Genomic DNA, 57,671 nt, shown 5'->3' with positions numbered 1-57,671 from the left:
CGCCCTCGGCCACCTCGACGGCGGACAGGTGCATGAACACAGAGACGAGCCCGTGGCCATGATCGAGGAAGACGGTGCCGCCCTCATAATAGAGGTCCGGATCGGCCAGGATCACCACGCCCGGCGCCGGCGCCGTGACGTCGGTGCCGACCGGTGTGGCCATGTCATAGCCGCGATGCACCGAGACGCTCTCGCAGGGCTCGCCCGTGACCTTGGAGACGCCGACATATTTGCGGGTCGGCCCGAAGGGCGAGGAGGTCGGCGCATCGGCGGGCTTCACAAAGCCCTCCAGCGCGCCGGGGCCGGGATGGAAGGTGGCGAACGCGTCCTGCTTCTTCACCCAGCTGCGGCCCGCATGGGCCTTCTGCTCGGGCGAGCGGGCATCCACCTTGTCACAGTCAAAGCCGGAGATTTCGCGGTAATCATCCTGCCGCGGCGCGATCTGGAGGTCGCCGTAGGCGCCGCGCTCATGCGACCAGCCGATGACCGACGGCGCGGTGGTGGACAGGCCGAACTGGGCCGTGCCGGTCTCGCCGACGGTCAGCCCCGTGCCCGCCACGGTGAAGCGGCTGCCCGGCTCGGCGCGGCAGATCACCAGGCCGCCCTGGACCAGCACGCCGCCACAGTCCGGCGCCAGCGCATCCGCCCCCGGCGCGGCGGGGGTGCCGGGGATGTCAGCGTCCGGCGCCACGGCGTCGGCGGGCGCAGCGTCTTGCATCTGTGTGGCCACGGGTGCGGCTTCGGGGGCGGTGTCAGGCGCGGGCGTCCCGGCCGGGGCTTCGGCGGCGGCGCAGGCCACCAGAAGGGCCGACAGGCCCGTCAGCACGGCGCGGCGCATCAGTCGCGGGCCTTGACCATGCGCTGGCTGGCCGCATCGGCATCCCAATAGGCTTCCTGCAGGTCCACGCTCCAATAGCGCAGCGCCTGCAGCGGGATCTTCCGGCCGGTCACGGCGCAGGTGACATAGTCACCGGGCTGGATGACATCGACATCGGCATCAAGATAGCGAAGGCGGGCTTCGCCGGCGGGGCGGCTGGATCGGTCAAGCATGGAGGGACAATGCCTGAAACCACGTCAAAAGAAAAGGTGCAACGGGCAGGAAGTTTCCGCTTTGTTCCGTGGAACAAATATGGTACATCCGAGTCAGCAACGGCAAACGGGGGCCTTGCCAAATGCGGCCCCATGGTAGACCTAAGGAGACGACTCATGGCCAAAGCGGCGCTTCAACTCGTGGACAAGGATTCAGGCGTGGACAAGCAGAAGGCTCTCGAAACAGCGCTCGGCAATATTGAACGGTCCTTCGGCAAGGGCTCGGTCATGCGGCTGGGTGACAAGAAGGTGATGGATGTCGAGGCGGTTTCCACCGGATCGCTCGGCCTCGACATCGCGCTCGGCATTGGCGGCCTGCCCAAGGGCCGCATCATCGAGATCTACGGCCCGGAAAGCTCGGGCAAGACGACCCTGTCCCTGCATTGTGTGGCCGAGGCCCAGAAGAATGGCGGCGTCTGTGCCTTCATCGATGCCGAACATGCGCTCGATCCGGTCTATGCCGGCAAGCTGGGCGTGGATCTGGACGATCTTCTCGTCTCCCAGCCGGACACGGGGGAGCAGGCGCTCGAGATTGCCGACACGCTGGTGCGCTCCGGCGCGGTCGATCTTCTGGTCATCGACTCCGTGGCCGCGCTGACCCCGCGGGCGGAGCTTGAAGGCGAGATGGGCGATTCCCTGCCGGGCTTGCAGGCCCGCCTGATGAGCCAGGCCCTGCGCAAGCTGACCGGCTCGATCTCCAAATCCAAATGCATGGTGATCTTCATCAACCAGATCCGGATGAAGATCGGCGTCATGTTCGGCAGCCCGGAAACCACGACCGGCGGCAATGCGCTGAAATTCTACTCCTCCGTCCGTCTCGACATCCGCCGCATCGGCGCGATCAAGGATCGGGACGAGGTGATCGGCAACCAGACCCGCGTGAAAGTGGTCAAGAACAAGGTCGCGCCGCCCTTCCGCCAGGTCGAATTCGACATTCTCTATGGCGAAGGCATTTCCAAGACCGGCGAACTGATCGATCTCGGCGTGAAGGCCGAAGTGATCGAGAAGTCCGGCTCCTGGTATTCCTACAAGGGCGAACGCATGGGCCAGGGCCGCGAAAAGACGCGGAATTTCCTGAAGGAAAACCCGGCCATTGCCGATGAGGTCGAAGACGCGATCCGGCGCAATGCCGGCCTGCTGGCGGATGAATTGCTCAATGCCGGCATGGAATCCGAGCAGGATGACGATCTGCCGGACGCCGCCGAAGGCTGATCCGGCCCGGCCCGCGCCCCCTAGCGGCAGGCCCTGACACCCTGATCCCTGTCGAGGGAACTGTCCCTTTGTGGCGCACCCCGCTTGGCGCGCCGCGAAGGGACCTTTATATCGCCGGTGTAATGTTTGTGCCGTCTGACTCGGCCCAACCCTGATCGCAAGGACACAGTATTGCCCATGACCGGCGTAAACGAGATTCGCGAGACCTTTCTCTCCTTCTTCGAAAAGCGGGGGCATCTGCGTCAGGCCTCGGCGCCCCTGGTGCCGCAGAATGATCCGACCCTGCTCTTCGTGAATGCCGGCATGGTGCCGTTCAAGAACATCTTCACCGGCGCCGAAACCCCGCCCGGCCCGCGTGCCACGACCTCGCAGAAATGCGTCCGCGCCGGCGGCAAGCACAATGACCTCGACAATGTCGGCTATACGGCCCGCCATCACACTTTCTTCGAAATGCTGGGGAATTTCTCCTTCGGCGACTATTTCAAGGAAGACGCCATCGCCTTCGGCTGGGAGCTGTGCACGAAGGAATTCGCGCTCGACCCGAAGAAGCTGCTCGTCACCGTCTATGCCGAGGATGACGAGGCTGCGGACATCTGGAAGAAAGTGGCCGGATTTGACGACAGCCGGATCATCCGGATCGGCACGTCTGACAATTTCTGGTCCATGGGCGACACTGGCCCGTGCGGCCCGTGCTCGGAAATTTTCTATGACCATGGTGAAGGCGTGCCCGGCGGCCCGCCCGGCAGCCCGGACGAGGATGGTGACCGGTTCATCGAGATCTGGAACCTGGTCTTCATGCAGTTCGACCAGCAGGCCGACGGTACCCGCAAGAACCTGCCCAAGCCCTCGATCGACACCGGCATGGGGCTGGAGCGCATCTCCGCCGTCCTGCAGGGCGTGCACAACAATTACGACATCGACCTGTTCAAGGCGCTGATCGCCGCAGAGGAAGACATCTACGGCGCGAAGGCGGCCGGCGACAAGCTCGCCTCCTTCCGCGTCATTGCAGACCATTTGCGCACCTCGGCCTTCCTGATTGCCGATGGCGTACTGCCGTCCAATGAAGGCCGGGGCTATGTCCTGCGCCGCATCATGCGCCGTGCCATGCGGCATGGTCATTTGCTGGGTGCGCGCGAGCCGCTGATGTACAGACTGGCCCCCGCCCTGATCTCCGAAATGGGCAAGGCCTATCCGGAACTCGGCCGGGCCAGGGCGGCCATCGAATCCGCGCTCGAGCAGGAAGAGGCCCGGTTCCAGCGCACGCTCGGCAACGGCCTGTCGCTGCTGGACAAGGAAACCGCCGACATGAAGCCCGGTGACGCCCTGCCAGGCGCCGTCGCCTTCAAGCTGTCGGACACATATGGATTCCCGCTCGACCTGACGCAGGACATTCTGCGCGGCCGCGAGATGAGCGTCGATGTCGACGGCTTCGAGGCCGCGCTCGAACAACAGCGCCAGGACAGCCGCGCAGCCGGCTTCTCGTCCGGCGATCAGGCGACAGAGGAAATCTGGTTCCGCGTGCGCGACGAGGCCGGTGCCACGAAGTTCACCGGCTATGACGGCACCGAAGGCAAGGGCCGGCTCGTCGCCATTGCGTCCGGCGGGGCGCTCACCGACACGCTTTCGCCCGGCGCGGCCGAACTGGTCTTTGACACGACGCCCTTCTATGCCGAATCCGGCGGACAGGCGGGTGATCATGGCGAGATCGTCTTCGAAGACGGCGCGCGCTTCATCGTGCGCGACGTGCAGAAACGCGCCGGCGACCTGCATGTGCATGTCGGCGAACTCGTCTCCGGCGAAATCCGCCTCGGGGATTCTGCGGACCAGCATGTGGATGCCGGCCGGCGCCGGGCCATCATGGCCAACCATTCCGCCACGCACATCATGCATGCGGCGCTGCGCAAGGTGCTGGGCGACCATGTCACGCAGAAGGGCTCCCTCGTGGAGGCCGACCGGTTCCGTTTCGACTTTTCGCACAATGGTCCCATGAGCCAGGCGGAGATCGAGGCCGTTGAGGACGAGGTCAACGCCCAGATCCGCGCCAATATGCCGACGGGCATCCAGGTCACGTCGCCGGACAAGGCCATCGAGGCCGGGGCGCTTGCCCTGTTTGGCGAGAAGTATGGTGATGAAGTCCGTGTGCTGTCGATGGGCACCGGCGATGGCCGGCGTTATTCGGTGGAGCTGTGCGGCGGCACACATGTCGAGCGGGCCGGGGATATCGGCGTCTTTGTCATCACGTCGGAAAGCGGCGTGTCGGCCGGGGTGCGCCGTGTCGAAGCGGCCACGGGCGCCGAGGCACTGGCCTATCTGAAAGGGCGGGCGCAGATCGCCGCGGACCTTGCGGACAGTCTGAAAGTTCCGCTCAAGGATGTTCCGCGCCGGGTTGCCGCGCTGGGCGAAGAGCGCAAGGCGCTGGAGAAGGAACTGGCCGAAGCCAAGCGCAAGCTGGCCATGGGCGGCGGCGGCGCAGCGGCGTCCGGGCCGGAAGAAATCAATGGTGTCAAGCTGATGGCGCGTGTTGCGGAAGGCGTGGGCGGCAAGGAACTGCGCACGCTGGTGGACGAAGCCAAGGCCCAGATCGGCTCCGGCATCGTGGCCTTTGTCGGCGTGGCCGACGGCAAGGCCGGCGTCGCCGTCGGCGTTACCAAGGACCTGACCGGCACCTATTCGGCCGTGGACCTCGTCAAGGCCGCCAGCGAGGCGCTGGGCGGCAAGGGCGGCGGCGGGCGGCCCGACATGGCGCAGGCTGGTGGCCCCGACGCCGACAAGGCCGAGGACGCGCTGGAGGCGGTTCGCGCGGCCATCGCCGGCTGATCCTCCGGCAGCCCGTAATTGACTTGCGCTGCGGGGCCTCTATGTAGGGGCCCCGTGGTGATTTGGTCGGTCGGCTTGCAGCCACGTTAAACAACTTGCTAAAAGGCTGCGCGGAAGTTCCGAACACCCTCACGGCAAGAGTCCGGCTGACCAGACCTGGTAGCGGAGTATTGCCTATGCCCATTCGAATTCCTGACGGATTGCCCGCGCGCGAAACCCTCGTGCGCGAAGGCGTGCAGGTGCTCGACGAGTCCATCGCGACGCGCCAGGACATCCGCCCGATGCAGATCGCCCTCCTGAACCTGATGCCCAACAAGATCGAGACCGAGGCCCAGATCGCCCGGCTGGTCGGCGCGACTCCGCTCCAGGTGGAGCTGACCCTGGTCCGCATCGGCAGCCATGTTGCCCGCAACACGCCGGAAGACCATCTGATCTCCTTCTATCACACCTGGGATGAGGTGAAGGATCGCAAGTTCGACGGGTTCATCATTACCGGCGCCCCGATCGAGACGCTGCCATTCGAGGACGTCACTTATTGGCCGGAACTGCAGGCCATCCTCGACTGGACCGAGACCCATGTCCATTCCAGCTTCTTCATCTGCTGGGGGGCCATGGCCGCCGTGCAGCATTTCCATGGCGTGCCAAAGCACACGCTGGCCAACAAGGCGTTCGGCGTCTATCGCCACCATAACCGCAAACCGGAATCGCCCTACCTGACCGGCTTCTCGGACGATTTCTCGATCTCCGTCTCGCGCTGGACAGAAGTGCGCCGGGACGACGTTCCCTCCGCCAGCGGGCTCGACATCCTGATGGAGAGCGACGAGACCGGCCTGTGCCTGTTGCATGAGGCGCGCGGCAACCGCCTCTACATCTTCAATCACATCGAATACGATTCCACCTCACTGGCGGAAGAATACCGGCGTGATGTTGCCGCAGGAAAGCCGATTGCCGTGCCGGCGAACTATTTCCCCGGCGATGATCCGGCCCAAACACCGAAGAATCGCTGGCGGTCGCATGCCTTCCTCCTGTTCGGAAACTGGATCAACCAGATGTACCAGACCACGCCCTACAATCTGGAGGATATCGGCACAGAACGGGCCGGCGACAGCAAGGTGCGTCAAGGCGCGTAGCGGGTTGCGAGACTGACGGATTGACCTCGGTTTCGATGAGATCATTTCCTTGCCATTCTTGATCCGCCGGATCAAAAATTCCGGCTGAACCGGACTGCAAGGAAATGGTCGGAGTGAGAGGATTCGAACCTCCGGCCCCTGCCTCCCGAAGACAGTGCTCTACCAGGCTGAGCTACACTCCGCGCCGAAGAACGGGGTGTTTACGCCTGCGGGCAGAATTTGCAAGGGGGCAATCTGAACTTCGTGCCGTTATGCTGCAACTGGCAGCAGCGGCTCGTCCGCGCCGGGCGCCCATTGCGGGTATTTGGCCATGATGCCCGTAAACAGCGCCGACTGCTTGTGCCCGTCCAGCCAAGTTTGCAGGGCGGGCAGGTCCTGCGCAAGGAACCAGTCCAGATCGGTGTGGGCAAACTGTCGGACGAACGGAAAGATCGCGATGTCGGCCAGGCTGCGCGTGCTGCGCACAAGCTGGCCGCCCTGTGCCCGGATCCGGTCGTCCAGATCGGCCAGGATGGCCCGGCCTTCAGCGCGTGCTGCGCCCGGCACCAGAGCCTCGTCGGGATGTCGGTCGGGATATTTGTATCGGTCCAGTGCGCGTTTGAATGGCCCGTCATTGCGCGCGATCAGGGCGTCGGTCGTGCCTGCGTCCGCAGACAGCCAGCCCTCCGGGTCCGCCTGGGCCAGCGCCCAGCGCATCACGTCCAGGCTTTCATCCACAACATCTCCATTCCCCGCCACGAGGACCGGCACAGTGCCTTTCGGGCTGGCCGCCAGCATGGCCTCCGGCTTGTCGCGCAACACGACTTCCCGCACCCGCACAGGCACGCCGGCGGACGACAGGGCCATCCGCGCGCGCATGGCATAGGGACAGCGGCGGAATGTATAGAGTGTGTGCGTGGCGGCGCTCACGCGTCTTCGCTCCGGCGGGCCTCCGGGCCCATATGCGCTTCACCGCGCTGACGGGCGAGGTCGATCTGTTTCTGCCGTTCAGCGAACCGGGCGCGCTGGGCATCGCTCATCTCGTCGATACAGTGCGGACAGGAAACGCCGGGCACATAGCTCGTGTCCGTCTTGTCGGCCTCGGTGATCGGGCGTTTGCAGGCATGGCACATGTCATATTCGCCCGGCGACAAATCGTGTTTGACGGAGACGCGTTCATCGAACACGAAACATTCACCGCGCCATTTGCTGTCGGTTTCCGGAACGGTTTCCAGGTATTTCAGGATGCCGCCCTTCAGATGATAGACATCCTCGATGCCTTCGGCCTTCACGAAACTGGTGGCCTTCTCGCATCGGATACCGCCGGTGCAGAACATGGCAACCTTCGGCGTGCGGCCTTCCGCGTCCAGCCGCTCACGAAAGGCGCGGAACCAGTCCGGGAACTCGCGGAATGTCCGGGTCTCGGGGTCAATCGCTCCTTCGAATGTACCGATCGCGTATTCATAATCGTTGCGGGTGTCGATCAGCACAGTGTCCGGATCGCTGATCAGGGCATTCCAGTCTGTCGGCTCCACATAAGTGCCCACCAGCGCGTTCGGGTCCGTGCCCGGCACGCCCATGGTGACGATTTCTTTCTTCAACCGCACTTTCAGACGCAGGAAGGGCATCTCGCCGGCTTCGGAGAATTTCGCTTCCAGATCAGCCGCGCCCGGCAGCGCGCGCAGCGCTGCAAGTGCCGTCGCGATGCCGTTTGGCGTGCCGGCAATCGTGCCGTTCACGCCTTCGGCGGCCAGCAGGACCGTGCCTTTCACGCCAGCGCCACACAGGGTCTGCGCGAGATCGGCCCTGCGGGCCTCGAAATCCGGAAACGCAAAGAATTTGTAGAAGGCAGCAATCTGATAGGTCATGCCGGGCCTTATGCCAGAAGGACGGACCGATTTGAATATTGACCGCGCAGGCCGGGATCAGGCCGGTTCGGACAGGATGCGCGGCAGCTTGAAGGTGACGGTCTCGCGGGCGGTTTCAATCCGCTCCACAGAGACGTCAAAGCGCTCGCCACAGGCGGCGATCACGCCCTGCACCAGGTCTTCGGGTGCGCTCGCACCAGCGGTCAGGCCCAGCGTCTTCACCTTGTCGAACCAGGCCCAGTCGATGTGGTCGGCGCTGGCCACCAGTTCCGCGCGGGCGGCGCCGGCGCGTTTGGCCACTTCGACCAGCCGCACGGAATTGGAACTGGTCGTCGCCCCGATGACCAGGACCAGATCCGTCCCGGGGGCCAGCGTCTTCACCGCTTCCTGACGGTTCGTGGTGGCGTAGCAGATGTCTTCCTTGTGCGGGCTCGATATGCCCGGGAAGCGGGCCTGAAGGGCTGTGACGATGTCCGCCGTGTCATCCACTGACAGCGTGGTCTGGGTGACAAAGGCCACATTGTCAGGATCCTTCGGTTCGAAGCCGGCCACATCTTCCACGGTCTCGATCAGGGTGATCGTGTCGCCGGGCAACTGGCCCATTGTGCCGATCACTTCCGGGTGTCCGGCATGACCGATCAGCACGATCTCGCGTCCGTCGCGATGATGGCGCTCGGCTTCGACATGCACCTTGGAGACCAGCGGGCAGGTGGCATCGACAAAGATCATGTTGCGGCGCTGGGCTTCGGCAGGCACGGATTTCGGCACGCCATGGGCCGAGAAGATGACCGGCCGGTCGTCCGGGCATTCATTCAGCTCCTCGACAAACACGGCGCCCATCTGTTCCAGACGGCTGACCACATGCGCGTTGTGAACGATTTCATGGCGGACATAGACGGGCGCGCCCCATTTGCCGAGGGCTTCCTCGACGATCTGGATCGCCCGGTCCACACCGGCGCAGAAGCCGCGCGGCGCGGCCAGGCGGATGGTAAGAGGCTGCCTGTCGTTCATTTCATCCTATCTCCTGCCTGCGGGCGTTGCGCCGAGACGCTTGCGCCTTTAACACATCTGCAGCAACAGATGGACAGGCCTTTGCATCAGGCCAAGAAGGACACGCCGACGCATGATCAGATATGCCCCACTTTTCGCCGCGGTCATTCTCTCTGGCTGTGGTGGCGGCAAGCTCGCAGACAGCTTCGACACGCGCCAGAACGCCGGGCCATGCCCGCCTGTCGGGGCCCTGTATGATTCCTCGCGCTATGTCGACCTCGATGGCGGTGGCGAATTGTACACGAATATCGAATTCACCGGCGAAGTCATCGATGTCCGCCTGTTCTGCCGCTATGTCGGCGATGACCCGCTTGAGGCCGAAGTCGAGATCGATTTCGCCTTCGGCAAGGGCCCGGCGGCGCAGTCCGATTCGCACACCTATCCGTACTACATCGCGGTGACGCGCCGCAGCGGCCGTGTGCTGGCGAAGGAATACTTCAACGTTCAGGCCGATTTCGCCGGGCGCCCGCTGGCAGGCAAGACCGAAGTGATCGAAACCATCGTCATCCCGCGTGTCGACGAATCGATCTCGGGCACCAATTTCGAAGTCATTGTCGGATTTGACCTGACCGATGAGCAGCTGGAATTCAATCGCGCGGGCAAGCGTTTCCGCATGGATGCCGGGCAGTAGGATTATGGCCAGTCTGATCAATGATCTGTCGGTGGCCGCCAGCGCCGCCTTCGAGGCTATGGGGCTCGACGCCAAATGGGGCGCCGTGCGCCGGTCCGACAAACCGGAATTCGCTGATTTCCAGTGCAATGGCGCAATGGGCGCGGCCAAGTCTGCCGGCAAGAATCCGCGCGAGATCGCAGGCGAGATCGCCAGCGCGCTGAAGGACCACCCCATGGTCCTGTCGGCGGAAGTGGCGGGGCCGGGCTTCATCAATATCCGCGTCTCGGACGAGGCCATGTCTGCCCGCGCCGAATTCATCCGCACCGACGACATGGCGGGCGCAGAGCCTGCGCCGGACCCGAAAGTCACGGTGATCGATTTTGGCGGCCCGAATGTCGCCAAGCCCATGCATGTCGGCCACCTCCGTTCGGCCGTCATCGGCGACACGCTGGTGCGTCTCCTGCGCTTTCTGGGCGACAAGGTGACGGGCGATACGCATCTCGGGGATTGGGGCCTTCAGATGGGCCACCTCGTGACCGAACTGTATGACGAGCAGCCGGACCTGATCTATTTCGATGAAGCGTTCGAGGGCCCGTACCCGAAAGAGCCGCCGGTCACGATTGACGATCTCGCACGTCTCTATCCCGCCGCCAGCGCCAAGGCGAAGGCGGATGCCGCCCGTAATGAACGCAGCCAGAACGCGGTTGCCGAATTGCAGGCCGGCCGTCCGGGGTATCGCGCCTTGCTGCGCCATTTCATCGACGTGTCTGTCGCTGCGCTGAAAGTCGATTATGAATTCCTGAATGTGCATTTCGACCTCTGGAAAGGCGAAAGCGACGTCGATCACCTGATCCCGGGCCTGGTCGAGAAGTTCAAGGCGGCTGGACTGTCCGAGGAAGATGATGGCGCCGTCATCGTCCGGATCGAGCGTGACAGCGACAAGAAGGACATGCCGCCAATCATGCTGGTCAACAGCCGGGGCGGCACCGGCTACCACACGACCGACCTCGCCACGATCGAGGACCGGATGGAGCATATGGACCCGGTTCCGGAGCTGATGCTCTATGTCGTGGACCAGCGTCAGGCGCTGCATTTCGAACAGGTCTTCCGCGCCGCCGAAATGCTGGGCCTGATCGATGAAGGCCATCTGGAACATATCGGCTTTGGCACGGTGAACGGGCCGGACGGCAAGCCCTTCAAGACCCGCGAGGGCGGGGTCCTGCGCCTGGCAGACCTGAATGCGATGGCCCTGGCGGAAGCGCAGAAGAAAATCGCTGAAGCCGGGAAACTGCCGGAAGACATGCCGGAAGACGAGCGCCACGATGTCGCCGCCGCGGTCGCGCTGGCGGCCCTGCGCTTCTCGGACCTGCACAATACGCGCACCAGCAATTATGTCTTCGATCTTGACCGTTTCACCAGTTTTGAAGGCAAGACCGGGCCATACCTGCTCTATGCGGCCGTGCGGATCAAATCGGTCCTGCGCAAGGCCGAAGAAGCCGGGTTCAAGCCGGGTGAGATCCGTGTTGGCCATGATGCCGAACGCGCGCTCGTGCTGCAGCTCGATGCCTTCGCCGCCACCCTGCTGCAGGCGCGCGAGAAACGCATGCCGCATATCCTGTGCGAGCATGTCTACAATCTCGCCCAGGGCTTCAGCGCCTTCTATGCAGCGCTGCCGATCGCGTCGGAAGAGGATGCGGGTCTGCGCGCCAGCCGCCTCGCCCTGTCGGCGGCCGTGCTGAAACAGCTGGAAACAGGCCTCGACCTGCTCGGCATCCGCGTGCCGGAGCGCATGTAGCCAGGTATTGCCTCAGGCACCTGCCTCGCTGATCCTCCTGCCGGAGACAGTCAGTAGAGGAGTTTCGAAATGGCCAAGACCGTGCCTGCGCCCGTGGACACCCCCGCCGAGACCGCACCGCAATGGGAATTTGCCTCCCAGTGGACCAAGGCCTGGAAGGTGATCAAATGGTCCGGCGCGGCCCTGCTGACGCTCGCCTTCCTGACCGTGATCGGTCAGGGATTCCTGTTCTACCGGATGTTCGACGATGTCCATCCACTGCTCGGCTACAGCTTTGTCCTCCTGCTGGCCGGCCTGCTGCTCCTTCTGGTCGGACGCCCGCTGGTCTCCTTTCTGTCCATGCCGGTCGCCGCCAGGCCGCCTCACACGCCCTTCGACATCGAGAATCCGGACATCTCGCTACTGTCGCAACGTCTCAGATATGATCTGAAATATCTCGCCATGCTGAAGCGCAATCCGCTGCTGGCCGAGGACGTGGCGGCCATGGATGACGGCCTCGCCGCCGGACGGGCCCTGCTGGCACGGTTCGCCATCGCCGGGACGGACTCCGCGGCGCAGGTCGCCGCAGGTCTCGAAACTTTCCAGAAGGATCACATTGAGCCGCACCTGAAGACGCTGGATGCGAAGGTCGACAAGCTGATCCATGCCGAAGCGGTTGGCGTGGGCGTCGCGACGGCCTTCTCCATGAATGGCACGGTCGACGCCTTTGTGGTGCTGTGGCGCAATGCCAATCTCATTGCCCGCATCTCGCAGATCTATTTCGGACGGCCGCATCTGGGCGGCACGCTGCTGATCCTGCGCGATGTGGCTGCGATCGTGGTCGTCAGCCGCGCCATGGAGGACGTGACCGACATGACCGGGGATGTGATCGGCGGGCTGCTCGGCCGGATGGGCGGGCTGATCGCCGGGCCGGTCATGGATGGCGCGGTCAATGCCATGCTGACCCTGAAGATGGGCTATCTGGCCAAACGCCGTTGCCGGGCCTTCGAAGGCTGGTCCGCGCGTCAGGCCCGCTCGATCTCGGCCGAAGCGCTCGAGCGTGTGAAAAAGGAATCCGGCTCGGTCGCGACGGACCTGCTCAAACGCTGCGGCGGGCTTACCTCGCGGGCGGCCTGGGCAGCAGAGCAGACCATGTCGGGCTCGCGCAATGCCTGGTCGATGGTGCAGGGCTGGTTCGGGCGCAAGCCGTCAGAGGCCTGAACCGGGGCAGGCTGCCCAAATCCCCGGCAGCCCGCTCAATCGGGCAGGGACACGCTGACTCTCCGCTTGCTGGCCACCAGAATCCGCGCTAGTTCGACTCTCACAGACACCCTCCTCCCGGGAGAGAGCGGGCCGCCAGTCCCGCCGCCGAAGGCGCAACCGCCCCGGAAACGCTCAGGCAAAAGGACCGGGGGAGAGACAACACGCTGGAAAGAGGCGGGCCCAAGGGTGCCGTCTCGCCGAAGGAGCAAGCCCGGCATCCGGGCGGAATCTCTCAGGCGCCCAGGACAGCGGGGGCGACGATGCGCAGCTTCAGGCTGCCCCGTCTCCTCATGAAAGGGCGTCATGGCTGATACGACGACAGAAACCCTGAAGCGCACGCCGCTCCATGCCCTGCATGAAGAGCTGGGCGCGAAACTCGTGCCGTTCGCCGGCTATGAAATGCCGGTCCAGTATCCCATGGGGGTGAAGGACGAACACCTCTGGACCCGGTCCGGGGCCGGCCTGTTCGACGTGTCCCATATGGGGCCGTGCTTCCTGTCCCTGGCTGACGGAATTGGCGGCGGCGATGCGGCGAACGCGGAAATCGCGGCGCTGATCGAAACACTCGTACCATCCGACATCGCGGGCTTGAAGGAAGGCCAGGCTCGCCTGACCGTGCTGCTGAATGAAGAGGGCGGCATTCTGGATGATCTCATCATCACCCGCCCCATCGGGGAAGCGGCGCAGGGCTCGCTCTACATCGTCGTCAATGGTGCGGTGAAGGAGCAGGACTGGGCCCTCTTTGAGCGGAGTTTCGAAGGCAAGGCCGTGCTCACGCGCGCCGATGATCGCATCCTGTTTGCCCTGCAGGGGCCGAAAGCAGCCGATGTGATGCAGGAATTCTTCCCTGGCTGCGAAGAACTCACATTCATGCGCCACATGCCGTTCGAGCTGAACGGGTCCCGCTGTATCGTGTCGCGCTGCGGCTATACGGGCGAGGACGGGTTCGAAGTCCTGGTCTCGCCGGAGGCCGGGCTGCCCCTGATCCGGGAAATGCTGTCCGACGACCGCGTCAAGCCGATTGGCCTCGGTGCGCGCGACTCGCTGCGCCTCGAAGCGGGGCTTTGCCTGTACGGGCATGACATGGACGCGACCCGCGACCCGGTTGAGGCTGATCTTGCCTGGGTGATCCAGAAAAAGCGGCGGGAACGTGCAGACTTTCCGGGGGCGGAGCGTATCCTGAAGGCGCTGGCCGATGGCCCGGCCGAAAAGCGGGTGGGTATCCGGCCTCTGGAGCGCGCCCCCGCGCGCGAAGGCACGGTGATCGAAATGGGCGGCGAGGCGGTCGGCGTGGTCACATCCGGCGGTTTCGGACCCAGCGTCGATGCGCCGGTGGCCATGGGCTATGTCCGTGCGGATCTGGCCACACCCGGCACAAAGATCGACCTGATGGTCCGGGGCAAGGCGCGCGCGGCGGAAGTCTGCGCGCTGCCCTTTGTACAACCGAATTACAAACGCTGAGAGGGAAATGGGCGATGACGACTTACTATACCGAAGATCATGAATGGATCACCGTCGAAGGCGACACGGCGACGGTCTGGATCACGAAATACGCCGCCGACCAGTTGGGCGACGTGGTCTTTGTCGAAGTGCCGGAAGCCGGCGCCAGCTTCGCCAAGGGGGACGACATGGCGGTCGTCGAGAGCGTCAAGGCGGCTTCGGACGTCTATGCGCCGGTGGCGGGCGAAGTGACGGAAGGCAATGGCGCGCTCGCCGACGCCCCGGAAACCGTCAATGAAGATCCCGAGGGCAAGGGCTGGTTCTGCAAGATGAAGCTGTCCGATGCCGCCGAGCTCGGCGCACTGATGGATGCAGATGCCTACAAGGCCTATTGCGACGGCCTGTAAGGGCCAGACTGAGACTCTGACGGAGTAGCTAGTATGAGATATCTCCCCCTGACCCCGGAAGACCGCGCGGCCATGTTGTCGACCATCGGCGCCGCATCGGTCGATGAGTTCTTCACGGACGTTCCGGAATCCGCCCGGCTGAGCGGAACGATTACCGGCCTGCCGGACCATCAGGGGGAACTCGCCGTTGAGCGTCACATGACGAAACTCGCTGCGAAGAACCGCTCGGCATCGTCCGGACCGTTCTTTGTCGGCGCAGGCGCCTACAAGCACCATGTCCCCGCGACGGTCGACATGGTGATCCAGCGCTCTGAATTCCTGACAACCTACACGCCCTACCAGCCGGAAATTGCACAGGGCACGCTGCAGACCCTGTTCGAATTCCAGACCCAGGTCGCCGCGATGACCGCAATGGATGTGGCGAACGCCTCCATGTATGATGGCTCGACGGCCTGCGCCGAGGCGGCCATCATGGCGACCCGTGTGACGCGCCGGAAAAAGGTGATCCTGTCAGGTGGTCTGCACCCGCACTATGCCACCGCTACCAAAATGGTGTGCGAGGCACAGGGGTTTGAAGTCGTCCAGCTGCCAGTGGCCGTGGATGAGGAAAACGCATTGGCCGACGCGGTCGACGACCAGACGGCTTGCGTGATCGGCCAGAGCCCGAACATTTTCGGAACCGTGACTGACCTCTCGAAATCCGCAGAGGCAGCCCATGAAAAAGGCGCTCTGCTTGTGTCGGTCTTCACCGAAGCTGTTTCGCTGGGCCTCGTCACGCCGCCCGGAGAGATGGGGGCGGACATCGCCGTGGGCGAGGGCCAATCCATCGGCAACGGCCTCAATTTCGGCGGGCCCTATGTCGGCCTGTTTGCCTGTACGCAAAAACTGGTGCGGCAGATGCCGGGGCGCCTGTGCGGTGAGACTGTGGACGCGAATGGGGATCGCGGGTTCGTGCTGACTCTGTCGACGCGGGAACAGCATATCCGCCGTGACAAGGCGACTTCCAATATCTGCACCAATTCCGGCCTGTGCGCGCTGGCCTTCACGGCGCATATGACACTGCTGGGCGGCAAGGGGCTAGAGCAACTGGCCCTGTTGAACCATGAGGCCGCCTGCGATCTCGCAGACGCGCTGGAGGCTGTGCCGGGCGTTGAGATCCTGACGCCGCGTTTCTTCAACGAGTTTGCTTTCCGCACCCCGATGGATGCCGAAGCCGTTCTGGCCATGCTGGATGAAGCCGGCGTGGTCGGCGGCGTCCGCGCCAGCCGCCTCTTCCCCGATGGGCATATGGGTGACGTGATTATTTGCGCCGCCACCGAATGCACGACACCGGAAGACATTGCCGCCTACGCCGCCGCCCTGAAGGAGATCATCTGATGACCATGAATACACAAGGCCGCCCGACATCTCCCGTATCATCTGCCAGCCAGTCCGTGGACACTGTGTCCGGATCGAAAGGCCTGTTGCAGGCTGAGGGCCTGATCTTCGAGATCGGCACGGAAGACACGACCGGTGTTGACCTGCCGAAGCCGAAGAACCGCACCGGCCGTCTTGGCGGCGTCGCACGCAAGCAGGCAACCGGCCTGCCGGGTCTGTCGGAGCCGCAGACGGTGCGCCACTATATGCGCCTCAGCCAGAAGAACTATGCCATCGATCTCGGCCTGTTCCCGCTGGGCAGTTGCACGATGAAACACAATCCGCGCCTCAATGAAAAACTGGCGCGCCTGCCGGGCTTTGCGGACATCCATCCGCTGCAGCCGCAGGCGACCGTGCAGGGGGCATTGGAACTGATTGACGAACTGGCCACCTGGCTGAAGACGCTGACCGGCATGCCGGCCGTCGCGATGAGCCCCAAGGCCGGGGCACATGGTGAATTCTGCGGCATGATGGCGATCCGCCAAGCGCTGGTCGCGCGTGGCGAGGCCGAGACCCGCAAGCGCGTCCTGGTGCCGGCCTCCGCCCACGGAACGAATCCGGCGACAGCGGTTCAGTGCGGCTTCATCGTGGACGAGATCAAGGCCAATGCCCGCGGCCGGGTGGATATGGAGTCGCTGAAGGCGAAACTCGAAAAGTCTGACGACATTGCCGGCATCATGCTGACCAATCCCAATACATGCGGCCTGTTCGAATCCGACATCAAGGAGATCGCCGACCTGATCCACGCGGCGGGCGGATACTTCTATTGCGATGGCGCAAACTTCAATGCGATTGTCGGACGGGTCCGTCCCGGCGATCTCGGCGTCGACGCGATGCACATCAATCTGCACAAGACCTTCTCCACCCCGCATGGCGGTGGCGGGCCCGGCTCAGGCCCGACCGTCCTGTCCGATGCGCTGGCGCCCTACGCGCCCGTGCCGTTCGTCGTGAAGGACGAGGATGGCAATTTCCGTCTGATTGAGGATGTCGAGGGGGAAGCCAGCGAGAGCTTCGGCCGGATGGTGGCCTTTCACGGCCAGATGGGCATGTTCGTCCGGGCGCTGACCTATATGCTCAGCCACGGCGCGGACGGCCTGAAACAGGCGTCTGAGGATGCGGTCCTCAACGCGAACTATATTCAGGCCCGCCTCAAATCCGTAATGACCCCGGCCTTTGAGGGCTATTGCATGCATGAGGCATTGTTCTCTGATGCCTTCACGGCGGACGGGATCGAGACCATCGACATTGCGAAATCGCTGATCGATGAAGGCTATCATCCGATGACGATGTACTTCCCGCTCGTGGTGCACGGGGCGATGCTGATCGAGCCGACCGAGTCGGAATCGAAGGCGGAACTCGACCGGTTCTGTGATTCGCTAGAGTCGATTGCCCGCCGCGCCGCGCAGGGCGACGAGACGCTGAAAGGCGCGCCATATCTCGCGCCGGAAGAGGAAGCCCCGGGCCTTCGCAAAGCCGATGATCATCGGGCGTTCGATGAAGCGATACGTCATCGCGGCCACGATCAGGCAGATCGTCAGCGAGACAAGGTGCAGCAGGATGTTGTCGATCAGACCGGGATGACCGGCCTGGAACACCGGGGCCAGGACCGGCACCTTGCCGAGTTCGCCAAAGGTCAGCCGGACGGGGGCCAGGATGATCGGGTGGCAGAGATAGAGCGAGAAGGACCAGTCGCCGACCCGGGCCAGACCTGAATGGATGCGCGAGAAGCCGGGGGCCATCGCCTGAATGCGGGCGGGATGGGTCTGTCCGCCGAGCCAGCCGGCCCAGAACACAGCCCCCATGGCCAGGGTGCCGACAATGGCAGACATCAGCGTGGCCGCAACACGCGCATTCCACGACGCGGTGTCGAGCTGGTTGTAGCCGAGGCTGACCAGTCCCGCGACAAGGGCGCCCATGCCGGCCGGGATCAGCCAGGCCTGACGGCGGGACAATTCCAGCGTGGCGAAGCCATAGACGAGCAGCGTGCAGGGCAGGCCGAACCAGAAGACCCGTCCCCACATCATCAGATTAGCGTCATCAATGCCCTGCAGGCCCAGCGATGCCATCAGCCACATGACGGCGGCAATCGTCATCAGGCCGCTGCGCCACCGGATGCCGGACGTGACCAGCAGGCCGACCACCGCGCCCATGATGAATTCCATGGTCATGGGATAGAAGGCCAGCGATCGGAGGTCCGCCCCGAAGGGTTCTGTGAAGCCCAGCAGGGTGCCGCCGGCAATTGCGCCGCCCCAGGCCAGCAGGACCCAGGGCCAGATGCGGCGCGGCAACAGCAGGATGAAAGTGAAGACGAGATAGAAGTAGACCTCGTGCACCAGGGTCCAGCCCACGCCCAGAACGGGATGGGCATTCTGCGGCACGAGGAAGAAGGATTTCACCAGGAACGGCACAGTTTCCTGGCCCTGGCTGACCCGCTGCCATCCGGGGCTGGAACCAAGATCATTGTAGATGAAGAACATGCCCGTCATGATCGCCGCGAATATCCACCAGAGCGGATAGATCCGGGTGACGCGGGCGAAGAGGAAATCAAGGCTCGACCGGAGCCCGGCCTTCATGCCGTCGGTCACATAGACCATGATGAAGCCGGAAATGACAAAGAACAGGTCCACACCGGCATAGCCATTGGTGACGAAGCCGTTCAGCAGCGGCAATTCCTGCAGCCCGTTCTTGCCGATGGCCAGCACTTCCATGGCGCGGATATGGTAGACGACGACCAGCAATGCCGCGATGCCGCGCAGGATCTGGATGGACTGAAGTTTCATGCCGTCCTCTAGACAAGTTGCCGTCCATGACAGCAAGGAAATGCCGCTTGTAGCAATCGGGTAACGCAGTGGACAGACTTTGACCACAACCTGATGATAGGTCTGGCGTCTCAATTTTCCTGCACCATATTCCCAGCGATGGCCGACGACGAGAACATATCCGATCTGGAACAGCCGCAGGCGGCGGTGAAACCGGCTGGCACGCTGCGACACGGCGTGAACACCGCATTTCGGCAGATTCTCGCCCTGACGGGACTGATCATGATCGCGGTGGCCATACCGATCGCATTCCTCACGCCCATCATTCCGGTCGGCCTGCCGATCGCCATCGTCGGCGTCGTGCTGCTCGGCCGCAATGCGGTCTGGGGCCGCCGCTGGATGGAAAGCGTGCTTGACCGTCACCCCCGGGTCGAACGGTTCGCGCCCAACTGGCTGATGAGACTGGTGTTCGGACGCGACAAGAAATACCCGGCCATGCGCGATGGATGAAACGGGATTGCCTGAAACGCGCTGAAACCTGCTGAAACTGTCCATGTGTCGCGGGAACAGGGCTTGAAGCGCACGGAATTGTCCGCACTATGCCCGTAATCAAATCAGACACGGGGCTGACAACCAATGCGGACATTCTACGGGCTGGCAACCGCCTGCGCGGCGGCGCTACTACTTTCGGCATGTGGCAGCGGCAAGGAGACGGGTGACACCGACGAAAAGGCGGCGGCCTTCGACCGCAATCCCTATCCTTCCACCTATACGCCCTATCCAAACGAGCCGGTCCTGATCGCAGGCGCCAACATTCTGGATGGCGAAGGCAATCTGATCGAGAGCGGAGACATCCTGGTCGAGGATGGCCTGATCACTGCCATCGGCACGGATCTGGAGGCGCCTGAAGGTGTTGAAATCATTGATGCTTCAGGCCGTTGGGTAACGCCCGGCATCATCGACAATCACAGTCATCTGGGGGTCTATCCTTCGCCGGGCGTGAGCGCTCATGGAGACGGCAACGAAATCTCGGCGCCGGTGACGGCAGAAGTCTGGTCGGAACACGGCGTCTGGCCGCAGGATCCGGGGTTCACCCGCGCGCTTGCTGGCGGCATCACCTCATTGCAGGTGCTTCCGGGCAGCGCCAACCTGTTCGGCGGCCGCGGCGTGATCCTGAAGAATGTGCCGAGCCGCACGGTTCAGGGCATGAAGTTCCCGGATGCCCCCTACACCCTGAAAATGGCCTGCGGCGAAAACCCGAAACGCGTCTACGGCTATGGTGGAGGGCGTTTCCCGGGCGGTGCCCCATACTCGCGCATGGGCAATGTCGCCGGATATCGGCAGGCCTGGATCAAGGCGGCCGAGTACAAGCGCAAATGGGAAAAGTATGACTCCCAAGGCGGCGAGCCCCCGGCGCGCGACCTTGAACTCGACACGCTGGCAGGTGTGCTCAGTGGCGACATTCTCGTTCACATGCACTGTTATCGTGCGGACGAAATGGCCCAGATCATGGATATGTCGAAGGAGTTCGGCTACAAGGTCACGGCCTTCCACCATGCTGTCGAGAGCTACAAGATTGCCGACAAGCTGGCCGATTATGGCGCCTGTTCGTCCATGTGGGCGGATTGGTGGGGCTTCAAGATGGAAGCCTATGACGGGGTGCGTGAAAACATCCCGATGGTTCACAATGCCGGGGCATGCGCAATCGTGCATTCCGACAGCGATGTCGGCATTCAGCGCCTGAACCAGGAGGCCGCGAAAGCCTGGTCGGACGGACGGAAAGCCGGCATCGACATTCCAAAGGAAACGGTCTGGACCTGGCTGTCCCTCAACCCTGCAAAATCTCTCGGAATCGATGACCGGACCGGCAGCCTGAAACCCGGCAAGATGGCCGACATCGTGATCTGGTCCGGCGATCCGTTCAGCGTCTACACCAAGGCCGATCAGGTCTTCATTGATGGCGCTTTGATGTTTGACCGCGACCATCCGGAAACAAATCCCGTAATGGACTTCGAAATCGGCCAGCCTGGCGAAGGAGATCGCAAATGATCCGCTCACTCATTTCAAGCGTGGCCGCCATCAGTCTGGCCACGGCGCCGGCCATTGCCGAAACGTTCGTGGTGCGCGGCGAGACCGTCTGGACCGGCACGGCGCAGGGCACTATCGAGAACGGTGTGATCGTGATCGAGGATGACCGCATCGTATCCGTGGGCGGTGCCAGCCTCGAAGTTCCGGATGATGCGACCGAGATTTCTGCGCCCTGGGTCACCCCCGGCCTCATCGCCGCGTTCTCACGGACCGGACTTGTCGAAGTCGGCGCTGAGGATTCCACCAATGACACGATGGCCGCCACATCCCCGTTCTCGGCTGCGTTAAACGCGGCTGACGGGTTCAATCCGGACGCCACGGCCATTGATATCACGCGGATCGAAGGGTTCACGCGCCTTGTCGTGGCCCCCAACACGGGCAGTTCCCTGTTTGCAGGCCAGGGCTTCATTGCGGACGCCAGTGGCGATCTGGACTCCGAAGTTTCCGAACGCGCATTTGCCTTCATCAAGCTGGGTGAGGCCGGGGCGGGGCTGGCCGGTGGGTCCCGCCAGTCGGCGATGACCGTACTGCGCGCCGCGCTGGACGATGCGAGAGGCTTTCCAGCCCGATACCTGGCCCACAATGAAGGGGCCGTTCTGAGCCGTGTCGATGCGCAGTCCTTTGCACCGGCCGCCCGTGGCCAGCAATTGCTGGTCATTCAGGCCAGCCGGGCCAGTGACCTGAATGCAATCATGGATCTTTCGGAAGAAGATCCGTCCCTGAAGATCGTCATTGTGGGAGCGGATGAAGCCTGGCGCGTGGCGCCCCGTCTTGCCGAGTTGCAGATCCCGGTCATCATCAACGCCTTTTCCAATCTGCCGTCTTCGTTCGAACAACTGGCTGCCACGTCGGAGAATGCAGCCCGCCTGGCCGATGCCGGCGTGCAGTTTGCGATTGCCAATGTTGGCGATGGCAGCCATCAGGCCCGCTTGGCCACCCAATTGGCTGGCAACGCGGTTGCGAACGGCTTGTCTTTCGACGATGCGCTGGCTGCATTGACCAGTGCGCCAGCCGACATATTCGGGCTGACCGGATATGGCCGGATCGCGCCGGGCGCCCGCGCAGACGTCGTGGCCTGGGATGGTGACCCGCTGGAGGTCGTGTCCGCGCCGGTGGCCATTCTCATTGGCGGGGAACAGGCTTCGCTGGAATCGCGCCAGACGCGTTTGCGTGACCGGTATCTCAGCCTTGATGAGGCCGAACGGCCGCGTGCCTATTCGCGGCCGTAGGCAGGCGACCCCTTACCCGGCCACCTTGGCGTTCAGGGTTTCGATCACGTCCGGCGTGATCGTACCCGTGACCGGCAGGGCATGAACTTTCTGGAACTCGCGAAGTGCGCCAGCCGTTTGCGGGCCCATGTCACCATCAGCCGCATCGATACCGTACCCCAGTTCCTTCAGTGCGATCTGGGTGGCCATCACCTGCGCCGGATTCCCCATATCCCAGGCCTGAAGGCCGAAACGGCCATTTGCTGGTCCGTTGGCACGGGAAGGTGTCCACGAGTCGGATTGTGATTGCGCAAGAGCTGCAGCTTCCGGTGCCACCTTGGCTTTCAATTCCATGACTTTGGCCGGTGCGCCGGCGTCGCCATTGCGTGCGGCGATCATGAACCAGTACAGGGCTTCGGTATTGTTCTGGCTGATGCCAAGGCCTTGTTCGTAGAGCACGCCCAGATTGTACTGGCTGTCCACGATGCCGTATTCTGCGCCCTTGCGGAACCATTCCACGGCGCCGGCATAGGTCTGCGGTCCGCCGTCCCCTTCGGCCATGAATACAGCCAGATCGTGCATGGCTTTGACGTTTCCGCCAATCGCGGCCTTTTCGGTCCATTCACGTGCCAGAGTCAGATCCTTCGGCACGCCAGTACCGCGCTCGTGCAGTTTCGAGAGCATGTACTGCGCAATCGGCAGGTTCTGTTCTGCCGCACGCCGCATCAGATCAGCGCCTTCCTGGAGGTTTCCATCCGCCAGGTATTGCTGAGCCAGTTGATATTCTGCGACGGCATTGCCTGCTGCCGATTCCGCTTCGAGCGATGCCACTTCCGGAATGGGCGCATAAGCGGGCGCCGGCACGATCTGTGCGGCGGCGAGTTTCGGCGGCTGGACGCTCGCGGCGTCAACAGCATCAACCATGGCAGCGGCTTCAGTCGCGGCGGTTGTGCTGTCTTCGATCTCGGTTTCTGTGGTCGTGGCCGCGGCATCCTCATCAAACAGGATGGCATCCATACCTTCCTCGATCTCGGCGGTTTGCTGAGGTTCCGGCATTTCGGCGGTGGCAGCCGAGACAATTTCAGTGCCTGGCAGGGCTGCCACGGGGGCCGGGTCCTGTTTGCCGCGCAGATAGAGATAGCCACCAACTGCAGCGCCGGTGATCACGACAGCCGAGGCAGCAGCATACAGCGGAAGGCGCCCGCCAAAGGGCTTGTCCGTCGCTGCACGGCGCTCAGGGCTTGCGACCTGGCGAGAGGGTGAAGCGGAGCGGCCAGAAGACGCCGCAATGGCTGCCTTGCGCGCCATGTCCATATAGTCGCTGTCGACCGTATCAGCGTCTGGAGCCTCTTCGCTCTCTGTTTCTGTATCCGGCTCGAAGAAGGCTGCGGGATCCTCGACCGTGTTTGCAGCAAGATCGAATTCGTCATCCTCGAAGATGTCGGACTCGCGCGCTTCGGTGTGACTGTCGTCATAAACACCCAAATCGTCGAACGGATCGGACTCTTCGGCTGACAGGGTTTCTGTTTCTTCCGGGAAGGGTTCGTAGAAATCGTCCTCTGCGTCGTCGAGACCGGCTTCTTCGTCGAAGTCCTCGTCAGAAAGGGCGAAGTCCTCGGTATAGGCACTCGATCGTGATACCTCGTCGACGGGGTGGTCTTCGTTTTCATCCGGTGTCTCGGGCGCGAGTTCGATTTCCTCGAATTCATCTGCGACAGCGTCAACTTCGTCTGCTTCCGGAAGGCCCGGTTCGAAGGACGACTCCGTTTCGTCCATCAGGAAGTCGGCGTCGGACGGGTCACTCTCGAAAGTGTCGATCAAGTCGGCCGTTGCAACGAAATCGTCACTCAGCGACGTGCTCAGAGGATCGGGGTCCGTCGCAGAACCTGCCGACATCGAATCCTCAAGCTGTTCCAGCCGTGTAGCCAGTGAGGCCATGGCCTTCTGCACGGGTGACAGGGACGCTGACGTTTGCGTCTGCATCCGCTCCAGTCGATCAGACATGTTGTTGATGGCGTCCGACAGGTTGGCCTCGGCCCGCTTCCGGTTCTCGTCAATCTCGGTGGCCAGCGTCTGAAGCGCCTTGTCCTGACGGGCCTGAAGGCGACCGGCAACCGAGGCCACCTGGTCGCCAATCTGAGAGATCGCCTCTGCCGTGCGCTGCTCGCTGGCGTTTACGCGTTCGTCGAGCTGTTCGCCAAAGGCTTCCATGCGGTCGCCGACCATGCCGCCAATACGTTCGATTTCGCTCGAGACCTTGTCCATGTCGTTCGTTTGACGCTCTTGTCCGGTCGAGACCTGGGCGCGAACCTCTTCGAGATCCGACTTGAGGGTCTCAAGGGCGCCCTCATTCGTATTCGCTGCTGCGCGGGAAATCTCTTCAGCCAGTTCGTGGCGAGTGGTGTCGACCGTGCTGCGGACACTGGCCATGATCTCATCGAAGCGCGCCTCGAACTCCGCGCGAAGCTTGCTGGCTAGATCCGGTTCGACCGATCTAGAAAGCGTGTCGATCTTCTCATCGAGACTGTTGAACGTGGATTCGAGGCTCAGAAGGGCGGCGTCTGTTGTGGATTCCGCGCGGTTCAGGCGGTCCTGGGTTTGGGACAGGGTGTTTTCGAGCGTCTGGAGGGAGTCAGTGACGCGTGCCTCGACCCGAGCGAGGCGTTCGTCGGAGGCGTCTGAGGCAGAAAGCTTAAGGTTTACATGGGTCTCGAGGTCGGACAGCCGGTCGGCGAGATCGCGCGCCTTGCCCTCTGCACGCAGTTCAGCTTCGTTCACGGCAGTTTCAACGCGTGTCGCAGCGTCCGACAGTGTCTTCTCGACTTTCACTTCCATGCCTTCGACACGGTCAGTCAGTTCCGAAAATCCGGTCTCGACGCGGCCCTTGATGGCCTGGACTTCATTCTGCGCGAGTTCGTTCTCTTCAAAGACATGGCTGGCGAGTTTGCCGAGCGCCTGTTCGAGGGATTTCAGCGCGTCGAGGTTCTCGCGGGCGCCATCGTCTTCTTCGAGCTTGCGCACCTTGTCCTGCAGGGCGGCATAGGTTTCCTGCAATTCCTCGATCAGGCCATCGACCCGGCCGGCCACAGCAGAAGCATTGTCCTCGGCGTCTTCCAGTCGCGCGACCAGTCCGAGGATCGTATGGTCCATGCCCGTGATCGCGAGCGTTGAACGCGCCTCGGTGGCTTCGATGCGGCGCGTGAGCTTGTCGAGCGTGTCATTGGCGGCGTTCGGTGCCGGGCGGCGATTCTCGAACGGATAGGCCACTTCATTGGGGCGCGGCGGTTCAACAGACATCAGCAGGCGGTTGAGATATTCGCCGAGCGTAATGCCTTCAGCATGTGCTGCCTCGCGCGCAGCATCACGCGCGCGTTGGTCAATCCCCTTGACGCTCCAGGGCCCCGTCTGGCTCATCATCGCTCTCCTAGCACGCTGGCTTGCCCGGCAATCATTAACTGCGCGGGCGGATTCCTTCACTTTCAGCATCGGTGATGACAGGTGCCGGATTAAGGGCAGGTTAAAGGTAAAGAAAACCGGTAAATCCGGTAACTCTGCCCCTTTTGCAGAGGGGGAAAACCGCTCTCGGAAAAAGTTTACGTTGACGTTCGCGTAAGCCGTGATCTAGATTTGTCGCATGATGACCAACAAGCTCTCCAAGATTTCCGCTGCGGACTCCCGCACCTACACAATTTCCGAGCTTGCTCGCGAGTTCGGCGTGACGCCACGCGCGCTGCGATTCTACGAGGACAAGGACATGCTGCACCCGGCCCGGGACGGTATGACCCGCGTCTACTCGAACCGGGATCGGGCGCGACTGACGATCATCGTCCGGCTGAAGCGACTCGGCCTGCCTTTGGCGGATATCCGGGAAATCCTTGACCTGTATGTTCTGGATGACGGGCAGCGGGCGCAAATGCGCATGTCGCTCGAAAAGTTTCGCAAGCAGGTGAAGGAGCTGGAAATCCAACGCGGTGATATCGACACGGCCCTGACCGAATTGCGCAAGGGCATTGCCTGGCTGGAAACGCAGATCGCCAATACCGGCCCGTCTGACGAAAATAAGCGACAGCTGGCGGCGTATGACGAGATTGCCCGCCGACAGCTCGACGAAGTCTGAGCGTCATCATGATTTGTCCCGCCCCGCCAGGCTTCCGTTTGGTGGGGTGTTTTCATTCCGGCGATTGTGGCCACATCGGCCCGTCGCCGAATACTATTTGACAGGAAGCACACCATGCCCCGCTACGACGCGCCAATCCGCGACATGCAATTCATCCTGCAGGACCTGCTGCAAATCCAGAATTATTCGAACCTGCCGGGTTTCGAGGAGGCCACGCCGGACCTCGTCAATGCCATTCTCGACGAAGGCGGCAAGTTTGCAAAGGAAGTCCTGTTCCCCTTGAACACGGTCGGCGACAAGCAGGGATGCGTTCGCCATGATGATGCCAGCGTGAAGACGCCGGACGGCTTTCCGGAAGCCTACAAGCAGTTGGTCGAGAATGGCTGGCCGCTTTTGTCGGCCCAGCCGGAAATGGGCGGCCAGGGGCTGCCGCACGTCGTCAACATTGCGTGGACCGAGATGGTCTCCTCCGCCAACATGGCCTTCGGCATGTATCCAGGCCTGACACATGGCGCTTTTCAGGCGCTGATGGCTGGGGGCTCGGAAGAGCTGAAGGCCAAGTACGGTCCGAAAATGGCCTCAGCCGAATGGGCTGGCACGATGAATTTGACCGAGCCGCATTGCGGCACCGATCTCGGCCTGATGAAGACGAAGGCCGTGCCCCAGGGGGATGGTTCCTACAAGATCACCGGCCAGAAGATCTGGATTTCCGGTGGCGAGCAGGATCTCACCGAGAATATCATTCACCTGGTTCTGGCCCGGATCGAGGGGGCGCCGGACGGAATCAAGGGCGTCTCACTGTTCGTTGTACCGAAATTCCTCGTCAATGAGGATGGCACTTTGGGCGAGCGCAATGCCTGCTCCTGTGGCGGCCTGGAAGAGAAGATGGGCATTCACGGCAATGCGACCTGCGTCATGAATTATGACGGTGCGACCGGCTGGCTGGTCGGTGAAGAGCACAAGGGCATGCGCACCATGTTCGTGATGATGAACGAAGCGCGTCTCGGCGTTGGCCTGCAGGGGCTCGCGCAGGCCTCGATTGCCTATCAGAACGCAGTGGATTTCGCGAAGGACCGCCTGCAGGGCCGGTCCCTGACGGGCCCCAAGGCGCCGGACAAGCCTGCCGACCCGATCATCGTGCATCCGGATGTGCGCCGTATGCTGATGGACCAGAAGGCCTTCATCGAAGGCGCCCGGGCGCTGACCTACTGGACGGCTTTCCAGGGTGACCTGCAGCACAAGTCTCCGGACGAGAAAGTGCGCGAAAAGGCGGGCGATTACATGGCTCTGCTGACGCCGGTCATCAAGGCCTATCTGACCCATATGGGCTTTGAGAAAGCCAATCAGGCCCTTCAGCTGCATGGCGGTTCGGGCTTCACGCAGGAGTGGGGTCTTGAGCAGTTTGTCCGCGATTGCCGGATCACGCTGATCTATGAGGGAACGAATGGCGTTCAGGCGCTGGACCTTGTGGGCCGCAAGCTGGCGGCAAATGGCGGGCGCGCAGTGTTCAGCTTCTTCGCGGAAGTGGACGAGTTCGTCAGTTCAATTGAAGGCGATGCGGACCTGACGCCCTTTGCCGAAGGGCTCACAACCTTGAAGGGGCAATTGCAGGAGGCCACGACCTGGCTGATGCAGAACGGCATGACCGATTTCAACAATGCCGGCGCTTCCAGCCATGATTACCTGCATCTCTTTGGCCTGACGGGGCTGGCACTGATGTGGGCCAAGATGGCGAAGATCGCGCTGGACAAGAAGGCAGAAGGCGATCCCTATTATGAAGAAAAGCTGGCAACGGGCCACTATTTCCTCGACCGGATGGTGCCGGATGGCGCGGCGCATCTGGCAAAGGTGAAGACCGGGGCCAAGACGATGATGGCGTTGCCAGCCGAGGCGTTCTAGGCGCCAGACATATCTGGACAGCGCGCGAGGCCCCGTACTGGGCCTTGCGCGCGGTCACACAAAAAATTCATGCAATTCTCGCGGTTTTGACGTTGGGAGAGGGCTGGGAATCCTGTTCAGGCGTCGTTACATGTTTACGTGAACGTAAGCGGCAACCAGAGTTCGCGTGAGAAGTGGAGGAACAGAATGCAGGCCAGCCCCCTAGACGTCCCGAAGGCAGCTTGGCGCCAGGACGAAGAGCTCGAGATTTTCTCGGATGCCGTCGGCCAGTTCTTCGAGAAGGAATGCGTGCCGCATGTTCCGCAATGGCGCAAGGACGGAATCGTCCCGATGGAGGTCTGGAAGAAAGCCGGCGAAATGGGCCTGCTGGGCGCGTCTGTCCCGGAAGAGTACGGCGGAGCCGGCGGAGATTTCCGGCACGAAGCCATCATCATCGAACAGCAGCAGTGGAAGGGCGTCGACGGATTTGGCATCACGCTGCACAATGCGATCATCGCGCCCTATGTCGTGTCCTATGGCACCGAGGAGCAAAAGCGCCGCTGGCTGCCGGGCATCTGTTCCGGCGATCTGGTTACCGCCATTGCCATGACCGAGCCGGGCGCAGGTTCTGACCTGCAAGGCATGAAAACCACGGCCAAGCGCGACGGTGACGACTATGTCATCAATGGATCCAAAACCTTCATTTCGAACGGTCAGACAGCAAACCTCATCCTGCTGTGTGTGAAGACCGACCCGACACAAGGCGCCAAGGGGATATCCATCATCGCGGTCGAGACTGACAAGGTGGAAGGTTTCCGCCGTGGCCGGAACCTGGAAAAGGTCGGCCAGCATGCGGCAGACACGTCTGAGTTGTTCTTTGACGATGTGCGCGTCCCGGCGTCCAACCTTTTGGGCGAAGTGGAGGGCAAGGGCTTCATCCAGCTGATGCAGAAGTTGCCGCAGGAGCGTCATATCATCGGCCTTCAGGGCGTCGGCATGATCGAACGCGCGATCCACGAGACCGTGGAATACGTCAAGGGACGCAAGGCGTTCGGCCAGACCATTTTCGACTTTCAGAACACCCAGTTCAAACTGGCGGAATGCAAGACCGAGGCAACCGTAGCAAAGGTCTTTGCCGATCACTGTACGGAGCGCCTGCTGAAAGAGGAGCTGGATGCATCCACGGCGTCCATGTCGAAATACTGGATTTCGGATTTGCAATGCAAGATCATCGATGAATGCCTGCAGCTTCATGGCGGCTTTGGTTATATGGATGAGTACCCGATCGCGCAGATGTATGCGGACGCGCGTGTCCAGCGCATTTATGGCGGCGCAAACGAAGTCATGAAAATGCTGATTGCGCGGACATTGTAGTGGATCGGTCAGGCCAGGCGTAGACAGGAAGGGTGATGAAGAACGGATTGACATGGTTGGGACTTGCGGTTGCGGTAATTGCCGTGAACCTCGGCCTGTCTGTTGTTCAGCCGTTTTCGGAATCCAGGATTGCCGGACTGCCCATACATTTGAGCCTTGCGGGAATTGCACTCGTGTTCGGTGTGGTGATGCTTGTGTCGTATCGGGTCTACATGTCGTCGATCAAGAAGCTGCGCGCCGCCGGACTGACCGACGCGGAAATCGAAATAGTCTCCCGAGACAAGGATCCTGAGTGCAGACTTCGCGAGATCCTTGCGCGTAAAGAGGGTGGGCATGCCTGACCGCGATCTCATCCGCGACGTTTTTCCGACGCCGAGCCCGTCGTCAACCTCGCTCGGTTTTGAACTCCTCGCGCTGGACATGACGGCATTGACGACGCGGGTGCGCTTCGAGGGCCGTCCGGAGTTCTGCAACCCCGCCGGCGTCATTCAGGGCGGCTATCTCGTGGCCATGATGGATGATACAATCGGCATGCTCGCCGGAATGAAGGCGGGGAAGACAAAGCTGCCGTCGACGGTTGATCTGCATACTCATTTCCTGCGCCCGGTCCGCAAGGGCGTGATCGAGGTGACAGCGCGCTTGAGAAATGTCGGTCGCGCGATGCTGTTTGCGGAAGCTGAACTGTTCGATTCTCGCGGCAAGGAAGCGGCCCGCTCCACCGCGAGCCTCACGCTCAATCCGGTCTTGAAACCGGCAACATGATTTTTCGTTTTAGAAGGAGCCTCTCCAATGACTGAAGCCTATATCTACGATGCGGTGCGTACGCCCCGCGGCAAAGGCAAGAAAAGCGGATCGCTGCACGAGATCACCTCGCTCAGCCTCGCAACGCAAGTTCTCCAGGCCATCCGTGACCGGAACGAGTTGGACACGTCCAAGGTCGACGATGTCGTACTTGGCTGCGTCAGCCCGGTGGGCGAGCAGGGCGCGGACATCGCCCGCGTTGCCGTTCTCAATGCCGAATATGCCGAAACGACAGCCGGCGTGCAGATCGACCGTTTCTGCGCCTCTGGCCTGGAAGCCTGCAACATGGCCGCCGCAAAGGTGATGACCGGAGAAGCCGACATGGCCATTGGCGGTGGTGTCGAGAGCATGAGCCGCGTGCCCATGGGCGCGTCCGGCGGCGCGTGGTCTTCCGACCCGCAAGTTGCGCTGAAGACATACTTCGCACCGCAAGGCATCGGCGCTGACACGATTGCCACCAAATATGGCTTTTCGCGCGATGATGTGGACGCCTTTGCGGTCGAGAGCCAGAAGCGCGCAGCGACCGCCTGGAAGGAAGGCCGCTTTGCCAAGTCCATCGTTCCGGTGAAGGACCAGATGGGCGGCGTCCAACTGGATCATGACGAGCATATGCGCCCGGATGCGGACATGCAGTCGCTCGCTGCGTTGAACCCGTCCTTCGCTGGAATGGGCGCCATGGGCTTCGATGAAGTCATCAAGCAGCGTTACCCGGAACTGGAAGCCATCAACCATGTGCACCATGCCGGCAACTCATCCGGCATCGTGGATGGGGCCTCGGCAGTGCTGTTCGGATCGAAGGAAATGGGCGAGGCGCTTGGCCTGAAGCCACGTGCTCGCGTTCGCGCCATGGCCTCCATCGGTTCCGAGCCGGGCATCATGCTGACCGGACCGACCTATGTGACCCAGAAGGTGCTGAAGAAGGCCGGCATGGAAGTTGGTGACATCGACCTGTACGAGCTGAACGAAGCCTTTGCATCGGTCGTTCTGCTGATGATGCAGAACCTCAATATCCCGCACGAGAAGATGAACGTGAATGGCGGCGCCATTGCGATGGGCCACCCGCTCGGCGCGACCGGCGGCATGATCCTCGGCACGATGGTCGACGAGTTGGAACGCTCCGGCAAGGAAACGGCCCTTGTCACGCTGTGTGTCGGCGCCGGCATGGGCACCGCCACGATCATCGAACGGGTCTAGCAAAGCCCCAGGAGCCGGCGCATGCCTTACACCCAGCTCGATCATGAGAAGATTTCGGACACGCTCTCGCGCTTGCAAGCGAGGGTAACCGAACGCTTTCCTGATCGGGGGATATCAAATGTGTGCGCCGAGCTTTTGCAGATTTCGAGACAGCAACAGGCGAACCTTCAGGAAATTTCCCACCCGCATGTGCGCCTTCGTACGCTGGTTGGCCTTGTGCTGGCCGCGGGCTTGGTGATGATTGGCTGGGGAATTTTCCAGAAAGTGCGCCTGCTGACCAATAATCCGGGTGAGATCTACAGCTTTGAAGGTGTTGAGGCGATCGTCAATATCACACTGCTCGTGAGTGCGGGCGTTTGGTTTCTGTTGAACCTAGAGACGCGTATCAAGCGGGAGCAGGCCTTGAAAGGACTGCACCAGCTTCGCTCCATCGCCCACGTGATTGACATGCATCAGTTGACGAAGGATCCAGTGTCGCCGCTCAATCTCTATCAGCGCACGAAATCCTCGCCAGAGCGGGATTTGACTGTGTTTCAACTCATTCGGTACCTCGACTATTGTGCAGAGATGCTGTCGCTGACGGGGAAGTTGGCCGCATTGTATGTGCAGACGCTCAATGACTCTGCTGTGGCCGACACTGTCAACGAAATCGAGGACCTGACGGCATCGCTGTCTCAAAAAGTCTGGCAAAAAGTTATGATCATCCGTCTGGGGATCACAAATTCGGAAACTCACACCGCGGGTGCCTCGAACGAGGCGCCTGCACTCTGACAAGATTTACCTGTTCAAGGAGACAATCATGAAACTCGAAACATTCGGTTGGGACGTCGACAGCGACGGCATTGCGCACGCAAGTTTCGACGTGCCGGGCCGCAGCATGAACACGCTGACGGCGAAAGCCGTCGCCGACATCATCGCCATCTCCAAGGAAGTTGCCACCAACGATTCCATCAAGGGCCTGGTCCTGTCTTCGGGCAAACCCAGCGGCTTCTGCGCAGGGGCGGATCTGGGCGAGATGAATGAAAGCGCGGGCGGCGGCAAAAGTGCCTCGGACATGTCCGAGGCAGAGCTGAAGAAGGCACAGTTCGAGCGCGGCTTCTCGCTCAACAAGACGCTGCGTGAGCTGGAGACGTGCGGCAAGCCGGTGGCGGTCGCGCTGAACGGCCTGGCGCTTGGCGGTGGCCTCGAAGTGGCGCTGGCCTGTCATTACCGCGTTGCGGCGAACGACAATCCAAAGCTGCAGTTTGGCCTGCCGGAAGCCAAGATCGGCCTTCTGCCGGGCGCAGGTGGCACACAGCGCCTGCCGCGTCTTGTCGGCGTTCAGGCGGCGCTGCCGCTGATCCTTCAGGGCGAAAGCTTCAATGCGGAGAAGGCGCTCGCCATGGGCGTGGTGCAGGAGCTTGCTCCCTCTGCGGAAACCGTCGACAAGGCGAAAGCCTGGGTCAAGGCGAACCCGAATGCCAAGGCCCCGTGGGATGAGAAAGGCTTCAAGGTCCCCGGCGGCGTCGTCCACCGTCATCCGGGCGCCGGGCAGGTTGCGACCATGTCCAATGCCATGCTGATGGCCAAGACCTATGGCAATTATCCCGCCCAGAAGAACATCCTGTCCTGCATCTATGAAGGCATTCAGGTACCGATTGATGCCGGCCTGCGGATCGAGACGCGCTACTTCATCAACACGCAGCAACGCCCGGAGGCGAAAGCCATGATCCGGTCGCTGTTCCTGTCGATGCAGGAACTGTCCAAGGGCGGCAACCGTCCGGCAGGTTATCCGAAGACGGAGTTCAAGAAGATCGCCGTGATCGGCGCCGGCCTGATGGGGGCAGGGATCGCCTATGTGCAGGCCAAGGCCGGCATTCCGACGGTACTGGTTGATGTCTCGAAAGAGAACGCCGAGAAGGGCAAGGACTATTCCCGCCGTCTCGTCGAGAAGGCCGTTTCGCGAGGCAAGTCCACCAAGGAGAAGGGCGACGCGCTGCTCGACCTGATCACCACGACCGACAATTATGACGACGTCAAGGGAGCCGACCTGGTCATTGAGGCCGTGTTCGAGAATGTCGAACTGAAGGCCAAGATCACCAAGATGGCCGAAGACGTTCTGGACGAGGACGCCGTCTTCGGTTCCAACACGTCGACGCTGCCGATCACGGGCCTCGCCGAGGCGTCCCAGCGTCCGGAAAACTTCATCGGCATTCACTTCTTCTCGCCGGTCGAGCGTATGGGGCTTGTCGAAATCATCAGCGGTGAGAAGACCAGCGAAGCCACGCTCGCCAAGGCCGTTGACTATGTCCTGGCCATTCGCAAGACGCCGATCGCCGTCAATGACAGCCGCGGCTTCTACACGTCCCGTTGCTTCGGCACCTATACACGCGAAGGCATGGAAATGCTGTCGGAAGGCATCAAGCCGGCGATCATCGAGAATGTCGGACGCCAGTCCGGCATGCCGATGGGCCCATTGGAGGTGTCCGACTCCGTTGGCCTCGACACGGCGTTGAAAGTGACTCGCGCCACGGCCGAAGCAGCGGGTATCGACCTGCAGTCTGATGACCGTACGCAATTCCTGGCATGGCTGGTCGAGGATCAGGAGCGCGTCGGGCGCAAGGCTGGCAAGGGCTTCTACGACTATAATGAGAAGGGCAAGCCGGAACGTCTCTGGCCCGACCTGAACAGCCGTCTTGAGGTGAAGGTGGACGAATGCCCGCCGGACCTGAAGCAGCATCTGAAGAACCGTTTCCTCGTCCGTCAGGCCATCGAAGTGGCCCGTTGCTTCGAGGAAGGCGTCATCACAGATGCGCGCGATGCGGATATTGGCTCGATCCTCGCCTGGGGCTTCGCGCCCTATACCGGCGGCTGCTGTTCCTATGTCGACCTCGTCTGGGGCATCAAGGAGTTCGTCGCCGAAGCGGACCGTCTTGCCGCGAAATATGGCGAGCGGTTCGAGCCGCCAGCCCTGCTGCGCGACATGGCCGAGAAAGGCGAAGGCTTCTACGATCGCTTCCCGCCAGCCGGAAAAGCAGAGAAAGCGGCGGCGTAAAGGCCAATCGCCAAACATTTTCGTCGTTTGGACGAATATTGAGAGGACCGGTCTCGATTATTTCGAGACCGGTCTTTTTATTTGTTGACCTTGGCAACCGAAGCGGGAAATATCTCCTTCGCGATCAATCCTGATCGCGGGGAAACCAAGGGGGAAATTCCATGAGAAAAATCCTGCTCGCAGGATGCGGCGTAGCTTTGTTTGCAGCAGCCGCGTGCACGTCGACGACAAAAGTCAGCACGGTGCAGCCAGGAGACCAGAAGCTGTCTTGCGCAGAACTCGAAAGAGAGTTCGTCAATCTGGATGAAGTGATGAACGAAGCCGACGACAATAAAGGCGTCAACACCGCCAATGTGGCGGCGGTCGTTCTGTTCTGGCCTGCGGCGGTCGGGAATTACATGGATGCCGACAAGGCACAGGATTTGGTAGAAAAGCGTCGCACCCATCTGATGGGCATCTACGATGACAAAGGGTGCAGCGCGTAACGAATTTTTTGGCGTGAACGCAATAAAGGCCGGAGCATGTCTGCTCCGGCCTTTTCTATGTGGTTCAATGACTAGCCTAGCGCTTTGCGCGGGACCACCAGCCGGTGCGTTTCGGGCCCGGCTTCTTGGCGGGGGCCGCCTCTTTCGCGGGCTCTGCCTTGGCGGGTTCTGATTCGGCCATTGCCGGTTCGGCTTCGGGTTCAGGCGCCGGGTCCGGCTCAGCCGGGGTTTCAGAGACAGGTTCCGGTGCGGTTTCCTTTGCAGGCGAACTGTCTGCCTCCGGTGCACCCTCCGCTTCGGATGGCGCGTCTGCCTCGGTCGTCTCCGCCGATTCAGTGGTCTCGCCCGTATCCTTCTTTTTCGCGCGGGACCGGCGGGTCCGCTTCGGTTTGGCCGGCTTCTCCTCGGCGCTGGCGTCTGCGGGCGAGTCTTCCGCCACGGTGTCTGCCTGCGCTTCGGGCGTATCGGCCGAGTCGGGGCTGTCAGCAGATGCCTCGTCTGTCACCGCATCTTGCGCGGTGTGAGGTTCCGGTTCGCTCACTTTCGCTTCGCTCGGCGGAAAATCGTCCAGCATTTCCGCAGCGCTCGCAGCGAGGCCGTCCAGATAGGCGCCGCCATCGGTGGGCGCTTCGTCGCCTGCCTCGGTGCGGTTTTCGGAAGACCGGCGCCGCCGGCGGCCTCCGCGACGGCCCCGGCGGCGGCGCTTGCGAGGCGCGCCATCCTCTGAGTCACCGTCTCCGGAATCGGCAGTGGCCTCTCCGCTGTCGTCTTCGTCATCGGAGGGCTCGTCGGCATCTGCCTGGGCCTCGTCGCCCTGCGTTTCGGCGGCATCCTGCTTCCGGCCGCGTCCCCCTCTGCGACGACGGCGCTTGCGGCGACCGCCGGAAGAGTCCTCATCCTGTTCAGATGTGGTTTCGGCGGTCTCCTCATCGACCTCGTCATCCTCGCTGACGACCTGTTTGGTCGGCTTGGCGAGCGAGCGCGGGGGCTTGCGTTTCTTTGGCTTGCTGTTCGGGTCTCGCTCTGCATCGATCACGAAATCGCCCGGGAGCATGTCTTCCGAGGAATGGATCGAGACCGCGAAACCGGCCTTGCGCTCGACCTCGATCAGGGCTTCGCGCTTGTTGTTCAACAGGTAGAGCGCGACATCAGTCGGCGCCTTGACTGAAATGGCCTTCAGGCCGCCCATGGAGGAGCGTGCCTCGATTGCGCGGATCAGTTGCAACGCGGCCGACGGGATCGACCGGCGCCGGCCGGTGCCGTTACAGGCCTCACACGGATCGGAGGTTGCCTGCAACACGCCCTGGCGGCGGCGCTGGCGGGAAATTTCCATCAGTCCGAATTGCGAGATACGGCCATGCTGGACCCGGGCCCGGTCCACTTTCAGGTGTTCCTTGAGCTTTTTCTCGACAGCCCGATTGTTCTTGTTCTCGTCCATGTCGATGAAGTCGATGACGATCAGTCCGGCCAGATCCCGCAGGCGCATCTGGCGACAGGCTTCCTCAGCCGCTTCCAGATTGGTGCGCAGGGCAGTCTGCTCGATATTGCGTTCGCGTGTGGCCTTGCCCGAGTTCACGTCAATGGCGACGAGGGCTTCGGTCTGGTTGATGACCAGATAGCCACCCGACTTCAGTTGCACGGTGGGGGAATAGATCGAATCCAGCTGCTGCTCGACGGCTTCGGCCACGAACAGCGGATCCTCTTCCTTCCACTGCTGAACCTTCTTGGACTGGCTCGGCATGATGAGCTTGGCCAGGTCCTTGGCTTCACGATAGGCGTCTTCGCCCTGGACGAGGACTTCCTCGATCTCCTTGTCGAACATGTCCCGCATGGCCCGGTGGACCAAACCGCCTTCGGCATTGATCAGGGTCGGGGCCTCGGAATTGAGTGTTTTCTCGACAATGGTTTCCCAGAGTTTCGAGAGATATTCATAGTCGCGCTTGATCTCGGCCTTGGTCCGTTTGGCCCCGGCCGTACGCACGATCAGGCCCATGCCTTCCGGCACGTCCAGTTCAGACACGATCGACTTCAGGCGCTTGCGGTCGGCACCATTCACGATCTTGCGGGAAATCCCGCCTCCGCGCGGCGTGTTCGGCATGAGCACCGAATACCGACCCGCGAGGGACAAATAGGTGGTCAGGGCAGCGCCCTTGTTGCCGCGCTCTTCCTTCACGACCTGCACCAGCATGACCTGGCGGCGCCGGATCACTTCCTGGATCTTGTAACGCTTGGAGATCGAGGCGCGGCTCGCCTTTTTCCGGCGGGGTGCAGACTCGGCTTTCGCTTCGGTCTCGTCGCCGGACTCCTCGGAGTCATCTGCCCCGTCATCCGAAGTTTCTTCGTCAGAGGCGTCATTGTCGAGATCGTCGGCTTCATCAGAGGCGCGATCCTCGTCGTCCTCGTCATCATCCTCGATCTGTGCGGCCGCTTCTTCTGCGGCCTCGCGCAGCAAGGCCTCGCGGTCTTCCGCGGGCAGCTGGTAATAGTCCGGGTGGATCTCGCTGAAGGCGAGAAAGCCATGGCGATTGCCGCCATATTCCACGAAGGCCGCCTGAAGGGACGGCTCGACGCGTGTGACTTTTGCTAGATAGATATTTCCGCGAAGTTGTTCATTTCCAGTGGTTTCGAAGTCAAAGTCGTCCACCTGGCCATTGTTGACGATCGCGACACGGGTCTCTTCCGTGTGCGAGGCGTCGATTAGCATGAGTTTGCTCATGTAAAGGAACCTTTTGAGCCGGCGCAGCAGCCCCGGATGCGCCAGCGCACCGAAGGCCAGCCGCAAGGCCGGTCTGAATATTAAGGGGGAGGGTGCGGTCACGCCGACCCGATTGCCCCAAGGGCAATACAGGCATATCGGTTTTGACTACTGCACCCGCGTACATCTTCTCTGCTTTCCGGAGCGCGGCGCCCGCTTGCCTTTTCGGTAAAGCCGGGATCGCTGTCGCGACGTTGGGAAACTTGCTCAGTAGGCCTGATTGGCAACTACCAGATAATACTGCCCAATTTTGACGGCCAAGAAAAGACCAAAATGGGCGCACGAGCTGTGTAATACGTGTCCTTTGGTCAATGCTGGGTTAATAAAGATTCTGCTAGGGAGGCTCTTCGAACCCGGAAACCGTGTCGGACTGATGCCTCTTCTACGCCTTGTTTCCCTTGTGATTGCCGGTCTGGCCTGCGTTTTGGCGGCCGCCGCAGACATTCATCGTGTGCAAGTCGTCGGCAATGGCGAGCCGACGCGGATTACCGTCTGGGCCGACTCCGCGCAGGAGGGACGCGCCTTCCTGGCCGAATCAGGCGAGGCGCGCAGCCTGATCCTGCCGATCAGGGGCCAGGTCACGCCGGCCGCAGGCGATGGCAGCGGCGGCGTTGCCACCTGGGCGCTGTCTGAAGGCGTGCTCAGCTTTGCGCTGGAGCGGCCACTCATGGTGGCACGGGTTCTGGCCCTGCCGCCGGCGGGGAATGAGCCCGCCCATCGTGTCATCATTGATCTTCAGGCGGTTTCCGCCGCCCGTTTCAGCAGCGTGGCCCGGCGCGACATGCGCAAGCTCGCCACTTATCAGTCAGACCTTCGGAAGGAGGAACTGGCGGTCGAACTGGCCTCGCTGCGGCCTGAGGCGCCCCTGCCATCCTCCCGGCGCATGGCCGGGCAGACCTATACGGTCGTGATTGATGCCGGGCATGGCGGCAAGGATCCCGGCGCGCTGGCCGTTACCGGAGGGCGGGAAAAGGACATCACGTTGAGGGCGGCCCTCGAGCTTAAGAAGGCGCTTGAGGCGGATGATCGCTATTCGGTGCGGCTGACCCGCGACACGGATGTGTTTGTGGAGCTGGAGGACCGGGTCAACAAGGCGCGCGACTGGGGCGCGGACCTCTTTATCTCGCTGCATGCGGACGCTGCGGGCAAGCCGGATGTGGCGGGCGCGTCGGTGTACACGATCAGCGCCAGCGGAGAGCGCCGGATCGACAAGGAAGCGAACCGCAACAATTGGCGCATTCCGCTGGAAGATGGCGCGCCCGAACATGTCAGCTCCATTCTGGAAGACCTCGTCAAGCGTGAGACCAAGACCCGCTCGTCCGAGTTTGCGGAAATACTGTTGCCGGAACTGGAGAAATCCGGGCCGGTGCTGCGCAATACACATCGCGAGGCGGGCTTTTACGTGTTGCTGGCACCGGATGTTCCGGCCGTCCTGCTCGAAATGGGGTTTCTCACCAACGCGTCCGATGCTCGGCGACTGCAGTCGAATGCGGGCATCCGCAAGGCGATGAATTCGGTGAAACGGGGCATCGACCGCTTCTTCGACCAGCAGGACATACTGCTTGCCGGGCATGGAGAGAACGGGTGAATCCCCTTGCGGCCAGGGGCCGATGCTGAGAAGTTGGACCGCATGTTGTTCCTGCGTATCATCGCCCTGTCGTCGCTGCTTGCGATATCGTCATCCTGTGCCGGAACGGGCGCGCTGCGCCCTTTTGATTCCTCGCTCATCGACAATGGCAGGCCTTCGGAGGCGGAGGCCTATTCGGACTTCCTGATTGCCCGTTTCGCGGCAATGACAAACGATCCGCAAATGGCGGCGGAACACTATGCCCTGGCAATTGATTCCGCGCCGGAGAAATCCGGCATTGCCGACCGGGCCCTGTTTGCGGCGCTCCTGTCCGGAGACTATCGTGAGGGCGTGCGGCTTGCCGAACGCGCACATGCGCTGGGCAGTGAAGCGGCTCTGGTCCGCCTGACGCTTGCCGTGGACGCGCAACGCGAGGGGCGCGACGCGGAAGCGCGGCAATTCCTTGAGCAAACCCGTTTCGGCCCTTTCAACCGGATGATCGCGCGGGGATTGTCGGCCTGGCGTGTCGTCGAGGCCCAGGGAACCGATGCGGCCATTCGCTATCTCGAATCCGGCCTGACCGGCGATCCGCGGCTCGACAGCGCCACGCTGTACATGATGGGGCTGATCGAGATGTCCGCGGGTCATGACGAGGCGGCTTTGGCCGTGTTTCAATCCCTGTGGTCGTCCGGTGCCCGGCTGGCTGTGGGCGTTGAAGCCCATGCGCAATTGCTCGCATCACGCGGCGCGCACGAAGACGCGCTCGATATGATCGACACGTTCGAGCGGGAGGTTGGCCATAACGCGGCCATCGCCCGGCTGGGTCAGGCGATCCGGGCCGGGGACCGGATCAAGGTCCGCCGGCTCAGTCCGGATGAAGGGGCGGCGCTGGCCGTCTATGTTCCGGCGGCGGCCCTGATGAGCCAGACCGATGACGATGTGTCGGCCGTGTATTTTGTGCTCGCCCTCGCCCTGGACAGGGACCTGCACGTCGCCCGCTCCCTCTGGGCGCAATCGCTGGCGAATGCGGAACGCTGGGAAGAAGCGATCGCTGTGCTTGCGCGTGTCCCGGAAGAATCTGCATTCTATGCCACTTCGCGCGGCCAGATCGCATGGGCCCTGCAGCGCAGCGGCCGCAACCAGTCAGCGCTGGCCGTGGCGGCTGAAGCGTTGCAGCACGCACCGGACCGCGGCTTGAAGATCCAGGTCGCGGAACTCTACCGGACTATTGGCCGTCAGGCCGAGGCCGACGCGCTGTTGAGCCAGACCATTGAAGAAGACACGGTGAGAGGCCGCGAGGACTGGCGGCTGTTCTATGCGCGCGGCGCCTCCCGCGAGGCGATGGGGGACTGGCAGGGGGCCGAGCAGGACCTGCTGCATGCCTTGGCGCTGCAGCCGGACGATGCCTCGCTGTTGAACTATCTCGGCTATTCCTATGTCGACCGCGGCGAAAATCTGGATCACGCCATGACGATGATCCAGCGCGCGGCAGAGCAGGCCCCCGAGGCCGGCCATATCATCGACAGCCTGGGATGGGCCCATTACCGGCTTGGCAATTACGACATGGCCACAACACTGCTGGAGCGCGCTGTGGAACTGGAACCGGGCGACCCGGTTGTGAATGACCATCTCGGGGATGCCTATTGGCAGACCGGCCGGAAGCTGGAAGCGCGGTTCCAGTGGCGCCGGTCCCTGACGCTGGACCCGGCCGATGGCGAGCGCGACCGGATCGAGGCCAAGCTGGTTGCCGGGCCGTTGCTGCCGGCGATCAAGCAGGCGGAATCTGATGCGGCGGCAGCCCTGCCGCCGCCCGGACGCCCCTAGACAGGGCTGGAACCTGACATGCCGATGGCTCTCGCACCTGCCAAGGTCAATCTCTTCCTGCATGTGGGCCCCGTCCAGGAGAATGGCCGGCACCCGCTCGATTCGCTCGTTGTCTTTGCCGGGCCGGAAGCGGCAGACCGCGTTTCGGCGGAGCCGTCTGACCAGCTGAGCCTCAAGATTTCCGGTCCGCGTGCGGCCGGGCTGGAGGCGGCGGACGACAATCTGGTGATGCAGGCCGCCCGGGCGCTGTGCGCGGCGGCGGGACAGGCACGGGGCGCGGCGTTGACGCTGGACAAGCATTTGCCGGTTGCCGCCGGAATTGGCGGCGGGTCGGCGGATGCCGGTGCTGCCTTGAGATTGCTGCAGAAATTATGGGCGCTGGACCCGGACGTTGTGCGCTGCGTGGCCGTGCCGCTGGGCGGCGATGTTCCGGTGGCGCTGGAGGGGCGGGCGGCCCTGATGCAGGGCGAGGGGGAGCGCGTGCGCGTTCAGACCGGCCTGCCAGCGCTGCCGGCCGTGCTGGTCAATCCGGGGCTCGATTGCCCGACCGGGCCGGTGTTCCGGGCCTTTGATGCCGCGGGCGGGGGGCAGGAATTTGGCGCGCTGGAGGCGCTGCCCCCGTTTCAAAACGTTTCAGACCTGATCAACTGGTTGCAGGGACAGGGCAATGATCTGCAGGTGCCGGCCATCGAGCTTGTACCGGAGATCGCCATTGTGCTGGACACGCTGGCACAGCTTGAAGGGGCCCGCCTGGCGCGCATGAGCGGATCGGGCGCGACCTGTTTTGCCCTGTTCGAGAGCCGAGATGCCGCCGAGGCGGCGGCGACCGTGCTGGCGGCGGCGCGGCCGGACTGGTGGGTTCGGGCGACCCTGCTCGGAGACGCCGCATGAGCGTGTCCTATCTGGTCGCGGGGACGGCGCTGATCTCATTCGTGCTGTGCGCGCTGGCGCGGCGTGTGCCGCTGCTGGACGCCCCGGATGGTGGGCGCAAGCAGCAGAAAGCGCCGGTCCCGCGCACCGGCGGGCTGGGCATGCTGGGGGCGCTGCTGATCGCGCTGGTGGCCTTTGCCGCGACGTCCGGGCCGGGCGCGATAGCAGAGGCGCAACCCATCCAGATCCTGTTCATGGCGTTTCTGGCGGTTTCACCCTGGCTCATCGGGCTGGCCGATGACTGGCTGGATCTGTCAGCCCGTTTCAAATTGTGCCTGATCTGTCTCTGGGCGGCGCTTGCGGCCGCGCCCTTCCTGGCATCCGGCCAGACGCTGATCGGTGTGGCGGTATTTGGCTGGCTGATCGTGATCACCAATGCCGCGAACTTCATGGATGGTGCGAATGGTCTCGCCCTGGGGACACTCGGCATCATGCATGTCGGATTGTTTCCGGCCTATGCCATCATGATGCTGTGCTTCGGCACCTGCGCGCCGGACCTGTTCGGCGAATATGCGATCGTGGCGCAGTTTGCCATGTTCGGGGCCGTGCTGGGATTCCTGGCCTGGAATGTACGCGGCGTACTCTATGCAGGCGATTGCGGATCGCTCGGCGCCGGCGGCCTGTTCGGCCTGCTGGCGGTCTATCATGTCTCGGCCAGCATGGACGGGCTGCGCGTCGCCCTGCTGGGCCTGACCCTGTCCCTGCCGATCCTTGTCGACGTGCTGCTGACGCTGGCCTGGCGCAGCCTGAAGGGCCGCAACCTGATGCAGGCCCATACCGACCACGCGTATCAGAGACTGGTGGCGCGGGGCTGGCGGCACATTGCGGTCGCGGCGCTCTGGTGGGGGATGACGTTGCTGTGCGCTGTTGCGGGTGTGCTGGCGCTGTTCAGCCCGGTTGCAACCGGAGACCCGGCGGATGCATTTCCGGTGCAGCAGCTGGTCGCGCTCATCGCGCTCGGCGCAGCGGGATCCGGCCTGTGGCTGTGGGAGCGGCGCCGGGCCTAATAGGCGCGGCTGACGCAGAAATCCGCCAATTCCTCGAGCGCGTCCCGATAGGGCGATTCCGGCAGGGTCCGGAGCGCCGCCTTGGCGAGCGACGTATAGGCTTCGGCTTCCTGCACCGTGGCTTCCGCCGCGCCGGTGGCGCGGATCAGGTGGACGGCGTGCGCCAGGTCGGAATCCTGTTGCGTGTCAGGATGCATCGCGCGGTCCCAGAAATCCCGGTCCTCGTCCGAGCCGCGTCGCTTGGCGATGATGGTCGGCAGCGTGATCTTGCATTCGCGGAAATCGTCGCCGACCGACTTGCCGATGACCGACGTTGTGCCGCCATAGTCGAGCACGTCATCGATGATCTGGAAGGCCAGGCCGAGATTCTTGCCATAGGTGGCCAGCGGATGCGCATGCGATCCCGAGCCGACAGACATCGCGCCGGTCTCGGCGGCTGCCTCGAACAGCGCGCCGGTCTTGGCCTCGATGATGGCGAGATAGTCCTCGGTGGGCAGGTCGCGGACCTGCATGGCCGCCAATTGGCGCACCTCGCCCTCGGCAATGATGGTCGAGGCGGTGGCCAGACGGTTCAGGATGTCCAGACTGTTGGTCTCGACCAGAAGATTGAAGGCGCGGGCAAACAGGAAATCGCCGACCAGGATCGAGGCCTTGTTGCCCCAGATCGCCTTGGCGGCGGGCTTGCCGCGGCGCAGATCGCTTTCGTCCACGACATCATCGTGGAGCAGCGTGGCTGTGTGAATGAACTCGACAGCGGCAGCGAGCGCGTGGGTCGACTCATTCGGCGTGCCGACCGCATGGGCAGAAATCAGCGTGATCAGCGGGCGCAGCCGCTTGCCGCCAGCGGAGACGATATAGGCCGACAGGTCCGGGATCACCGAAATCGGGCTGGCGGCGCGTGTGGCCAACAGGTGTTCGACCTTTGCAAGGTCACCGGCCACGAGCGCCTGCATCCGATCCACGATGGAACCGACGGCCTCTTTGCCCTTTGTTTTTGGCGAAAGGGTCACGGTTTGCTGGCTCCCATCTTTGCCCTGATAAAACGGGAAATAGTCCTAGGATGACTTTGCATCAAGCGCGCCGTGGCACCCCGACGCATCTGTTCATCAAGTATTGTGCTGAAACCACATAGGGTAAGAGTAATATTGGCTGGCCATTTGACCCGATGGCTCGAACCGGGAAAGGTTTTCTGATGAAGCATCTCATGTACCTGATCGCAGCAGGGGCTCTCGCCGCCTGTACGAGCAGCCAGGCGTATGGACCCGCGTCGAAATCCGGCGCCATGGGCTATGCCAGCCAGAAGATTGAAGCCGGCCGATACCAGGTCACCTACACCGATACCGATCCCGCCCGGGCCCGCGACCGGGCGCTGCTGAGGGCCGCCGAACTGACCTTGCTGGAAGGGTCCGACTGGTTCGAGATCACCAGCAGTTACACGGAGCGGGAGAGTGGCAACACCGGCAGCCGGTCCAGCGTGTCGATTGGCGGGTCCAGCGGGTCCTATGGGCGCAGCAGCAGTGTCGGCGTGGGGGTCGGCATCGGATTTCCTCTGGGCGGCGGATCCGGTGGCGAGGTCACGGAAATGATCGAGATCGTGACCGGAACGGGCGAGAAGCCCGACCGGCCCATGGTGTATGATGCGCAATCGGTGGACATCAATTTGCGGGGCGCAGCCACTCAATGAAGGAAATCTTTCGCACCAATGACCCGGTCAAGCTGAGCTATGTCGAGCATTTGCTGCAAGAGGCGGGGATCGACTATTTCATCGCCGACCAACACATTTCAGCGGTTGAGGGCAATATCGGGGCCTTTCCCCGCCGGGTGATGGTGCGGGACGATCTGGCGGCCTCTGCCCAGCGTGCCCTTTCCGAAGTTGAACCGGGCTAGTGGACGGGATTACCGAAGACACTCTGTATCAGGGCCGGGTCCGGCTGTTCCAGCCGGAAAAGGGATTCCGCGCCGGAACCGATTCGCTCATTCTTTCCGCCGCCTTGCCGGACAGGCCGGGTGGACATGCACTGGAAATCGGCTGTGGCTGCGGTGGCGCGCTGATGACGGCAGCATTCAGATTGCCGCAGACCCGGTTTACCGGTGTGGACATTGATGAAGGCATGGTGGCGCTGGCCCGGCGCGGAGTAGAGGCCAATGCGTTTGGTGACCGCGTGACCCTGGAGACCGGCAACGCCGCCGACTGGGTCCGTGACAACGAAAACCGGTTCGACATCGTGTTTGCCAACCCGCCCTATTTCGAGCCGGGCCGTATCTCCGCCCCCGGCGAAGGCAAGGTGGCGGCCTATCTGGAATCGCTGACACTGGATGGATGGATCAAGGCAATGGCCTTTGCGGCGCGGCCGCGTGCGCCGATCGTGATCATTCACCGCGCGGCGGAACTGGCGCGGATCCTGACCGTACTGGACCGGCTGACGGGCGAGATCACCGTGCTGCCGATTGCGTCGAAACAGGGCGAGGAGGCCCGCCGGGTTCTGGTGCGCGGGCGAAAGGGCCTGAAACGGGGCAGCGTTCGCCTGCTGGCGCCGTTGATCACCCACACACCGGATGGACAACCGGGTGCGGCGCTGGAGTCCCTGCGGCGTGGAGATGCCATCGACTGGTGATCCGGTTTTGCTGGGAATTGCCGCATTTGCAGGCTAGGCTGCGTTTCGAGGCAGGGGTGCAGAAAGGAGATGGCCATGTTCGGCCTGTTATTCTTCGGTTTCCTCTTCATCGGGCTGGCGATGGCGCTGCTCGGGCATGGCGGGTTCTACCGCATGGTGACCGGGCGCAGCGGCGGATCGAACGATCATGAGGAATCGCGCGGTCCGTTCTGATCGCATTCCCGCGCTTGCCTCGTTTCGCGCGCGGCGCTAACCCGGCGGGCAACAGACATTCCGGATCCGAGCCATGACCGCACCCAAGGCGCACGCCAAGCCGAAATCCTTCCAGGACCTGATCCTGACGCTTCAGACCTACTGGGCCGAGAAGGGCTGTGCGATCCTGCAACCCTATGACATGGAGGTTGGCGCCGGCACGCTGCACCCGGCCACCGTGCTGCGCGCACTGGGGCCGAAAGAGTGGCGCGCCGCCTATGTCCAGCCGTCGCGCCGCCCGAAGGATGCGCGCTATGGCGAGAACCCGAATCGGCTTGGCCACTATTACCAGTTCCAGGTGATCCTGAAGCCCAATCCGGACAATCTGCAGGATCTGTACCTCGAAAGCCTCTACCGTATCGGAATCGACCCGACGGTGCATGACATCCGCTTCGTGGAAGATGATTGGGAGAACCCCACCGTCGGCGCCTGGGGGCTTGGCTGGGAAGTCTGGTGTGACGGGATGGAAGTCAGCCAGTACACCTATTTCCAGCAGGTTGGCGGGCTCGACGTCTTCCCGGTGTCCGGCGAACTGACCTATGGCCTGGAACGCCTCGCCATGTATGTGTTCGGCGTCGACAATGTCTACAATCTGCCGTTCAACGATCCGGACAGTGACGTGCCGCTTACCTATGGCGATGTGTTCCTGGAAAATGAGCGCCAGCAATCAGCCTTCAATTTCGAGCATTCCGATGTCGAGATGCTGAAGCGCTGGTTCGCCGATTGCGAGACCCAGTCGAACGCCCTGCGCGATGCGGGCAAGCCGCTGCCGGCCTATGACTATGCTCTCAAGGCCAGCCACACCTTCAATCTGATCGATGCGCGCGGCGCGATCAGCCCGACCGAGCGCCAGGCCTATATTGCCCGCGTTCGTGACCTGGCCCGCGGCGCCGCAGCGCAATGGGCCGAACAGGAAGGCGCAAACGCCTAAAGTCGTCGGCCGGAAGATTTGTCCATCGCGGCCCTTGGGGGTAGACTTTCCCCTGTGGGAGGACGCGTGATGTTTCGCTGGATACTGATCGGCCTGATGTTTCTGGGCGTTGCGCTCGGCGCGGATGCCAAGACCAAACGCGCCTTGATCGTCGGTGTTGGCGATTATGAACAGCTGCCCGACCTTCAGAAAACGACCGGCGACGCGACGGGCTATTCCGAAGCCTTCGAAGGGCAGCTGGGCTTTGAAGTCACGCGCCTGATCGATCCGGGTACGATTGAGTTTCTTGAGGCGCTGGACGGGTTCCTGCAATCCATCGAGCCTGGCGATGAAGTGGCCTTCATCTTCTCCGGGCATGGCTGGTCTGATGGGGCCGACAATTTCCTGGCCCTGAAGGATGCGCCGCTGGAATCGTCCGAGTTCGCGCTCAGGCGCCAGACCGTGTCCCTGTCGAATGATGTGCTGGCCGAGATCAAGGCGCGCCGGCCGGGCCTCTTGTTCGCCATCGTGGATGCCTGCCGGGACAATCCGTTCGATACGGGCACGCGCAGCGTGACGCGGGGGCTGTCGCGGCTGGAGATCGTGCCGGGCACACTGGTCGTCTATGCGGCGGGCGCCCGGCAGAAGGCGCTGGACCGGTTGGGGCCGGAGGATGACTCGCCCTATTCGGTCTTCACCCGCAGCCTGTTGCCACGCCTCGGCGATCCGGCCAGCCCGCTGTTGCGCAGCGTGGACGAGACCCGGACGGAAGTGGCCGCGCTTGCCGCCTCGATCAATCACGAGCAACGCCCGGCGATCTATTCGGATGTCTCGCTGGATTACTGCTTTGCGGGCGAATGCCGCATGGATGCCGGCCTGGATCAGGAGACGATCGACTGGGTTGAGATTTCCAGCGTCGGCTATACCGCGGTCGATCCCTGTACGAAATATGCCCGTCACCTGGAAGCATATCCGGATGGCAAGTTCGCCGAGGTGGCGCGCCGGAACCTGGCCAACCCTCCGTGCGCCCGCACGCGATTGCAGCTGAAATCGGTGTCCTGGTTTGGCGACCTGAGCGGGCATACGGACGAAGTCTATGGCGTGGATTACAGCCCGAGTGGGCGGTTCGTGGCGAGTGCATCGGCCGATCACACAGCCCGCCTCTGGATCGTCGGCATGACGCCGAGCCTTTATGGCCAGTCGACCGAACTGAAGGGCCATACCGCGCCGGTGCTCACCGTGCGGTTCAGCCCAAATGAAGAGCGTCTCATCACGGCGTCCGAAGACGGCACGGCGCGCATCTGGAGCGCGCTGGGCGAGGAGGCGCGACTGGTGCTGGACGGGCATGAGGATGTCGTGACCTATGCCGAATACAGCCCGTTCGGAGATCGGGTGATCACGTCGTCCCAGGACAAGACGGTGCGCATCTGGGATGCGCGCTCCGGCGCGGAGCTGATGCGGCTGACCGGGCATTCCGATGCGGTCCGGTCGGCGCGGTTCAATGCGGATGCCAGCCGGATCGTCACGGCGTCGAATGATGGCACGGTGCGTGTGTGGGAGGCCGAGTCCGGCCGGCAGGTGCGCGTTGTGGAGTCCGGAGAGCTACCCGCGACCTATGCCATGTTCAGCGCCGATGGCGAGCGCATCCTGGTCGCCTCGGCCGACAAGAGCGCGCGGGTCTGGGATGAGGAAGGCAATGTGCTGGAGCTGACCGGCCATGACGCGCCGCTTTGGAATGCGACGTTCAGCATGGATGGGGAGTTTGTTGCGACCAGCGCGATGGATCTGTCCGGCAAGATCTGGGACGCGGAGACGGGCGCGTTCCTTGCGGGCGTGCAGGATCTCAGCATGTTTGGCGCAAACTGGGTTGAATTCTCGCCGGACGGAAAACGGCTGCTCGTCTCGATGAAGGGCGGCGGGTTGCAGCTGTGGGAGCTGACCTTTGGCGCGGACTGATTGGCCCATCTGCACGTCCGGCGCTTGACCCTGACGCCCGCCCTAGTATGCCGTGCAGGCTTGTAACTTCTGGCTGGACCCCTTCATGGCAGACCTGATTCTCGAACTCTTCTCGGAGGAAATTCCTGCGCGTATGCAGGCGAAGGCAGAAAGCGATCTCGGCGCGGCGCTGGAGAAGGCGTTGGGCGAGGCGGGCCTCAGCTGGGCATCGCTGGAAACGGCGTCCGGGCCGCGGCGCCTGACCGTGTTTGTCGATGGCCTGTCGGACCGCTCGGCCGATGTGAAGGAAGAACGCAAGGGCCCGAAGGTCGGCGCGCCGGACAAGGCGGTCGAAGGTTTCCTGCGGGGCGCTGGGCTCAGCGACATCAGCCAGGCCGAGGTGCGCTCGGACCCGAAGAAGGGCGACTTCTACGTGGCCGTGATCGAGACACCGGGGCGCGATGCGACAGACATCATCGCCGAGGCCGTGCCGGCCATCATTCGCGGCTTCCATTGGCCCAAGAGCATGCGCTGGGGCACCGGAGATCTGCGCTGGGTACGCCCGCTGCAGCGGATTGTCTGCGTGCTGGACGGGAAAGTGGTGCCGTTCGAGGTGGATGGCATTGCCAGCGGCAAAGAGACCGAAGGCCATAGGGTGCATGGCCGTGGGCCGTTCAGGGTGACCTCCCGCAAGGATTATGAAAGCCAGCTGGAAGGCCAGGGCCATGTGAAGCTGACGCGGGATGCCCGCCGTGAGGTGATCCTGGCCGGCATCGAGACGGTTTGCGCGGATGCCGGCCTTGAGTGGATCGAGGACAAGGGGCTGCTGGAGGAAGTGGTGGGCCTGGCCGAATGGCCGGTTGTCGTGCTGGGGGACATGGACCCGGCTTTCCTGAGCCTGCCGCCGGAAGTGATCCAGCTGTCGATGCGGACGCACCAGAAATATTTCGCGGTCAATGACAAGAAGACCGGCAAGCTGGCGCCGCATTTCATCGTGGTGGCCAATATCGAAGCGACCGATGGCGGCAAGAAGCTGGCCGAAGGCAATTCGCGGGTCCTGTCGGCGCGGCTCGATGATGGCCGATTCTTCTGGGAAAAGGACAAGGCGACGCCGCTGGACGAGATGGCGGCGAAACTGTCGACGATTGCATTCAAGGCGGAGCTTGGCTCGCTGGGCGACAAGGTGGAACGCGTGGCGGCGCTGGCGCGGGAGCTGGCCCCGAAAGTGGGCGCGGATCCGGATTTGGCCGAACGGGCGGCGCGCCTCGCCAAGGCGGATCTTGTCTCGGAGATGGTTGGCGAGTTCCCGGAGCTGCAGGGCGTGATGGGGCGGTATTATGCGCTGGAGGCCGGCGAGCCTGAGGCGGTCGCCGATGCCATCCGCGACCATTACAAACCTCAGGGCCCGAGCGATTCCGTGCCGACCGATCCGGTGGGCATCGCGGTCGCACTGGCCGACAAGCTGGATACGCTGGTTGGATTTTGGGCGATTGACGAGAAGCCGACGGGTTCAAAAGACCCGTTCGCGCTGCGCCGGGCGGCGCTGGGCGTGGTTCGGATTCTGTTGGAGAATGAAGTTCGACTGAAACTCCAGACCGATGCGGAAGCCTCGAGCGACCTGCTTTCCTTTTTCGCAGATCGTCTGAAGCAATATCTGCGCGATCAAGGCCAACGCCACGACCTCATCGACGCCGTCTTTGCCCTCGGCGAGGATGATCTCGTGCTCATCACGCGCCGGGTCGAGGCGCTGGGGGCGTTTCTGGAGGCCGAGGACGGCGCGAATTTGCTGGCGGGCTACAAGCGCGCGGCGAACATTCTGAAGGCCGAGGAGAAGAAGGGCGATCTGCCGTCTGACCTCTCCGTCAACGACGCGCTGATCGCCAAGGGCCCGGCCGAGGAGCAGGCGCTGGGCAAGGCGCTGGCAGAGGTCGAGGCGGCCATTGCTGCGCCGCTGGCAGCGGAAGACTTTACCGGCGCCATGGCGGAACTGGCCAGGCTGCGCGCGCCGGTCGATGCCTTCTTCGAGGCGGTCATGGTGAATGACGCAGATCCGGCCGTCCGGGCGAATCGCCTGGCCCTGCTCACCCAGATCCGTGACACGCTGCACCGTGTGGCCGATTTCTCCCGCATTGACGGCTGATCCAGGTTAGGCCGCGGCGTGCCCGTTGTGTCACACTGAAACGCCCTGTTTCAGTGCGAACGCGCCAATGTGTCACAAACAACGTTGTCACATGTCCGGGGCCCATTCCGACACTGGCCAATGGCGCTGCAATGCAGCATAGGATTTGCAATTCGCCCGGCGTAAGCACGGGGGACACGACTTATGTATCGGAAGGCAGAATTCATGGGTGAAGCGGCACTGAAACCAGCAGACGAAACCTGGGTGTATGCTTTTGGCGGCGGGAGCGCAGATGGCGACGCCTCAATGAAGAACCTGCTGGGCGGCAAGGGGGCAAACCTTGCGGAAATGGCCAAGCTGGGCCTGCCGGTTCCGCCCGGATTCACGATCACGACGGCGGTTTGCACGGCCTATTACGAACTGGACCGGAAGTATCCGGCGACGCTGGAAGCGCAGGTGGATGCCGCGCTGGAAGCCATCGAACAGGAAACCGGCAAGGGGTTCGGGGATCCCGAAAATCCGCTGCTGGTGTCGGTCCGTTCGGGCGCGCGCGCCTCGATGCCGGGCATGATGGACACGGTGCTGAACCTCGGCCTGAACGAGGCCGCTGCAGCGGGCCTGGCGAAAAAGGCCGGCGAGCGCTTTGCCTATGATTCCTATCGCCGGTTCATCCAGATGTATTCGAACGTTGTGCTGGGCATCAGCCATGACGAGTTCGAGCACATCCTGGACGATTACAAGGACCGTCAGGGCTATGATCTCGACACCGAGATGACGGCCGAGGACTGGAAGCAGATCATTTCGCTCTACAAGGACGCGGTTCAGTACAATCTGGGCCGCCCGTTCCCGGACGATCCGAAGGAACAGCTCTGGGGCGCCATCACGGCCGTGTTCGGATCGTGGATGAATGACCGCGCGATCACCTATCGCAAGCTGAACGACATTCCCGAGGAATGGGGCACGGCCGTCAATGTGCAGGCCATGGTGTTCGGCAATCTGGGTGAGACGTCGGCCACTGGCGTGGCCTTCACGCGCGACCCGTCAAATGGTGATCCGGTCTTCTATGGCGAATATTTGATCAACGCGCAGGGCGAGGACGTGGTGGCGGGCATCCGCACCCCGGCGCCGATCTCGCGCGAGCGGGCCGACAAGCTGGGCTCCGATGATGCCCCGCTGGAAGAGGCCATGCCGGAAGTCTACACCCAGCTGCGCGAGGTCGCGAACACGCTGGAACAGCACTACAAGGACATGCAGGATCTGGAGTTCACGGTCGAGGATGGCCGCCTCTACATGCTGCAGACGCGGACCGGCAAGCGCACGGCCGCGGCCGCGCTGAAGATCGCGGTCGACATGGCGCGCGAAGGCCTGGTGACGGAAGAAGAAGCCGTTCTGCGGCTTGAGCCGTCCCAGCTGGACCAGCTGCTGCACCCGACCATTGCCGAGGATGCCGAACGCGACGTGGTCGTGATGGGCCTGCCGGCCAGCCCCGGCGCGGCAGTCGGCAAGGTTGTGTTCGAATCCGATGAGGCCTGGGACATGGCGGAAAAGGGCGAGGATGTGATCCTGGTCCGCATTGAGACCAGCCCGGAAGATATCAAGGGCATGCACGCCTCCCGCGCCATCGTGACGGCGCGCGGCGGCATGACCAGCCACGCCGCCGTTGTGGCCCGCGGCATGGGGCGCCCGTGCGTGTGCGGCGCCGGCGGCCTGCAGATCGACAACAAGGCCGGCGTGTTCCGCGTCATGGGACGCGAAGTGAAAAAAGGCGATATCATCACGGTCGACGGCGCCACCGGACAAGTCATGCTGGGCGCCGTGAAAATGGTGCAGCCGGACCTGTCAGGCGATTTCGGCCTGTTGATGGGCTGGGCCGACAAGGCCCGGACGCTGAAAGTGCGTGCGAATGCAGAAACGCCGCTCGATACGCGCACGGCTGTGGAGTTCGGCGCCGAGGGCATCGGCCTGTGCCGCACCGAGCACATGTTCTTCGAGGAAGAGCGTATTCCGGAAGTCCGCGCCATGATCCTGGCGGATGGCGAGACCGGCCGCCGCGCCGCACTCGACAAGCTGCTGCCGATGCAGCGCGGCGATTTCGAGGAGATCTTCCGCATTCTGGAGGATCGCCCGGCGACGATCCGCCTGCTGGACCCGCCGCTGCACGAATTCCTGCCGCACACCGACGCGGACATGGAAGATGTGGCCAAGGCATCCGGCGTCAGCGCCGACGAATTGCGCCGCCGCGCAGCGGAGCTGCATGAGAGCAATCCGATGCTGGGGCATCGGGGCTGCCGCCTCGGCATCACCTATCCGGAAATCTACGAGATGCAGGCCCGCGCCATTTTCGAGGCGGCTGTGAATGTCTCGAAGGAAACCGGCCGCAAGCCTGTGCCGGAAGTCATGATCCCGCTGGTTGCGACCCACAAGGAGCTGGCCATCCTGAAAAAGGTCGTCGACGATGTTGCGACGGCGGTTTTCGCTGAAACCGGTGTGACGCTGGACTATATGGTCGGCACGATGATCGAGCTGCCACGGGCCGCGCTGCAGGCCGGCGAGATTGCCAATTCCGCCGCGTTCTTCTCTTTCGGCACGAATGACCTGACGCAAACCACGCTGGGTATTTCCCGCGATGATGCCGGCCGCTTCCTGAAAGCTTATGAAGACAAGGGCATCTACGAAAAGGACCCGTTCGTGACCCTGGACCAGGTGGGCGTGGGCGAATTGGTGAAACTGGCTGCCGAACGCGGCCGGAGCACACGCCCCGGAATCAAGCTGGGGATCTGCGGCGAGCATGGTGGCGACCCGGCATCGATTAACTTTTGTCACACTACGGGACTCGACTATGTGTCCTGTTCTCCCTACCGCGTGCCGATCGCCCGGCTCGCCGCGGCGCATGCGGCCCTGAAGGCCCGATAGCCGCGAGAGCTTCGACCGAATCGCTCAGAATTTGGGTGTTGCGTCCGCGCAACACCCTTTTTTGTGCAGTGCAAGAAATTTCATCAAATTTGCCGAAATATTCCACGATATTACAGGGGCTTGTCGGGTTTGTCCTGAAGTGGCGGTTTAAATTGTGAAATCGGGGCGTATGTATCCTGACAGAAAAGTCACTGACGTATCTGGCCAGCTTCTTGCTAGGTACTCGCAGAGACGGATATCGAAGTCCGAACAGGGCCTGAAACGGGCCTGATCAAGTTAAGACAAACCAACAACACCCGGGTTGCACATGACGGAATATATCGTCTGCCGGGGGATTGGGGAGCGGTGATGTTAAGGATTCTTCAACCACGAAGGGCGACCCTGTTGCCAATGCGTGGGCTCCAAGAGCGGCTCAAGCGTTGGTGGATGGCTATGACGAACGAAGAGCAGAGAGATATCGTCGTACGCGGCGCGACCGTTGCGGTCTGCGCGGTTGCGGCGACTGTGACGCTGCCAATTCTCGGCGAACTCCAGCTGGAGAAGCGCGCCGAAGCTGATTTCCGTGCCGAAGCAACCCGCCTGGCCTCGATCGAGGATGGTGGCGTGACGGTGCGCGCGGATCCGATGACTCCCAGCCTGCTGGACACGCCCTGGATCCGCACGGTTGAATACACGCTGAAGCGCGATACGGACTCCTCGATGAGCCGCTATGCTGCGCGGGACCGGGATGGCGCGGCCCTGTCGTCGCTGGTTTCGTTCCGTCCGGAGCACATCAAGCGCGCCGAAAAGATCAATGACGAGGCCAAGTGTCTCTCCCAGGCAATCTATTACGAGGCCGGCACCGAGTCGCTGAGCGGCCAGATGGCTGTTGCCGAGGTGATTGCCAACCGGGTGCGCGACCACCGCTATCCCGACAGCATCTGTGATGTCGTGTTCCAGGGAGCAACCCGGACGACCGGCTGCCAGTTCACCTTTACCTGTGACGGCGCCATGAACCGCGCCCCGCGTGGCCGGAACTGGGAGAATGCCCAGAAAGTTGCCGCCCATGTCCTGATGGACCTCAATGAGGAGCGGACCGGCGGTGCGACGCACTATCATGCGACCTATGTCGACCCGATCTGGAGTGCCGGCCTGATCAAGACCGACAAGATCGGTCTGCACATCTTCTACCGCTTCCCGCGTGGCGCTGAATGGGCCCAGGTGCGGCAGAACTATTCCCGCAAGCGCCAGCAGGTCATCACGGCCGCGGCGGACCGGGATGTGAACGCGGCAGCGACGTCCGTGATCAAGACTCAGGATGACGTGAAACTGGAAAAGGTCGCGATGGATGCACCGGCGCCGACACTGGCCCCGGCCATGGTTTCCACGTCGACCCGCACGATCACCAATGGTGCGCCGAAATTCAACACGGTACGCAAGACGGCCGAGGCCGACGTGCCGGTGTCGGAAAAGATTGCCGACAAGGATGAGGTGGCTGCCTACACCGCCGCGCAGATCTCCTCGGCGTCCGGCGGCGCTGTTGCAGGGGCCATGAACTAGCGGTCAATCGCGGGGAGGCACGCCTTCCCGGACCCGTTTGCGGATGGCGCCGGGCAGCCAGCGCGCCATGAAGCGTGCCCGCTCGGCATCCTTGCCCACCATATAGTGAATGTCCTTGCCATGGGCCGCATCCCAGGCCTTTTCGGCTGCCATGGAGACCGGATAGACATTCATCCCATTCTCCCGCAGCTGGTCCGACATCTTGTGGTTTGAGCCTTCGCGGTCCCCCATTTCAAGGATCGGCGTCTCGATGAACCAGGGCATCAGGCTGGTCACCCGGATATCCAGATCGCGGAACTCGGCATCGAGCGCTTCGGTCAGCCCCCGAACGGCAAACTTGGTGGCGGAATAAACGGCCAGCTGGGGCGAGCCGACGACCCCGGCCGTGGACGCCGTGTTGACGATTCGCGCGCCGGAGGTTGCCTTCAGGAGCGGCAGCGCCGCCTGCACCCCGTTGACGACACCTTTGACGTTGATGTCGATGATGGCGTCATTGTCATCGCCGGTGATGTCCTCGAACCAGCCATGACGGCCGATTCCGGCATTGTTGAAGAGCACGTTCATGGCGCCTTCGGTGGCGTCAGAAAAGTCCCGCATGGCGGCAGACCAATCCTCGCGGCTGCGTACGTCCAGCCGTGCCTGCAGGCAATTTCCGGCGCCAATCTCGGCGGCGACTTCGTCCAGACCTGCCGTGTTCACATCGTACAGGCCGCAAAACCATCCGCGTTTCGAGAAATACCGGGCGGTTTCTGCGCCGATGCCGGACGCTGCGCCGGTAATGAAGATGCTCTTTCGTCCGCCCGCTTGGCTCATGGGCAATTTCCTCCTGCTGTCCGGGACTGATCGCCCTTTTCAGCAGTGTCAGACGACATCCATGCCCACGTCAAGATTGGGGGCCGAATGGGTCAGGGCACCGACGGAAATGAAGTCGACCCCGGTTTCGGCGATTGACGCAACGGTATCCAGATTGACGCCTCCGGAAGCTTCCAGCATCACCCGCCCCTGATTCATCTCGACTGCGCGGCGCAGCGTTTCGGGGCTCATATTGTCGAGCAATACGGCGTGCGGACCATGTTTCAGGGCTTCCTCGAACTGATCGAGCGTGTCCACTTCGATCTCGATCATGCGCAGATGGCCTGCATAGGCTTTTGCCCGTTCCAGCGCCAGCGCCACGGAGCCGTCGCAGGCAGCAATGTGATTGTCCTTGATCAGGACGGCATCATCGAGGCCGTAGCGGTGGGCCGTGCCGCCGCCGCAGCGCACCGCGCGCTTCTCCAGGGCGCGATGGCCGGGCGTTGTCTTGCGGGTGCAGACGATTGTCGCGTCCGTATGAGCGACCTTTTCGACATAGGCGCGCGTCATGGTGGCGACGGCGGAGAGGCGGCCAATGAAGTTCAGCATGGTGCGCTCCGCGGTGAGGATGGAGCGCGCGCTACCATTCAGTTCCGCCACGATGTCACCCGGTTTCACCGCAGCCCCATCGCCCTTGTGAATTTCCAGCCGAACCGTCGGATCGATCAGGGATAAGGCGTGTGCGGCCACGTCCAGGCCGGCGATCACGCCTGGCTGGCGGGCAGCGATGACCACGCTCATCTGAGTGCCCGCTGCAATCGTGGCGTCTGTGGTCAGGTCTCCGGCGCGGCCCAGATCCTCGGACAGGGCGAGCCGTACGATCGGATCGAGAATGATGGCCGGCAAGGGGGGCGGGGTCGGGGTCATAGGCAAACAGCCTCCTTGAAATCCTTCATCAGGAACTGGCGGCGCGGGTCTGCCGTATCAGGATGGTCTGACCGGAAATGGCCGCCGCGACTTTCCTCGCGATTGAGGGCGGAGCGAACAATCAGCTCGGCCGTGATCAGTGCGCGGGCAGGACCGTGCGCGTCCTTGAGGCCGGAAATCAGGTCCAGAACCTCCCGCATGCCGGGGCCGGTGCGGACGACGCCGCATTTCTCGGACATGGCGCGGCGCAATTGCTGGAGGGCGGCAAAGGGCAAGGCGCCCGGCACACTGCCGCGCGACGTGCCCGGTTGGTCCAGGTCAACGCGGCGCAGGCGGCTGGCAATCCGGTGTGCGAAAACCACGGCTTCGAGCAGGGAATTGGATGCGAGGCGATTTGCGCCATGTACGCCGGTGGAGGTACATTCTCCGCAGACGGACAGGCCGTCCAGGCTGCTGCGTCCCCAGAAGTCCGGGACGATACCGCCCATGTGATAATGCGCAGCGGGCGCGACCGGGATCATGTCGACGCGCGGGTCGATGCCGGCTGATTTGCAGGCCGCGAACACGGTTGGGAAATGATCCGGAAAATG

46 protein-coding genes, 1 tRNA gene, 1 pseudogene and 2 riboswitches (2 of these 50 cut by a window edge) are annotated in these 57,671 nt (G+C 62.7%); of the genes and pseudogenes, 35 read left to right on the top strand and 13 right to left on the bottom strand.

All coding sequences use genetic code 11. The features are described 5' to 3' along the window. Both HF955_RS00780 and HF955_RS00775 read right to left on the bottom strand, forming a co-directional pair. Positions 1 to 838, bottom strand: partial view of a M23 family metallopeptidase gene (locus tag HF955_RS00780; protein WP_291077119.1) — the 5' portion only. 179 nt of this gene lie to the left of the window's left edge; the window shows 838 of its 1,017 coding nt (coding positions 1–838); its start codon is at positions 836 to 838; the stop codon falls past the left edge of the window. Beyond that, the gene (locus tag HF955_RS00775) at positions 838 to 1,050 is read right to left on the bottom strand and encodes a DUF2093 domain-containing protein (protein WP_027836651.1); all 213 of its coding nucleotides are present in this window, start codon (positions 1,048 to 1,050) and stop codon (positions 838 to 840) included. Before HF955_RS00775 ends, HF955_RS00780 begins: the two co-directional genes overlap by 1 nt. Positions 1,051 to 1,206: 156 nt before the next feature. On the opposite strand from HF955_RS00775, the gene recA reads away from it, so the two are divergent. From recA to metA, 3 genes are all read left to right on the top strand, one after another. Then, a complete protein-coding gene (gene recA / locus HF955_RS00770; RefSeq protein WP_027836650.1) occupies positions 1,207 to 2,301 on the top strand; it encodes a recombinase RecA in 1,095 nt (364 codons plus the stop codon). A 177-nt stretch (positions 2,302 to 2,478) separates the two neighbouring features. After that, positions 2,479 to 5,118 carry an alanine--tRNA ligase gene (gene alaS, locus HF955_RS00765; RefSeq protein ID WP_291077118.1) on the top strand — a complete coding sequence of 880 codons (2,640 nt, stop codon included), beginning with the start codon at positions 2,479 to 2,481 and terminating at the stop codon, positions 5,116 to 5,118. Between the two features lie 44 nt (positions 5,119 to 5,162). Continuing rightward, positions 5,163 to 5,240, top strand: a riboswitch (SAM riboswitch). Between the two features lie 54 nt (positions 5,241 to 5,294). Beyond that, entirely contained in the window at positions 5,295 to 6,248 is a 954-nt protein-coding gene (gene metA, locus HF955_RS00760) for a homoserine O-succinyltransferase (RefSeq protein WP_291077117.1), read from the top strand. 105 nt (positions 6,249 to 6,353) lie between these two features. Here the strand turns inward: metA and HF955_RS00755 are convergent. From HF955_RS00755 to ispH, 4 genes are all read right to left on the bottom strand, one after another. Next, positions 6,354 to 6,430 (bottom strand) — tRNA-Pro (locus tag HF955_RS00755). Positions 6,431 to 6,497: 67 nt separating this feature from the next. Continuing rightward, complete coding sequence (locus tag HF955_RS00750) at positions 6,498 to 7,157, bottom strand: glutathione S-transferase (RefSeq protein WP_291077116.1); 660 nt, start codon at positions 7,155 to 7,157, stop codon at positions 6,498 to 6,500. Further along, positions 7,154 to 8,095, bottom strand: a complete 942-nt coding sequence (locus HF955_RS00745; protein ID WP_291077115.1) for a rhodanese-related sulfurtransferase — start codon at positions 8,093 to 8,095, stop codon at positions 7,154 to 7,156. Before HF955_RS00745 ends, HF955_RS00750 begins: the two co-directional genes overlap by 4 nt. Positions 8,096 to 8,152: 57 nt before the next feature. Further along, complete coding sequence (gene ispH / locus HF955_RS00740) at positions 8,153 to 9,106, bottom strand: 4-hydroxy-3-methylbut-2-enyl diphosphate reductase (protein WP_291077114.1); 954 nt, start codon at positions 9,104 to 9,106, stop codon at positions 8,153 to 8,155. Between the two features lie 112 nt (positions 9,107 to 9,218). On the opposite strand from ispH, the gene HF955_RS00735 reads away from it, so the two are divergent. From HF955_RS00735 to gcvPB, 7 genes are all read left to right on the top strand, one after another. Then, positions 9,219 to 9,776, top strand: coding sequence for a hypothetical protein (locus HF955_RS00735; protein WP_027836644.1), 558 nt, complete (start codon positions 9,219 to 9,221; stop codon positions 9,774 to 9,776). 4 nt (positions 9,777 to 9,780) lie between these two features. Then, positions 9,781 to 11,553 (top strand): arginine--tRNA ligase, encoded by a 1,773-nt coding sequence (gene argS / locus HF955_RS00730; RefSeq protein WP_291077113.1) that lies wholly within the window; start codon positions 9,781 to 9,783, stop codon positions 11,551 to 11,553. 69 nt (positions 11,554 to 11,622) lie between these two features. Continuing rightward, on the top strand, positions 11,623 to 12,753 hold the full coding sequence (locus HF955_RS00725) for a DUF697 domain-containing protein (protein WP_291077112.1): 1,131 nt from the start codon (positions 11,623 to 11,625) through the stop codon (positions 12,751 to 12,753). 108 nt (positions 12,754 to 12,861) lie between these two features. Continuing rightward, positions 12,862 to 12,953: riboswitch (glycine riboswitch) on the top strand. Positions 12,954 to 13,098: 145 nt separating this feature from the next. Then, the gene (gene gcvT / locus HF955_RS00720) at positions 13,099 to 14,256 is read left to right on the top strand and encodes a glycine cleavage system aminomethyltransferase GcvT (protein ID WP_253065351.1); all 1,158 of its coding nucleotides are present in this window, start codon (positions 13,099 to 13,101) and stop codon (positions 14,254 to 14,256) included. Between the two features lie 14 nt (positions 14,257 to 14,270). Further along, entirely contained in the window at positions 14,271 to 14,642 is a 372-nt protein-coding gene (gene gcvH, locus HF955_RS00715; RefSeq protein ID WP_291077111.1) for a glycine cleavage system protein GcvH, read from the top strand. A 33-nt stretch (positions 14,643 to 14,675) separates the two neighbouring features. Further along, positions 14,676 to 16,019, top strand: a complete 1,344-nt coding sequence (gene gcvPA, locus HF955_RS00710) for an aminomethyl-transferring glycine dehydrogenase subunit GcvPA (RefSeq protein WP_291077110.1) — start codon at positions 14,676 to 14,678, stop codon at positions 16,017 to 16,019. Next, positions 16,019 to 17,770 (top strand): aminomethyl-transferring glycine dehydrogenase subunit GcvPB, encoded by a 1,752-nt coding sequence (gene gcvPB / locus HF955_RS00705; RefSeq protein WP_291077109.1) that lies wholly within the window; start codon positions 16,019 to 16,021, stop codon positions 17,768 to 17,770. The genes gcvPA and gcvPB overlap by 1 nt, the downstream gene beginning before the upstream one ends. Before the next feature lie 222 nt (positions 17,771 to 17,992). Here the strand turns inward: gcvPB and HF955_RS00700 are convergent. Continuing rightward, positions 17,993 to 18,838, bottom strand: a pseudogene (locus HF955_RS00700) (acyltransferase family protein); the annotation flags it as partial. Positions 18,839 to 18,976: 138 nt separating this feature from the next. Here HF955_RS00700 and HF955_RS00695 point away from each other — a divergent pair. The 3 genes from HF955_RS00695 (at position 18,977) to HF955_RS00685 (ending at position 22,134) form a co-directional block, all read left to right on the top strand. Next, on the top strand, positions 18,977 to 19,327 hold the full coding sequence (locus HF955_RS00695) for a hypothetical protein (protein WP_291077108.1): 351 nt from the start codon (positions 18,977 to 18,979) through the stop codon (positions 19,325 to 19,327). A 126-nt stretch (positions 19,328 to 19,453) separates the two neighbouring features. After that, positions 19,454 to 20,866: an amidohydrolase gene (locus HF955_RS00690; protein WP_291077107.1), complete on the top strand. Its 1,413-nt coding sequence runs from the start codon at positions 19,454 to 19,456 to the stop codon at positions 20,864 to 20,866. Next, a complete protein-coding gene (locus HF955_RS00685) occupies positions 20,863 to 22,134 on the top strand; it encodes an amidohydrolase family protein (protein WP_291077106.1) in 1,272 nt (423 codons plus the stop codon). The genes HF955_RS00690 and HF955_RS00685 overlap by 4 nt, the downstream gene beginning before the upstream one ends. A gap of 12 nt (positions 22,135 to 22,146) precedes the next feature. Here HF955_RS00685 and HF955_RS00680 read toward each other — a convergent pair whose 3' ends face one another. Further along, positions 22,147 to 25,527: a peptidoglycan-binding protein gene (locus HF955_RS00680; RefSeq protein ID WP_291077105.1), complete on the bottom strand. Its 3,381-nt coding sequence runs from the start codon at positions 25,525 to 25,527 to the stop codon at positions 22,147 to 22,149. A gap of 220 nt (positions 25,528 to 25,747) precedes the next feature. On the opposite strand from HF955_RS00680, the gene HF955_RS00675 reads away from it, so the two are divergent. The 9 genes from HF955_RS00675 to HF955_RS00635 all read left to right on the top strand — a co-directional run bounded on the left by HF955_RS00675 (position 25,748) and on the right by HF955_RS00635 (position 34,996). Beyond that, positions 25,748 to 26,230, top strand: coding sequence for a MerR family DNA-binding transcriptional regulator (locus HF955_RS00675; protein ID WP_291077104.1), 483 nt, complete (start codon positions 25,748 to 25,750; stop codon positions 26,228 to 26,230). A 114-nt stretch (positions 26,231 to 26,344) separates the two neighbouring features. After that, positions 26,345 to 28,129, top strand: coding sequence for an acyl-CoA dehydrogenase C-terminal domain-containing protein (locus HF955_RS00670; RefSeq protein ID WP_291077103.1), 1,785 nt, complete (start codon positions 26,345 to 26,347; stop codon positions 28,127 to 28,129). 186 nt (positions 28,130 to 28,315) lie between these two features. Beyond that, the gene (locus tag HF955_RS00665) at positions 28,316 to 29,482 is read left to right on the top strand and encodes an acyl-CoA dehydrogenase family protein (RefSeq protein WP_291077102.1); all 1,167 of its coding nucleotides are present in this window, start codon (positions 28,316 to 28,318) and stop codon (positions 29,480 to 29,482) included. A gap of 32 nt (positions 29,483 to 29,514) precedes the next feature. Next, positions 29,515 to 29,823: a hypothetical protein gene (locus tag HF955_RS00660; protein ID WP_291077101.1), complete on the top strand. Its 309-nt coding sequence runs from the start codon at positions 29,515 to 29,517 to the stop codon at positions 29,821 to 29,823. Beyond that, positions 29,816 to 30,244, top strand: a complete 429-nt coding sequence (locus HF955_RS00655; RefSeq protein WP_027836628.1) for a PaaI family thioesterase — start codon at positions 29,816 to 29,818, stop codon at positions 30,242 to 30,244. The genes HF955_RS00660 and HF955_RS00655 overlap by 8 nt, the downstream gene beginning before the upstream one ends. 27 nt (positions 30,245 to 30,271) lie before the next feature. Beyond that, on the top strand, positions 30,272 to 31,477 hold the full coding sequence (locus HF955_RS00650) for an acetyl-CoA C-acetyltransferase (protein WP_291077100.1): 1,206 nt from the start codon (positions 30,272 to 30,274) through the stop codon (positions 31,475 to 31,477). Positions 31,478 to 31,498: 21 nt separating this feature from the next. Further along, positions 31,499 to 32,248 carry a hypothetical protein gene (locus HF955_RS00645; RefSeq protein WP_291077099.1) on the top strand — a complete coding sequence of 250 codons (750 nt, stop codon included), beginning with the start codon at positions 31,499 to 31,501 and terminating at the stop codon, positions 32,246 to 32,248. Positions 32,249 to 32,276: 28 nt separating this feature from the next. Further along, positions 32,277 to 34,511 carry a 3-hydroxyacyl-CoA dehydrogenase NAD-binding domain-containing protein gene (locus tag HF955_RS00640; RefSeq protein ID WP_291077098.1) on the top strand — a complete coding sequence of 745 codons (2,235 nt, stop codon included), beginning with the start codon at positions 32,277 to 32,279 and terminating at the stop codon, positions 34,509 to 34,511. A gap of 161 nt (positions 34,512 to 34,672) precedes the next feature. Beyond that, positions 34,673 to 34,996, top strand: coding sequence for a hypothetical protein (locus HF955_RS00635; protein WP_291077097.1), 324 nt, complete (start codon positions 34,673 to 34,675; stop codon positions 34,994 to 34,996). 76 nt (positions 34,997 to 35,072) lie between these two features. Here HF955_RS00635 and HF955_RS00630 read toward each other — a convergent pair whose 3' ends face one another. Then, complete coding sequence (locus tag HF955_RS00630; RefSeq protein ID WP_291077096.1) at positions 35,073 to 37,712, bottom strand: ribonuclease E/G; 2,640 nt, start codon at positions 37,710 to 37,712, stop codon at positions 35,073 to 35,075. Positions 37,713 to 38,124: 412 nt separating this feature from the next. On the opposite strand from HF955_RS00630, the gene HF955_RS00625 reads away from it, so the two are divergent. From HF955_RS00625 to HF955_RS00610, 4 genes are read left to right on the top strand one after another with little or no spacing between them, the layout of a single operon-like run. Beyond that, positions 38,125 to 39,339, top strand: a complete 1,215-nt coding sequence (locus tag HF955_RS00625; RefSeq protein ID WP_291077095.1) for an N-acetylmuramoyl-L-alanine amidase — start codon at positions 38,125 to 38,127, stop codon at positions 39,337 to 39,339. A gap of 42 nt (positions 39,340 to 39,381) precedes the next feature. Further along, positions 39,382 to 41,142, top strand: a complete 1,761-nt coding sequence (locus HF955_RS00620) for a tetratricopeptide repeat protein (protein ID WP_291077094.1) — start codon at positions 39,382 to 39,384, stop codon at positions 41,140 to 41,142. Between the two features lie 18 nt (positions 41,143 to 41,160). Then, entirely contained in the window at positions 41,161 to 42,033 is an 873-nt protein-coding gene (locus tag HF955_RS00615) for a 4-(cytidine 5'-diphospho)-2-C-methyl-D-erythritol kinase (protein WP_291077093.1), read from the top strand. Continuing rightward, positions 42,030 to 43,079 carry a hypothetical protein gene (locus HF955_RS00610; protein WP_291077092.1) on the top strand — a complete coding sequence of 350 codons (1,050 nt, stop codon included), beginning with the start codon at positions 42,030 to 42,032 and terminating at the stop codon, positions 43,077 to 43,079. The genes HF955_RS00615 and HF955_RS00610 overlap by 4 nt, the downstream gene beginning before the upstream one ends. On the opposite strand, the gene HF955_RS00605 is transcribed toward HF955_RS00610, so the two are convergent. Then, positions 43,076 to 44,089, bottom strand: coding sequence for a polyprenyl synthetase family protein (locus HF955_RS00605; RefSeq protein ID WP_291077091.1), 1,014 nt, complete (start codon positions 44,087 to 44,089; stop codon positions 43,076 to 43,078). The genes HF955_RS00610 and HF955_RS00605 overlap by 4 nt on opposite strands. 182 nt (positions 44,090 to 44,271) lie before the next feature. On the opposite strand from HF955_RS00605, the gene HF955_RS00600 reads away from it, so the two are divergent. The 9 genes from HF955_RS00600 (at position 44,272) to HF955_RS00560 (ending at position 55,362) form a co-directional block, all read left to right on the top strand. Beyond that, entirely contained in the window at positions 44,272 to 44,763 is a 492-nt protein-coding gene (locus HF955_RS00600; RefSeq protein WP_291077090.1) for a hypothetical protein, read from the top strand. Then, positions 44,760 to 44,966, top strand: a complete 207-nt coding sequence (locus HF955_RS00595) for a DUF2007 domain-containing protein (protein WP_027836619.1) — start codon at positions 44,760 to 44,762, stop codon at positions 44,964 to 44,966. The genes HF955_RS00600 and HF955_RS00595 overlap by 4 nt, the downstream gene beginning before the upstream one ends. After that, positions 44,966 to 45,694 (top strand): methyltransferase domain-containing protein, encoded by a 729-nt coding sequence (locus tag HF955_RS00590; RefSeq protein ID WP_291077089.1) that lies wholly within the window; start codon positions 44,966 to 44,968, stop codon positions 45,692 to 45,694. Before HF955_RS00595 ends, HF955_RS00590 begins: the two co-directional genes overlap by 1 nt. Positions 45,695 to 45,769: 75 nt before the next feature. Beyond that, complete coding sequence (locus tag HF955_RS00585; RefSeq protein WP_291077088.1) at positions 45,770 to 45,907, top strand: hypothetical protein; 138 nt, start codon at positions 45,770 to 45,772, stop codon at positions 45,905 to 45,907. Positions 45,908 to 45,980: 73 nt separating this feature from the next. Continuing rightward, on the top strand, positions 45,981 to 46,877 hold the full coding sequence (locus HF955_RS00580) for a glycine--tRNA ligase subunit alpha (RefSeq protein ID WP_027836617.1): 897 nt from the start codon (positions 45,981 to 45,983) through the stop codon (positions 46,875 to 46,877). 69 nt (positions 46,878 to 46,946) lie between these two features. Then, a complete protein-coding gene (locus HF955_RS00575) occupies positions 46,947 to 48,812 on the top strand; it encodes a caspase family protein (protein WP_291077087.1) in 1,866 nt (621 codons plus the stop codon). 85 nt (positions 48,813 to 48,897) lie between these two features. Then, a complete protein-coding gene (gene glyS, locus HF955_RS00570) occupies positions 48,898 to 50,931 on the top strand; it encodes a glycine--tRNA ligase subunit beta (RefSeq protein ID WP_291077086.1) in 2,034 nt (677 codons plus the stop codon). Between the two features lie 204 nt (positions 50,932 to 51,135). Further along, entirely contained in the window at positions 51,136 to 53,823 is a 2,688-nt protein-coding gene (ppdK, locus tag HF955_RS00565) for a pyruvate, phosphate dikinase (RefSeq protein WP_367279810.1), read from the top strand. Positions 53,824 to 54,249: 426 nt separating this feature from the next. After that, on the top strand, positions 54,250 to 55,362 hold the full coding sequence (locus HF955_RS00560; RefSeq protein ID WP_291077084.1) for a cell wall hydrolase: 1,113 nt from the start codon (positions 54,250 to 54,252) through the stop codon (positions 55,360 to 55,362). 3 nt (positions 55,363 to 55,365) lie between these two features. Here the strand turns inward: HF955_RS00560 and HF955_RS00555 are convergent, their stop codons facing one another. The 3 genes in view from HF955_RS00555 to HF955_RS00545 are tightly spaced (at most 48 nt apart) and all read right to left on the bottom strand, a layout consistent with a single transcriptional unit that may run on beyond the window. Further along, positions 55,366 to 56,175, bottom strand: coding sequence for an SDR family oxidoreductase (locus HF955_RS00555; protein ID WP_291077083.1), 810 nt, complete (start codon positions 56,173 to 56,175; stop codon positions 55,366 to 55,368). Positions 56,176 to 56,223: 48 nt separating this feature from the next. Further along, positions 56,224 to 57,081, bottom strand: coding sequence for a carboxylating nicotinate-nucleotide diphosphorylase (gene nadC / locus HF955_RS00550; RefSeq protein ID WP_291077082.1), 858 nt, complete (start codon positions 57,079 to 57,081; stop codon positions 56,224 to 56,226). Further along, positions 57,078 to 57,671: the final stretch of an L-aspartate oxidase gene (locus HF955_RS00545; protein WP_291077081.1), read on the bottom strand. The gene runs 945 nt beyond the window's last position; the window shows 594 of its 1,539 coding nt (coding positions 946–1,539); the start codon falls outside the window, past its right edge; it ends in the stop codon at positions 57,078 to 57,080. The genes nadC and HF955_RS00545 overlap by 4 nt, the downstream gene beginning before the upstream one ends.

The sequence above is a fragment of the Hyphomonas sp. genome (assembly GCF_017792385.1).
Classification (GTDB): Bacteria; Pseudomonadota; Alphaproteobacteria; order Caulobacterales; family Hyphomonadaceae; genus Hyphomonas.
The sequence above is the reverse complement of the archived record's forward strand: the minus strand, read 5'-3'. Positions and strand labels throughout refer to the sequence as shown.

Bases quoted from the DNA above. Each gene is read 5' to 3' on its own strand.
- alaS (WP_291077118.1), top strand. From the start codon at position 2,479: ATGACCGGCGTAAACGAGATTCGCGAGACCTTTCTCTCCTTCTTCGAA.
- metA (WP_291077117.1), top strand. From the start codon at position 5,295: ATGCCCATTCGAATTCCTGACGGATTGCCCGCGCGCGAAACCCTCGTG.
- HF955_RS00620 (WP_291077094.1), top strand. From the start codon at position 39,382: ATGTTGTTCCTGCGTATCATCGCCCTGTCGTCGCTGCTTGCGATATCG.
- recA (WP_027836650.1), top strand. From the start codon at position 1,207: ATGGCCAAAGCGGCGCTTCAACTCGTGGACAAGGATTCAGGCGTGGAC.
- gcvPA (WP_291077110.1), top strand. From the start codon at position 14,676: ATGAGATATCTCCCCCTGACCCCGGAAGACCGCGCGGCCATGTTGTCG.
- HF955_RS00675 (WP_291077104.1), top strand. From the start codon at position 25,748: ATGATGACCAACAAGCTCTCCAAGATTTCCGCTGCGGACTCCCGCACC.
- HF955_RS00690 (WP_291077107.1), top strand. From the start codon at position 19,454: ATGCGGACATTCTACGGGCTGGCAACCGCCTGCGCGGCGGCGCTACTA.
- HF955_RS00665 (WP_291077102.1), top strand. From the start codon at position 28,316: ATGCAGGCCAGCCCCCTAGACGTCCCGAAGGCAGCTTGGCGCCAGGAC.
- HF955_RS00600 (WP_291077090.1), top strand. From the start codon at position 44,272: ATGAAGCATCTCATGTACCTGATCGCAGCAGGGGCTCTCGCCGCCTGT.
- HF955_RS00645 (WP_291077099.1), top strand. From the start codon at position 31,499: ATGCCTTACACCCAGCTCGATCATGAGAAGATTTCGGACACGCTCTCG.
- HF955_RS00625 (WP_291077095.1), top strand. From the start codon at position 38,125: ATGCCTCTTCTACGCCTTGTTTCCCTTGTGATTGCCGGTCTGGCCTGC.
- HF955_RS00610 (WP_291077092.1), top strand. From the start codon at position 42,030: ATGAGCGTGTCCTATCTGGTCGCGGGGACGGCGCTGATCTCATTCGTG.
- gcvH (WP_291077111.1), top strand. From the start codon at position 14,271: ATGACGACTTACTATACCGAAGATCATGAATGGATCACCGTCGAAGGC.
- HF955_RS00685 (WP_291077106.1), top strand. From the start codon at position 20,863: ATGATCCGCTCACTCATTTCAAGCGTGGCCGCCATCAGTCTGGCCACG.
- HF955_RS00630 (WP_291077096.1), bottom strand. From the start codon at position 37,712: ATGAGCAAACTCATGCTAATCGACGCCTCGCACACGGAAGAGACCCGT.
- HF955_RS00575 (WP_291077087.1), top strand. From the start codon at position 46,947: ATGTTTCGCTGGATACTGATCGGCCTGATGTTTCTGGGCGTTGCGCTC.
- HF955_RS00670 (WP_291077103.1), top strand. From the start codon at position 26,345: ATGCCCCGCTACGACGCGCCAATCCGCGACATGCAATTCATCCTGCAG.
- nadC (WP_291077082.1), bottom strand. From the start codon at position 57,081: ATGACCCCGACCCCGCCCCCCTTGCCGGCCATCATTCTCGATCCGATC.
- HF955_RS00745 (WP_291077115.1), bottom strand. From the start codon at position 8,095: ATGACCTATCAGATTGCTGCCTTCTACAAATTCTTTGCGTTTCCGGAT.
- HF955_RS00650 (WP_291077100.1), top strand. From the start codon at position 30,272: ATGACTGAAGCCTATATCTACGATGCGGTGCGTACGCCCCGCGGCAAA.
- HF955_RS00635 (WP_291077097.1), top strand. From the start codon at position 34,673: ATGAGAAAAATCCTGCTCGCAGGATGCGGCGTAGCTTTGTTTGCAGCA.
- HF955_RS00680 (WP_291077105.1), bottom strand. From the start codon at position 25,527: ATGAGCCAGACGGGGCCCTGGAGCGTCAAGGGGATTGACCAACGCGCG.
- ispH (WP_291077114.1), bottom strand. From the start codon at position 9,106: ATGAACGACAGGCAGCCTCTTACCATCCGCCTGGCCGCGCCGCGCGGC.
- HF955_RS00580 (WP_027836617.1), top strand. From the start codon at position 45,981: ATGACCGCACCCAAGGCGCACGCCAAGCCGAAATCCTTCCAGGACCTG.
- HF955_RS00775 (WP_027836651.1), bottom strand. From the start codon at position 1,050: ATGCTTGACCGATCCAGCCGCCCCGCCGGCGAAGCCCGCCTTCGCTAT.
- HF955_RS00555 (WP_291077083.1), bottom strand. From the start codon at position 56,175: ATGAGCCAAGCGGGCGGACGAAAGAGCATCTTCATTACCGGCGCAGCG.
- HF955_RS00695 (WP_291077108.1), top strand. From the start codon at position 18,977: ATGGCCGACGACGAGAACATATCCGATCTGGAACAGCCGCAGGCGGCG.
- HF955_RS00560 (WP_291077084.1), top strand. From the start codon at position 54,250: ATGGCTATGACGAACGAAGAGCAGAGAGATATCGTCGTACGCGGCGCG.
- HF955_RS00735 (WP_027836644.1), top strand. From the start codon at position 9,219: ATGATCAGATATGCCCCACTTTTCGCCGCGGTCATTCTCTCTGGCTGT.
- argS (WP_291077113.1), top strand. From the start codon at position 9,781: ATGGCCAGTCTGATCAATGATCTGTCGGTGGCCGCCAGCGCCGCCTTC.
- HF955_RS00725 (WP_291077112.1), top strand. From the start codon at position 11,623: ATGGCCAAGACCGTGCCTGCGCCCGTGGACACCCCCGCCGAGACCGCA.
- gcvT (WP_253065351.1), top strand. From the start codon at position 13,099: ATGGCTGATACGACGACAGAAACCCTGAAGCGCACGCCGCTCCATGCC.
- gcvPB (WP_291077109.1), top strand. From the start codon at position 16,019: ATGACCATGAATACACAAGGCCGCCCGACATCTCCCGTATCATCTGCC.
- HF955_RS00615 (WP_291077093.1), top strand. From the start codon at position 41,161: ATGCCGATGGCTCTCGCACCTGCCAAGGTCAATCTCTTCCTGCATGTG.
- HF955_RS00585 (WP_291077088.1), top strand. From the start codon at position 45,770: ATGTTCGGCCTGTTATTCTTCGGTTTCCTCTTCATCGGGCTGGCGATG.
- HF955_RS00595 (WP_027836619.1), top strand. From the start codon at position 44,760: ATGAAGGAAATCTTTCGCACCAATGACCCGGTCAAGCTGAGCTATGTC.
- HF955_RS00640 (WP_291077098.1), top strand. From the start codon at position 32,277: ATGAAACTCGAAACATTCGGTTGGGACGTCGACAGCGACGGCATTGCG.
- glyS (WP_291077086.1), top strand. From the start codon at position 48,898: ATGGCAGACCTGATTCTCGAACTCTTCTCGGAGGAAATTCCTGCGCGT.
- ppdK (WP_367279810.1), top strand. From the start codon at position 51,136: ATGGGTGAAGCGGCACTGAAACCAGCAGACGAAACCTGGGTGTATGCT.
- HF955_RS00655 (WP_027836628.1), top strand. From the start codon at position 29,816: ATGCCTGACCGCGATCTCATCCGCGACGTTTTTCCGACGCCGAGCCCG.